Annotated in this window: 42 protein-coding genes; 16 read left to right on the forward strand and 26 right to left on the reverse strand. The window is 73.7% G+C overall.

Annotation, left to right across the window (positions count from 1 at the left end):
* Together BUE43_RS32130 and BUE43_RS32135 are read left to right on the forward strand one after the other, a co-directional pair.
* On the forward strand, nucleotides 1–291 hold a 291-nt coding region (locus BUE43_RS32130), incomplete at its 5' end, for a heterodisulfide reductase-related iron-sulfur binding cluster (RefSeq protein ID WP_143174534.1).
* Nucleotides 292–714: 423 nt separating this feature from the next.
* On the forward strand, nucleotides 715–2,352 hold the full coding sequence (locus BUE43_RS32135) for an ABC-F family ATP-binding cassette domain-containing protein (protein WP_073490128.1): 1,638 nt from the start codon (nucleotides 715–717) through the stop codon (nucleotides 2,350–2,352).
* Between the two features lie 103 nt (nucleotides 2,353–2,455).
* Here BUE43_RS32135 and BUE43_RS32140 read toward each other — a convergent pair whose 3' ends face one another.
* From BUE43_RS32140 to BUE43_RS32170, 7 genes are all read right to left on the reverse strand, one after another.
* Nucleotides 2,456–3,244: an ESX secretion-associated protein EspG gene (locus BUE43_RS32140; protein WP_073490129.1), complete on the reverse strand. Its 789-nt coding sequence runs from the start codon at nucleotides 3,242–3,244 to the stop codon at nucleotides 2,456–2,458.
* Nucleotides 3,241–4,149, reverse strand: a complete 909-nt coding sequence (locus tag BUE43_RS32145) for a hypothetical protein (protein ID WP_073490130.1) — start codon at nucleotides 4,147–4,149, stop codon at nucleotides 3,241–3,243. Before BUE43_RS32145 ends, BUE43_RS32140 begins: the two co-directional genes overlap by 4 nt.
* Before the next feature lie 8 nt (nucleotides 4,150–4,157).
* On the reverse strand, nucleotides 4,158–4,592 hold the full coding sequence (locus BUE43_RS32150) for a hypothetical protein (protein ID WP_073490131.1): 435 nt from the start codon (nucleotides 4,590–4,592) through the stop codon (nucleotides 4,158–4,160).
* Nucleotides 4,593–5,041: 449 nt separating this feature from the next.
* Nucleotides 5,042–6,454 (reverse strand): purine-cytosine permease family protein, encoded by a 1,413-nt coding sequence (locus tag BUE43_RS32155; protein WP_073490132.1) that lies wholly within the window; start codon nucleotides 6,452–6,454, stop codon nucleotides 5,042–5,044.
* Between the two features lie 152 nt (nucleotides 6,455–6,606).
* Entirely contained in the window at nucleotides 6,607–7,251 is a 645-nt protein-coding gene (locus BUE43_RS32160; RefSeq protein ID WP_073490133.1) for a response regulator, read from the reverse strand.
* Between the two features lie 17 nt (nucleotides 7,252–7,268).
* Nucleotides 7,269–8,717, reverse strand: a complete 1,449-nt coding sequence (locus tag BUE43_RS32165; RefSeq protein ID WP_083960401.1) for a sensor histidine kinase — start codon at nucleotides 8,715–8,717, stop codon at nucleotides 7,269–7,271.
* Between the two features lie 170 nt (nucleotides 8,718–8,887).
* Nucleotides 8,888–9,454, reverse strand: coding sequence for a YceI family protein (locus BUE43_RS32170; protein WP_073490134.1), 567 nt, complete (start codon nucleotides 9,452–9,454; stop codon nucleotides 8,888–8,890).
* A gap of 368 nt (nucleotides 9,455–9,822) precedes the next feature.
* Here BUE43_RS32170 and BUE43_RS32180 point away from each other — a divergent pair, with 368 nt between their 5' ends.
* Nucleotides 9,823–11,427: an alpha/beta hydrolase gene (locus BUE43_RS32180; protein WP_234996042.1), complete on the forward strand. Its 1,605-nt coding sequence runs from the start codon at nucleotides 9,823–9,825 to the stop codon at nucleotides 11,425–11,427.
* Between the two features lie 28 nt (nucleotides 11,428–11,455).
* Here BUE43_RS32180 and BUE43_RS32185 read toward each other — a convergent pair whose 3' ends face one another.
* A complete protein-coding gene (locus BUE43_RS32185) occupies nucleotides 11,456–13,135 on the reverse strand; it encodes an ABC-F family ATP-binding cassette domain-containing protein (protein WP_073490136.1) in 1,680 nt (559 codons plus the stop codon).
* A 122-nt stretch (nucleotides 13,136–13,257) separates the two neighbouring features.
* Between BUE43_RS32185 and BUE43_RS32190 the strand changes: the two genes are divergently transcribed.
* Together BUE43_RS32190 and BUE43_RS32195 are read left to right on the forward strand one after the other, a co-directional pair.
* Complete coding sequence (locus BUE43_RS32190; protein ID WP_073490163.1) at nucleotides 13,258–13,857, forward strand: short chain dehydrogenase; 600 nt, start codon at nucleotides 13,258–13,260, stop codon at nucleotides 13,855–13,857.
* Nucleotides 13,858–13,969: 112 nt separating this feature from the next.
* Nucleotides 13,970–14,806 (forward strand): MerR family transcriptional regulator, encoded by an 837-nt coding sequence (locus BUE43_RS32195; RefSeq protein WP_073490137.1) that lies wholly within the window; start codon nucleotides 13,970–13,972, stop codon nucleotides 14,804–14,806.
* 21 nt (nucleotides 14,807–14,827) lie between these two features.
* On the opposite strand, the gene BUE43_RS32200 is transcribed toward BUE43_RS32195, so the two are convergent.
* The 4 genes from BUE43_RS32200 to BUE43_RS32215 all read right to left on the reverse strand — a co-directional run bounded on the left by BUE43_RS32200 (nucleotide 14,828) and on the right by BUE43_RS32215 (nucleotide 19,854).
* Nucleotides 14,828–15,826 carry a TIGR03842 family LLM class F420-dependent oxidoreductase gene (locus BUE43_RS32200; protein ID WP_073490138.1) on the reverse strand — a complete coding sequence of 333 codons (999 nt, stop codon included), beginning with the start codon at nucleotides 15,824–15,826 and terminating at the stop codon, nucleotides 14,828–14,830.
* Between the two features lie 12 nt (nucleotides 15,827–15,838).
* The gene (gene hydA / locus BUE43_RS32205; RefSeq protein ID WP_073490139.1) at nucleotides 15,839–17,239 is read right to left on the reverse strand and encodes a dihydropyrimidinase; all 1,401 of its coding nucleotides are present in this window, start codon (nucleotides 17,237–17,239) and stop codon (nucleotides 15,839–15,841) included.
* Nucleotides 17,240–17,252: 13 nt separating this feature from the next.
* Nucleotides 17,253–18,101: a nitrilase-related carbon-nitrogen hydrolase gene (locus BUE43_RS32210; RefSeq protein WP_073490140.1), complete on the reverse strand. Its 849-nt coding sequence runs from the start codon at nucleotides 18,099–18,101 to the stop codon at nucleotides 17,253–17,255.
* 121 nt (nucleotides 18,102–18,222) lie between these two features.
* Entirely contained in the window at nucleotides 18,223–19,854 is a 1,632-nt protein-coding gene (locus tag BUE43_RS32215; RefSeq protein WP_073490141.1) for a PucR family transcriptional regulator, read from the reverse strand.
* 450 nt (nucleotides 19,855–20,304) lie between these two features.
* Here BUE43_RS32215 and BUE43_RS32220 point away from each other — a divergent pair, with 450 nt between their 5' ends.
* Both BUE43_RS32220 and BUE43_RS32225 read left to right on the forward strand, forming a co-directional pair.
* Nucleotides 20,305–21,609, forward strand: coding sequence for an aspartate aminotransferase family protein (locus BUE43_RS32220; RefSeq protein ID WP_073490142.1), 1,305 nt, complete (start codon nucleotides 20,305–20,307; stop codon nucleotides 21,607–21,609).
* Nucleotides 21,606–23,099 carry a CoA-acylating methylmalonate-semialdehyde dehydrogenase gene (locus BUE43_RS32225; protein ID WP_073490143.1) on the forward strand — a complete coding sequence of 498 codons (1,494 nt, stop codon included), beginning with the start codon at nucleotides 21,606–21,608 and terminating at the stop codon, nucleotides 23,097–23,099. The genes BUE43_RS32220 and BUE43_RS32225 overlap by 4 nt, the downstream gene beginning before the upstream one ends.
* Nucleotides 23,100–23,723: 624 nt before the next feature.
* On the opposite strand, the gene BUE43_RS32230 is transcribed toward BUE43_RS32225, so the two are convergent.
* Complete coding sequence (locus BUE43_RS32230; protein ID WP_073490144.1) at nucleotides 23,724–25,838, reverse strand: EAL domain-containing protein; 2,115 nt, start codon at nucleotides 25,836–25,838, stop codon at nucleotides 23,724–23,726.
* Nucleotides 25,839–25,998: 160 nt separating this feature from the next.
* Complete coding sequence (locus tag BUE43_RS32235) at nucleotides 25,999–26,808, reverse strand: SAM-dependent methyltransferase (protein ID WP_073490164.1); 810 nt, start codon at nucleotides 26,806–26,808, stop codon at nucleotides 25,999–26,001.
* Between the two features lie 333 nt (nucleotides 26,809–27,141).
* On the opposite strand from BUE43_RS32235, the gene BUE43_RS34900 reads away from it, so the two are divergent.
* Nucleotides 27,142–27,648: a hypothetical protein gene (locus BUE43_RS34900; protein WP_073490145.1), complete on the forward strand. Its 507-nt coding sequence runs from the start codon at nucleotides 27,142–27,144 to the stop codon at nucleotides 27,646–27,648.
* A 40-nt stretch (nucleotides 27,649–27,688) separates the two neighbouring features.
* Here the strand turns inward: BUE43_RS34900 and BUE43_RS32245 are convergent, their stop codons facing one another.
* The 6 genes from BUE43_RS32245 to BUE43_RS32270 all read right to left on the reverse strand — a co-directional run bounded on the left by BUE43_RS32245 (nucleotide 27,689) and on the right by BUE43_RS32270 (nucleotide 33,622).
* The gene (locus BUE43_RS32245; RefSeq protein WP_073490146.1) at nucleotides 27,689–28,537 is read right to left on the reverse strand and encodes an HvfC/BufC N-terminal domain-containing protein; all 849 of its coding nucleotides are present in this window, start codon (nucleotides 28,535–28,537) and stop codon (nucleotides 27,689–27,691) included.
* Nucleotide 28,538: 1 nt separating this feature from the next.
* Nucleotides 28,539–29,399 (reverse strand): MbnB/TglH/ChrH family RiPP precursor modification enzyme, encoded by an 861-nt coding sequence (locus BUE43_RS32250; RefSeq protein ID WP_073490147.1) that lies wholly within the window; start codon nucleotides 29,397–29,399, stop codon nucleotides 28,539–28,541.
* Between the two features lie 148 nt (nucleotides 29,400–29,547).
* Entirely contained in the window at nucleotides 29,548–31,077 is a 1,530-nt protein-coding gene (locus BUE43_RS32255; protein ID WP_073490165.1) for an MFS transporter, read from the reverse strand.
* Between the two features lie 104 nt (nucleotides 31,078–31,181).
* Nucleotides 31,182–31,871 (reverse strand): O-methyltransferase, encoded by a 690-nt coding sequence (locus BUE43_RS32260; RefSeq protein WP_073490148.1) that lies wholly within the window; start codon nucleotides 31,869–31,871, stop codon nucleotides 31,182–31,184.
* 54 nt (nucleotides 31,872–31,925) lie between these two features.
* On the reverse strand, nucleotides 31,926–32,591 hold the full coding sequence (locus BUE43_RS34570) for a DUF6198 family protein (RefSeq protein ID WP_073490149.1): 666 nt from the start codon (nucleotides 32,589–32,591) through the stop codon (nucleotides 31,926–31,928).
* 122 nt (nucleotides 32,592–32,713) lie between these two features.
* Entirely contained in the window at nucleotides 32,714–33,622 is a 909-nt protein-coding gene (locus BUE43_RS32270; protein ID WP_073490166.1) for a LysR family transcriptional regulator, read from the reverse strand.
* A gap of 458 nt (nucleotides 33,623–34,080) precedes the next feature.
* Here BUE43_RS32270 and BUE43_RS32275 point away from each other — a divergent pair, with 458 nt between their 5' ends.
* From BUE43_RS32275 to BUE43_RS32290, 5 genes are all read left to right on the forward strand, one after another.
* Entirely contained in the window at nucleotides 34,081–35,448 is a 1,368-nt protein-coding gene (locus BUE43_RS32275) for a prenyltransferase/squalene oxidase repeat-containing protein (protein WP_143174536.1), read from the forward strand.
* Nucleotides 35,445–36,353, forward strand: coding sequence for a hypothetical protein (locus BUE43_RS33985; protein ID WP_143174537.1), 909 nt, complete (start codon nucleotides 35,445–35,447; stop codon nucleotides 36,351–36,353). The genes BUE43_RS32275 and BUE43_RS33985 overlap by 4 nt, the downstream gene beginning before the upstream one ends.
* Nucleotides 36,354–36,450: 97 nt before the next feature.
* Nucleotides 36,451–37,581, forward strand: coding sequence for a hypothetical protein (locus BUE43_RS32280; RefSeq protein WP_073490151.1), 1,131 nt, complete (start codon nucleotides 36,451–36,453; stop codon nucleotides 37,579–37,581).
* Nucleotides 37,578–39,197, forward strand: coding sequence for an ABC transporter ATP-binding protein (locus BUE43_RS32285; protein ID WP_073490152.1), 1,620 nt, complete (start codon nucleotides 37,578–37,580; stop codon nucleotides 39,195–39,197). The genes BUE43_RS32280 and BUE43_RS32285 overlap by 4 nt, the downstream gene beginning before the upstream one ends.
* Nucleotides 39,194–40,033 (forward strand): ECF transporter S component, encoded by an 840-nt coding sequence (locus tag BUE43_RS32290; RefSeq protein ID WP_234996043.1) that lies wholly within the window; start codon nucleotides 39,194–39,196, stop codon nucleotides 40,031–40,033. The genes BUE43_RS32285 and BUE43_RS32290 overlap by 4 nt, the downstream gene beginning before the upstream one ends.
* Here the strand turns inward: BUE43_RS32290 and BUE43_RS32295 are convergent.
* Complete coding sequence (locus BUE43_RS32295; protein WP_143174538.1) at nucleotides 40,023–40,532, reverse strand: hypothetical protein; 510 nt, start codon at nucleotides 40,530–40,532, stop codon at nucleotides 40,023–40,025. The genes BUE43_RS32290 and BUE43_RS32295 overlap by 11 nt on opposite strands.
* 59 nt (nucleotides 40,533–40,591) lie before the next feature.
* Here BUE43_RS32295 and BUE43_RS32300 point away from each other — a divergent pair, with 59 nt between their 5' ends.
* Nucleotides 40,592–41,473 carry a PhzF family phenazine biosynthesis protein gene (locus tag BUE43_RS32300; protein WP_073490154.1) on the forward strand — a complete coding sequence of 294 codons (882 nt, stop codon included), beginning with the start codon at nucleotides 40,592–40,594 and terminating at the stop codon, nucleotides 41,471–41,473.
* A gap of 68 nt (nucleotides 41,474–41,541) precedes the next feature.
* Here the strand turns inward: BUE43_RS32300 and BUE43_RS32305 are convergent, their stop codons facing one another.
* The gene (locus tag BUE43_RS32305; RefSeq protein ID WP_073490155.1) at nucleotides 41,542–41,745 is read right to left on the reverse strand and encodes a cold-shock protein; all 204 of its coding nucleotides are present in this window, start codon (nucleotides 41,743–41,745) and stop codon (nucleotides 41,542–41,544) included.
* Nucleotides 41,746–42,026: 281 nt separating this feature from the next.
* Here BUE43_RS32305 and BUE43_RS32310 point away from each other — a divergent pair, with 281 nt between their 5' ends.
* Entirely contained in the window at nucleotides 42,027–43,283 is a 1,257-nt protein-coding gene (locus tag BUE43_RS32310; protein ID WP_073490156.1) for a glycosyltransferase 87 family protein, read from the forward strand.
* 282 nt (nucleotides 43,284–43,565) lie between these two features.
* On the opposite strand, the gene BUE43_RS32315 is transcribed toward BUE43_RS32310, so the two are convergent.
* Nucleotides 43,566–43,772 (reverse strand): cold-shock protein, encoded by a 207-nt coding sequence (locus BUE43_RS32315; protein WP_073490157.1) that lies wholly within the window; start codon nucleotides 43,770–43,772, stop codon nucleotides 43,566–43,568.
* A 368-nt stretch (nucleotides 43,773–44,140) separates the two neighbouring features.
* Here BUE43_RS32315 and BUE43_RS32320 point away from each other — a divergent pair, with 368 nt between their 5' ends.
* On the forward strand, nucleotides 44,141–44,428 hold the full coding sequence (locus tag BUE43_RS32320) for a DUF2218 domain-containing protein (RefSeq protein WP_073490158.1): 288 nt from the start codon (nucleotides 44,141–44,143) through the stop codon (nucleotides 44,426–44,428).
* Nucleotides 44,429–44,518: 90 nt separating this feature from the next.
* Here BUE43_RS32320 and BUE43_RS32325 read toward each other — a convergent pair whose 3' ends face one another.
* The 3 genes from BUE43_RS32325 to BUE43_RS32335 form a co-directional block, all read right to left on the reverse strand.
* Nucleotides 44,519–48,922: a non-ribosomal peptide synthetase gene (locus BUE43_RS32325; RefSeq protein WP_073490159.1), complete on the reverse strand. Its 4,404-nt coding sequence runs from the start codon at nucleotides 48,920–48,922 to the stop codon at nucleotides 44,519–44,521.
* A gap of 26 nt (nucleotides 48,923–48,948) precedes the next feature.
* A complete protein-coding gene (locus tag BUE43_RS32330; protein ID WP_073490160.1) occupies nucleotides 48,949–49,191 on the reverse strand; it encodes a phosphopantetheine-binding protein in 243 nt (80 codons plus the stop codon).
* A 134-nt stretch (nucleotides 49,192–49,325) separates the two neighbouring features.
* The coding region (locus tag BUE43_RS32335) for an isochorismatase family protein (RefSeq protein WP_143174539.1) at nucleotides 49,326–49,664 on the reverse strand (339 nt) is incomplete at its 5' end.

The raw sequence follows: 49,664 nt of genomic DNA on the forward strand, positions 1-49,664 counted from the left end.
CTGTGCTGTGGTGCGGGTGGGGCGCGGATGTGGATGGAGGAACGGGTCGGCAAACGCATCAACCTGGAACGGGTGGACGAGGCGTTGGGCACCGGGCCGTCCAAGATCGCCACGGGGTGTCCGTTCTGCCGGGTCATGATGACCGACGGACTCACCACACGACAGAACGAGAAGGCCGCACCGGAGAGCGTCGAGGTGCTCGACGTCGCCCAGCTCCTCCTGACCGCCGTCAAGCGCGGCCAGGAGAGCCCGAAGCCGGCCGAGGTCGCCGAGGCGACCGCCGGCGACTGACGCCAGGGCGAACGCGACCGTGAGGGCCGCGGCCGGGACACCGGCCGCGGCCCTTCGGCGTTCCGGGGAAAACGGGTTGACGGGCGTTGCTAGGGTTTTCCAACGTCAGGCTGTAGCCGAATCTGGGAGCAGCACGTGCTCATCAGCGAGGACGACATCTCGGAGTGATTCCGGGAGTTCCGCGGTCCTGGAACTCGTGACGCCCCGCGCGTCCGCACCGAGAACGCGATCACGCGCCGGTGTTGGTTCCGGTCATCCGCGCACCGGTCGTCGCCGCTGCCCGTTCCGCCCCTGACCTCTGACGTCCGCCACTCGTGACGTCCAGGCGCGCGCCGGTGCGGCGCTGTCGGCGATGGCCCCCCCCGTCCAGCCCCTCCCCCGCTGGCGCTGTCCACCCGCGCCTGCCCGCACTGCGAGGACGCCATGCAAGATCCCGCCATCGTCTGCACCCACCTCACCTTCCACTGGCCCGACGACACCCCGCTGTTCACCGACCTGTCCTTCGCCGTCGGCGTCGGCCGCACGGGTCTGATCGCGCCCAACGGCGCCGGCAAGAGCACATTGTTGCGGCTAGTGGCCGGCGAGCTCGCCCCGACCGCCGGCTCGGTCGCCGTCCAGGGCGAGCTGGCCTACCTGCCGCAGACCCTGCCGCTGGTCATGGACCGGACCGTGGCGGAGGTCCTGGAGATCGCCCCCGTCCTCGCGGCGCTGCGCGCGATCGAGTCCGGCGACACCGCCGAGGAGCACTTCTCCATCGTCGGCTCGGACTGGGACATCGAGGACCGCGCGCACGCCGCGCTGGCCAGGCTCGGCATGGCCGACGTCGACCTGGACCGTCCACTGGGGACACTCAGTGGCGGCCAGGCGGTTTCGCTCGGCCTTGCGGCGCAACTGCTCCGGCAGCCCGACGTGCTCCTCCTCGACGAGCCCACCAACAACCTCGACCTCGACGCCCGCGAGCGGCTGTACGCGGTGGTGGAGGAGTGGCGGGGCTGCCTGCTGGTCGTCAGCCACGACCGGGCGCTGCTCGACCGGATGGACCGGGTGGCCGAGCTCGGCCCGGACTCCGTCCAGCTCCACGGCGGGAACTTCACCGCCTACCAGGAGGCGGTCCAGCGGGAGCAGGAGGCCGCCGAGCAGGCCGTGCGCACCGCGCAGGCCGACCTGCGGCGCCAGCGCAGGGAGGAGCGCGAGGCCAGGGAGCGCGCCGAGCGCCGGGCGGGCAACGCGCGGCGGAACCAGGCGTCGATGGGCCTGCCGAAGATCGTCGCGGGCACGTTGCAGCGCAGGGCGCAGGAGTCCGCCGGGCGCTCGGCGGACGTGCACGCCCAGCGGGTGGCCGAGGCCAGGACCCGGTTGGCCAGCGCCAGCCAGCGGATCAGGGACGAGGACCGCATCACCGTCGCCCTGCCCGCCACCAGGGTTCCCGCGGGCAGCACCGTGCTGACCTGCGAGGCGGTCAACGTCGGTCTTGGCGCTGTGCCCCGCGTGTTCGGTCAGGACGGCTTCGACCTGTCCGTTCGCGGTCCCGAGCGCGTCGCCCTGGTCGGCCCCAACGGCGCCGGCAAGTCCACGCTGCTCCGGCTCGTCCACGGGACGCTCACGCCGGACTCGGGCACGATCCGCAGGGCGGAGGGCCGGGTGGCGCACCTGTCGCAGCGGCTGGACCTGTTGCGTCCGGAGTGGACGGTGCACGAGAGCCTGCGCCGGTTCGCCCCGGAGCTGTCGGAGACCCAGCTCCGGCACCGGCTCGCCCAGTTCCTCTTCACCGGCGACCGGGTGCGGCTCCCGGTGGCGGCGTTGTCCGGCGGGGAACGCCTGCGGGCAACGCTGGCCTGCGTCCTGAACGCCGAGCCCGCCCCGCGCCTCCTCCTGCTGGACGAGCCGACCAACAACCTCGACCTGGTCAGCGTCGAGCAGTTGGAGAGCGCCCTCAACGCCTACGAGGGGGCGTTCCTCGTGGTCAGCCACGACCGCGCGTTCCTGTCGGCGATCGGCGTCACCCGCTGGCTGGAGCTGCGGGACGGCGCGCTCCGCGAGATCGATCCCCCGGACGCCTGAACCGCCGGCGGTGGCGGGTGGTCCTGGCGACGCGGCGGCGGAGCCGGGGCCACCCCCAGCCCTCAGTCCACAGTCCACTGTAGACAGATGGGCGACGGAGCGGTCAGTCGCCGGACTCGATCTCGTCGAGGAGTTCCCGGATCTGGGTGACGAGCCGGCGGTGCCCGGCCGGCGCCACGGTCAGCCGGGCGCCATCCCGGTGGAGCCGGCGGACCTGGGCGTAGCGCCCCCTGGCCGTGTCGTGGAACCCGACCACCCGGGGGGCGCGGCGCGACGGCCCGTAGGCGTCGTCCACGCTCGCGCCGAACTGCCCGAACCAGCCGACCCCCTCCAGCATGCGCACCAGGGCCCGCGCGGTGGTCACGGACTCGCCCCGCTCGGCGAGTTTCTCCGCGAGCGCGCGGGGATCGTCCGCGCAGGCGTCGACGGCCGCGTCGAAGACCTCCGCCCGCACCGACAGCGCGTCGCCGGGGCCGGCCGGAACCGGTCCGGCCAACGCGACGAGCTCGTCCACCACGCGGTAGTCCCGCAGGATGGTCAGGCGCACGTCGTTCCCGACGCGCACGGCCAGCGCCCCGACCTCGCCCCGCACGGCCGCGACCGCCCGCACGAGCTGGTCGAGCCACAGGTGGGCGTCGACCGACCAGTGCCAGTGGGCCAGCAGGTCGAGGGCGTGGTCCAGGTCGGTGACCGGGCCCCGGTGGTCGGCGAGCCCCCGCTCCCGCAGGGCGGTCAGGGCGTGGGTGCTGACCCGCTGTCGCTCCTCCCAGGTCCGGCCGGGGCTGGGCAGGTCGAGCTGGGGCGGGGACTCGCCGAGCCGGAGGTACTCCCAGCACACGTCCATCTCGGCGGCCGTCAGCACCATCGACGCGGCGCCGCCGACGCCGGTCACGGCCGGGCCACCCGGCGGGGTCGGCCCGAGGTCGTCGGGGTGACGGCGGGCGCCGGCTCCCCGGGGCCCGGTTCGCCGGGTGCGGCGCCCCGCCGGCCGCCGCCCGAGACCGGGGTCGGGGTCGGGATCGCGCCGCGGTCTGCCTGGTCGCGGTGGCGCACGACCCGACGATCCGGGAGGCCGGGACGGGACGGCGCGTCATCCTCCTCGGGCGGCTGGATCACCTCGCGGAGCGCGGCGGAGCGCCGAACGGGACAGTCGCCCCGGTCCGGCGTCGCGCCCTGGTCACCGAGGTCGTGGGACTGGTCGTCGGGTACGGCCACCACGACCAGCGGTGGCGCCGCCGGCGCCGAGGGGATGGCCTTGAGATCGGAACGAACCGCGTTCTCGTACGTCTGCAGGGCCAGGTTCGCCGCGCTGTCGCGGGCGCGGTTCCGCCGCGCCGCCTCCCCCAGGTCGGTGCGTCCGCTGGCCACGGCGGCGAACCCCCGCAGACCCGCCGCGCCGTTCTCGCCGAGGAGGCAGGCGGCCGTCTCGACGGGCTCCACGCCGCCGGTCACCTCGTCGAACCGGTCAGCGAGATCGCGAAGCCTGGCCCGGGAGGCCCCGCTCGCGTCCCCGCTCCCGACGCCGGCCCCGGCGTCCGCCAGGTCCCTCGCCCACGCCGGGTCCCCGGACAGCGCGGACGCCAGGACGCCGGCCACCGGTGCCGGCCACTCCGAGCCGATCTCCCGGAACGCGGCCCGCAGCACGGCGTCCGACGCGGCCATCCGCCGGCCGATCTCCCGTAACGCGAGATCGGCCGCGCGCAGAGCTCCCGCTCCCGGCCCCGAGCGGAACCAGTCGTGCTTCTCCCGCAACGAGAAGCCCTCGAACCGGTGGAACCGAATCTCCGGCCCGTCCACGAGACCCCCTACTCCACGACGGTCGCCGCGAGGAACGCCTCGGCGCCGTCGTCCGCGGACCGCCCGGCGAACAGCGGGGACGACGCGGCGATCTCCGCCTCCGTGTAGCCGTACTTCCGCGCGACGGTGGCGAGTTCGGCCGCCGCGGCGAGGAGGTTGTCCGTGTACTGCCAACATCGCATGAAGTACGAGTCGTCGGCGTCCCGCAGCCGGTGCGTGAAGGCGGCCGCGGCGTCGCGGGACACCAGGTCGTCGGCCAGCGGCGGGATCTCCAGGCCACGGGCCATGACGGTCAGGAACGCCCGGAGCTCGTTCGCCTCTCGGAGCAGGACCGCCCGGGCGTGCAGGACGTTGTCGCGGCGCACGCAGAGCGTCCGCCCCGGACCCGGCGGGGAGTCCGAGTCGTTCTGGCCGTTCCGGTCACCGGATTCGAGGCACGTCACGCGTACTTCCCCCTTGATGTCGACGCGGGACGACAACACTGACCGTATCAAGCTCCTCACTGCAAGTGTTCGCAACGGGGGTGCCTCCCCACGATCACCCGATTGGACGGAATGCGATGGGCAAACCCGGCCGGCGGCGGCGAAACCGCTGGCCTGACCGGGTCTGGCGCGCACATCGCCCCCGTCGCTCCGATCCACCGCTGGTGCCCAGTGAACGACTGGGATGACGAAGTCGACGCGGTGGACGAACACTCTCTTCGCAAAAACGTCCCGATTGCTGCACACGTACGAAAAGAGATGTGACAGTAGGAGCAGTTTTCCCGCCCACCGACAGGGCTACTCGTGATTGGGGGGCGAGGGGCGGGCTCGGCGCTCCTCTCCTCCCGGCGGCGCCGCATTCCGCCGCGGCCCCTCGCCTGGCTTCGGGGTGAAGGCGCGCACCCGAGGCGTCACGCCCGTTCCGGCGCCGTTTCCGGCTGTGCCGAATCGATGCCGGGCACCGGCTTCCCGCGCATCGCGAGCCAGTACGCGAACCCCGAGACGCCGAGCCCGAGGAGCCACGCCACGTCGGCTCCGCCCAGCGCTGGCGCGACGAAACCGGTGAAAACCCCGGGGACGTTGGCGAACGGGATCTGGACGAGCACGCCCAACGCGTAGGCCGCCAACGCCGGCACGCACCACCGGCCGTAGACGCCGTCCGGGTCGTAGATCGCCGCGAAGTCGTACCGCTCCTTGCGGACCGCGTAGAAGTCCACGAGGTTGATGGCGCTCCACGGGGTGAGGAAGTAGAGCAGGAACTCCAGGAACAACACGAAGTTCCGCAGGAAGTCGCCGCGCCCGAGAATCGCCACCGCGCAGCCGAGGACGGCGACGAACACGATGTAGGAGATCCGCGCCGGCCGCGAGAGCGCGGCCCGGCGGGTGAACGCCGTGAGGGTCGTGGCCACCGACATCGAGCCGCCGTAGATGTTGAGCACGTTGACGGTGAACTTGCCCAGGGCGACGGCCAGCAACAACGGCACGACCAGCGCCTCCGGCCCGAGGCCGACGATGTAGGCGACCTCGTTCCCCTTGAACGCGCTGCCCGCCACGGCGTAGGCGAGGGCGCCGAACGACATCGCCCATCCGGCGCCCAGCACGGTTCCGCCGTAGGTCCACCAGAACGCCGCCCGCACCGAGGTCGACGACGGCAGGTACCGGGAGGTGTCGGCGACGTACGGGCCGAAGGTCAGCTGCCAGGAGGCGGTCAGGGACACCGCGAGCAGGAAGGCGGGGAAGTCCAGGTGCGGCGCGGCGAGCACCGCGCCGACGTCCCTGGTCGTCACCAGCCGCACGGACAGGTAGACGAACACGACGACCGACAGGGCCGAGGCCACCCAGCCGAAGCGGTGGATCAACCGGTAGCCGACGATCGCGATCAGCGCGGAGAGCCCGGCGTAGAGCACGATGCTCAGGTCGACCGGCAGCCGGGTGACGCCGGCGACCGCCTGCCCGCCCAGCACGCTGCCGCTGGCGAAGAAGCCCAGGTACATCAGGACGACCAGGACCAGCGGCAGCGCCGCCCCGAAGACGCCGAACTGCGCCCGGCTCTGGATCATCTGCGGCACGCCCAGCCGGGGGCCCTGCGCGGCGTGCAACGCCATCGGGACGCCACCGGCCGCGTTGCCCAGCACCACCGCCACGATCGCCCACAGCGGGTGCAGCCCGACCACGACGGTCAACGCCCCGGTGACCGCGGAGGTGATCTGCATGTTCGCCGCGAACCACAGGCTGAACAGACTGCTGGGGTGTCCGTGTCGCTCCGACTCCGGAACCGGGTCGATGGACCGCCGCTCGACCTCCCACGCCACGTCACCGGCCATGACGCACCTCCCTCACTCGGATGAAGGTCCATTCCGGACCAAGCGACACCCGAACGGAAGTGGCGTGGCTCACTTGCCGTCTCGCATCCCAGACCCGGACCAGGGACGGTCCGGAATGTCGGCTACGGGCGGCGAGGACCGGCCGACGCCGGTCAGGACCGGAGGTAGCGCAGGACGGCGAGCACCCGGCGGTGGTCGTCCTCGGACGGCGGCAGGCCCAGCTTCGCGAAGATGTTGGTGACGTGCTTCTCCACCGACCCGCCGCTGAGCGACAGCTCCCTGGCGATCGCCGCGTTGGACCGCCCCTCGGCCATCAGGGCCAGCACGTCCCGCTCCCGCGCGGTCAGCGTCTCGACCGTCGACGACCGCGCGCTGGCGCGCAGCAGCCGGGTCACCACCTCGGGGTCGAGCACGGTCTCCCCCGCCGCGATCCTGGTCAGCGCGTCGACGAAGTCCCGCACGTCGGCCACCCGGTCCTTGAGCAGGTACCCCACGCCCTCGGACCGCGCGGAGAGCAGCTCGGCGGCGTACCGGGTCTCCACGTACTGGGAGAAGACGAGCACGCCGAGGCCGGGGTGCTCGGCGCGCAGCGCGATCGCCGCCCGCAGTCCCTCGTCGGTGTGGGTGGGCGGCATCCGGACGTCGACCACGACCACGTCGGGGCGGTGCTCGGCCACCGCCTCGCGCAGCGCGTCGCCGTCGCTGACCGAGGCGGCCACCTCGTGCCCCCGCCGGGTGAGCAGCTCGACGAGCCCGTCCCGCAGCACCACGGAGTCCTCCGCGATCACGATGCGCATGGTCTGCCGGTCCTCCCTCAGGTGTGCGAGGGCAGCTCCACGGTGACCACCGTGGGGCCGCCCACCGGGCTGTCGACCTGGATTCGCCCGTCCACCGTACGGGCCCGGTCGGCCAGCCCCGCGAGCCCGCTGCCCGAGCCGCCCGGGGCCGCGCCGCCGACCCCGTCGTCCTCGACCCGCACCCGGAGCAGCCCGTCGCGCTGCGCCACGTCCACCGCCGCCCGGCGGGCTCCGCTGTGCTTGGCCACGTTGGTGAGCAGCTCGGCGACGCAGAAGTAGGCGATGGTCTCGATCGCGGCCGAGGGGCGGTCCGGCACTTCGACGCGGAGCTGGACCGGGAGGGCGCTGTCGGCCGCCAACGTGGCCAGCGCGACGTCCAGACCGCTGTCGAGCACCGGGGGGTGGATGCCCCGCACCAGGTCGCGCAGCTCGGTGAGGGCGTCCTTGAGGCCCCGGTGGGCGTGGTCGACCAGCAGTCGGGCCTGGGCCAGGTCGGTCCGCCCGCCCTCGGTGCCTGGCGCCGCGGTGCCCAGTGCCTCCGTGTCCGGTGCCGCGGTGTCCAGCGCCGCGGTGTCCGAGGCCGCGCTGTCCAGCGCCTCCTTGGCCATGCCCAGTTTCATCGCCAGCGCCACCAGCCGAGCCTGCGTCCCGTCGTGCAGGTCGCGTTCGATGCGCCGCAGCTTCGCCGCGGCGTCCTCGACCGCGTGCGACCGCGCTTCCTCCAGGTCGCGGACCCGCTCGCTGAGCGTTGTCGGGCCGAGCAGACCGCGCAGCGGCACCCGGTCCAGCACCAGCACCCCGCGCGTGACCCAGGGCGCGGCCAGGAGCAGGACCGCCCCGACGCCGGCGAGCGCCAGCGCCTTGGGCCAGCTGTCGACCTCCGTGCTCGCCCAGGGCAGCCCGAGCCGCTGTCCGTCGGGCAGCAGCCACCACCAGCCCAGGTAGCTGGTGAAGAACAGGCCGTAGCCCCAGAAGACGACCGACAGGGCGATCATCACCAGCGCCACCGGCAGCTTGACCGCCAGGTAGGCCATCGCGCGCCAGCCAGCGGTGTCCCGCAGCCCGGCCCCCACCCAGCCCAGGAAGCCCCGGCCGCCGACGAGCGGCCGGGGCGGCGCGACCGAGACCCCCAGCAACCTGCGGGCCAGTCCACGGTGGACACCGCCGAGGCGGCGGGCGCCCCGCACGCCCGCCGAGAGCAACGGCATCCCGAGCGAGGTGATCCCGGTGACCAAGCCCAGCCCGACGGTGAGGAGCGCGTAGCCGAACCCGAGCACCGCGAGCGGGACGCCGATCACCAGGTAGAGGAACTCGGCGCCCGCCCGGCGGTGGAACGGGGCCCGCAGCAGACGCGCTCCCGCGCCGGCGAGCCAGCGGCCGATGTCGACGACGAGTGGCTGGGGCGGCGCCGACGACCCCGACGACGCTGTGGGCGCCGTCGACTGGGTGGGCAGGGCCGCGCTCATCGTCGTCTCCAGGCTGGCTAGTGGTGTTCGCCTGCTCAGCCTGCCGGAGCGCCGGCGGGTTGCCCATCCGGAAAACACCCTTTCCGACCCGGGGTTTTCCCCGACCCGAATTTCCGGGTTTCCGCAGGATGGCTGGTCACGACGGCCGCGAGCGGGGGACGACGCGGGGCTCAGGCCTCCTGGGTCAGCTCCACGTTCAGCTCGATCCGGACCGTGCGCCCGACCAGCAGCCCACCAGCCGGCAGCGGGCTGTTGCCGCTGACGCCGAACTCCTCCCGGTCGATCTCGGTGTACGCGGACAGGCACGCCTTCGTGCCGCCCCACGGGTCGCCGGCGGTGCCCAGGTGCTCGACGGTCAGGGTCACGGTCCTGGTCACGCCGCGGATCTCCAGCTCGCCGTCGATCTCGCCGCGGTCATCGCCGGTCAGCCGCACCCCCGTGCTCCGGAACCGCATCTCCGGGAACTGGTCGGCCTGGAGGAACTCCTCCCCGCGCAGGTGCTCGTCGCGCGCGGCGATCGCGGTGTCGACCGAGCCGGTCCGGACGACCGCCTCGACCGTGGACCGGCTCGGGTCCTCGTCGATCACGACGACGCCCTCGTAGTCGTTGAACCGTCCCCGCATGCGGCTGAACAGGTGCCGCACCACGAACTCCACGCTGGAGTGCGTCGGGTCGACCACCCACCGGCCGGGGGCGGGCGTGGTGGAGGCGGTGGTGGGAAGCGAATCGGTGGTCACTCGGGCTCTCCTCAGTGGTTCACACAGTCAGTTCACGTCTTGCACCGGGAGTGGCGCCCGGCCGGCCGGTGTCGGTTCGGAGTCCGGACCGGGGTCGGACCCGCCGCGCTCCGGGCGATCCTCGGCCCGTTCGCCGGCCGCCGCCCTGCCGCCCGGCCGGCCAGCTCCTGATCGTCGATCAAGGGCGGGACCAGCGCGTTCACCGCGCCCGGCCGCGCGTGCGCCACGGGAACGAAAATAACGGAGCGAAGCGCTCCGCAAAAGAGTCCGCGGCCGGAGAGACTTCTTCGTCACGTTCGTCCCGGCTCCGCGCGATGATCCTGACGACGGCCGGCGCCCGGCCGCGCGTCGAGCTCGGAGGTGTTCACGTGCCTGTTCCTCCCCATCCGCCGGCCCGGCGCGGGCGGATCGCCGCGCGCGTCGGCGCGGTCCTCGCCGCTGTCAGTTGCGCGCTCGGGCTCGCCCCCGGCGTCGTCGCGGGCTCCACGGAGGCGGTGGACGCGCTCGCCGACGCCGCGCCGACACCGGCGTTGTCGTGGTCCGACTGCGGCGACGGCTTCCAGTGCTCGCGGGCAAAGGTCCCGCTGGACTACCGGCGACCGGCCGCCGAGCACGTCGAGCTGGCCGTGATCCGGCTGCCCGCCACCGACCCCGGGCGGCGGGTGGGCTCGTTGTTCGTCAACTTCGGCGGCCCGGGAGCGTCCGGTGTGGACCGTCTGCGCGGCCGGGCGCGCTGGCCCTGGCTGTTCTCCGAGGAGCTGCGGGCGCGGTTCGACCTCGTGTCGTGGGACCCCCGCGCGGTGAGCCGCAGCTCGCCCGTGCGCTGCTTCGCCACCAGCGCCGAGCAGCAGGCGTTCTTCGCCTCGTTCCCGGAGATGCCCGGCGACCCCGCCGGCGAGCCGGCGTTCTACGCGCGGTCCCGCGAGCTCGTCGACCGGTGCCAGCAACGGGCGGAGCGCCTGCTGCCCCACATGACGACTGTCAACACCGCGCGCGACCTCGACCTGCTCCGCCGCGCGGTCGGCGAACGGCAGCTGACCTACCACGGCATCTCGTACGGGACCTACGTCGGCGCCGTCTACGCGAACCTGTTCCCCGGTCGCGTTCGGGCGTTGGTCTTCGACGGGTCGATGGACTTCCGGGGCAACGCGACCGGGCACGGGACCGACGGCGCCACCAAGCCGGTGGACGCGCGCCAGGACGTGGCGACCGGCATCGCCGAGACCTTCGACGCCTTCCTCCGCGAGTGCGCCAAGGCCGGCCCCCGCTGCGCTTTCTCCGCCGGGGACGTCCACGCGAAGTGGCGGACGCTGGCCGACCGCGCCCGACGCGCCCCGATCACCATCACGGAGCCGGACGGCACCGCGACGACCTACACGTACTCGCGGCTGGTCAACCTGGCGGCCGACCTCTCCGCACCGGACGACTGGCCGGGCATCGCCACCACGCTGCAACGGCTCCACGACGCCCCTGACCAGCCCACCGCTCCGCCGAAGGCGCCGGCCGGCGGCGACGAGCCGTACCTGAACAACCGCACCGAGGCGTTCCACGCGATCCAGTGCGCCGACAGCGTCGTGCCCAGGGACGAGGCGACCTACAGCCGACTCGCGGAGACCGAGGACGCCCGCGTCCCCCGCTTCGGTCGGATCGCCGTGTTCAACATGATGAGCTGCGCGTCCTGGCCGGCCCACGCCGTGCGGCCCTACCCCGGACCGTGGAAGCGGCACACCGCCAACCCGATCCTGGTCGTCAACAGCAGGTTCGACCCCGCCACCCCGCTCAAGGGCGCGCGGGACGGGCTCCACCAGCTCGCGCGAGCGCGGCTGCTCGTCGTCGAGGGCTCCGGGCACAGCACGATGCTCGTGCCGAGCACCTGCTCGGAACGGGTCCGGCGCGACTACCTCGTCAGCGGGACCCTGCCCCCACCGGACGCCACCTGCGGCGTCGACCGGGGCCCGTTCGACCCGAGGTGAGCCGGCGCGGCGCGCCGGGCGGCCCGGGTCACCGGCGCTCGGCGCGCTCCTCGTTCCACACCGGGCCGTCGCTCTCCCGCACGCGCGCGTCCGCGCCGAAGACGAGGAACCGGTCGAACGACCGGGCGAACCACCGGTCGTGCGTCACGGCCAGCACGGTGCCCTGGAACGCGGCGAGGCCGTCCTCCAGCGCCTGCGCGGAGACGAGGTCCAGGTTGTCGGTGGGCTCGTCGAGCAGCAACAGGTTCGCGCCGGCCAGTTCGAGCAGCAGGATCTGGAACCGCGCCTGCTGTCCCCCGGAGAGGCTGTCGAACACCTGCTGGGCCGCGCCCACGAGCTCGTAGCGGGCCAGCGCACGGCTGGCCTCCTCGCGCGGCATGCCGGCGCGGCGCTCGTCGCCGTGGAACAGGATGTCCAGCAGGGTGCGACCGGCGTACTCGGGGTGCTCGTGGGTCTGGGCGAACCAGCCCGGCCGGACCCTGGCCCCGAGCCGGGCCGAGCCCGCGTGCGCCACCGGGGCGATCTCGATCCCGCCCACCGGCCGGTGCTCCGGCTCCGGGTCGCTGCCGCCGGCCGCGAGCAGCCGCAGGAAGTGCGACTTGCCCGAGCCGTTGGCCCCGAGCACGGCGACCCGCTCGCCGTACCAGACCTCCAGGTCGAACGGCGCGACCAGGCCGGTCAGCTCCAGGTCCGCGCACACGACCGCGCGTTTGGCGGTGCGCCCGCCGCGCAGGCGCATGCGCACCTGCTGCTCCCTGGGCACCTCCTCCGGCGGCCCCGCCTCCTCGAACCGGCGCAGCCGGGTGAGCGCGGCCTGGTACCGACTGGCCATGCCGTCGTTGTAGGCCGCCTTCTGCTTGAGCGTCATGACCAGCGTCCTGATCTTGTCGTGCTCCTCGTCCCAGCGTCGGCGCAGCTCCCCGAGCCGGTCGAACCGGTCCCGCCGCGCCTGCTCGTAGCTGGCGAAGCCGCCGCCGTGGACCCAGACCCGGTTGCCCGCCGCGCCCAGCTCCAGGGTGGCGACCCGGTTCGCGGCGCGCGCCAGCAGCTCGCGGTCGTGCGAGACGAACAGCACCGTCTTGGGGGTCTCGCGGATCCGCTCCTCCAGCCACTGCTTGCCCGGCACGTCGAGGTAGTTGTCCGGCTCGTCGAGCAGCAGCACCTCGTCCGGGCCCCGCAGCAACGCCTCCAGCACCAGGCGTTTCTGCTCACCGCCGGACAACGTCCGCACCTCGCGGAACCGGGCCCGGTCGAACGGCGCGTGCAGCGCGGCGGTCGTGCACTGGTCCCAGAGCACCTCCGCCTCGTACGCGCCGGCGTCGGCGTAGTCGGCCAGCGCCTGCGCGTAGCGGAGCTGGGTCGCCTCGTCATCCCGCTCGATCATGGCCAGCTCGGCGTCGTCGAGCGCGGCGACCGCGACGCGCACCCGGGGCGGCGCGACCGAGACGAGCAGGTCGCGCACGGTCGAGTCGTCCCGGAAGTGGCCGACGAACTGCCGCATGACGCCCAGCCCGCCGGAGCGGGTCACCGCGCCCTCGTGCGGTTCCACATCTCCGGCGACGATCCGCAGCAGCGTGGTCTTGCCCGCGCCGTTGGGGCCGATGAGAGCCGTCTTGGCGCCCTCGCCCACCCGGAGCGAGACGTCGTCGAGCAGCGGTCTGCCGTCGGGTAGCGCGAAGCCAACGCGCTGGAGCTCGACATGGCCCATGAGTCCAGTCCAGCACTCGGGACAAACCGAATATCGCGTCGCCCACACCCCGCCAACTCCATGCGCACGCATAAGTTACCGTCGCGAACGAAATTGTGGAGACACACGACGGGGAGGACAGGATGCGGATTCTGCTGGTCGGCGCCTCCGGCACGCTCGGCAGCGCCGTGCACGCCGCGCTGCGGGACCGCCACGAGGTCGTCACCGCGTCCCGCACGGGCGCGGACCACTCGGTCGACATCACCGACGTCGCGTCGATCGACGCGCTCTACCGCGCGGTGGGCCGGGTCGACGCGGTCGTGAGCACCGCGGGCGCGGTGCCGTTCCGCCCGCTCACCGAGCTGACGCACGAGGACTTCCGCGCCGGCACGGCCGACAAGCTGCTCGGACAGGTCGAGCTGGTGCGCAGGGGCGTCGCCGCCGTGACGCCCGGCGGGTCCTTCACGCTGGTCAGCGGCGTGCTCGCGCACGACCCGATCCGCACCGGCGCGGTGGCCTCCCTGGTCAACGGGGCGCTGGACGCCTTCGTCGTGGCCGCCGCGATCGAGCTGCCGGAGGGACGGCGGATCAACGCCGTCAGCCCCACGGTGCTCACCGAGTCGGTCGAGAGGTACGGGGACTTCTTCCCCGGCTTCGAGCCGGTGCCCGCGCGCCGCGCGGCCCTGGCCTACGTCAAGTCCGTCGAGGGCGCCCAGACCGGCCAGGTCTACCGCGTCGGCTGACCACCCGGACCCGCGTCGGGACGTCTGGTGTCGAGGCGTCTGGTGTCGAGGCGGCGCCCCGGCCGGCCGATCCACTTGCCCCTGCCCCTGGGGCAGGGTCCACAGTGGACCTGTGGACGACGTGATCGGCATCGGCGACCTCGCGACCCGGTCGGGGCTCAGCCACAAGGCGTTGCGCCTCTACGACGCCCGGGGGTTGTTGGTCCCCGCGTCCGTCGACCCGACCAGCGGGTCCCGGCGCTACGGGCCGGAGCAGGTGGAGCGGGCGCGGCGGATCGGGCTGCTCCGCGGCCTCGGCATGCCGCTCACCGAGATCGCCGCGGTGCTGGCGCTCGACGGCGAGGCCGCCGCCCGCGCGGTCACCGCCTACTGGGACCGCGCCGAGGCCGACCACGCCGCCCGCCGCGCGCTCGTGCCGTACGCCCGGCACGTCCTGTCCGGACATGAGGACACGACCTACGAGGTCCACCAGCGGGACGTGCCGGAGCAGAAGGTGCTCCACCTCCAACGCCACGTCACCGCCAGCGAACTGCCGGCGTTCCTGGCCGAGGCGACCCAGTCGCTGTTCGCGCACCTGACGGCCGCCCACGCCACACTCTCCGGTCCTCTGTTCGCCGTCCACCACGGCATGGTCAGCGAGGACGCCGACGCGGTCGTCGAGGTCTGCGCGCCCACAACCGATCCGGTGGAGCCCGCCGGAAGCGTCGGAGTGCGGTGGGAGCCCGCGCACCGGGAGGCCTACACGGAGTTGACCAGGCGGCAGTGCGGCTATCCGGCCGTGGTGTTCGCCTTCGACGCGGTGGCGTCCTATTTGGACGGACAGGGGCTCGCCCTCAGCGCGTCCGCGAGGGAGATCTACTACCCCAACTGGGAAAGCGCCGCCGACGACGACCACGTCCTCGACGTCGCGTACCCGTTCCGCCCCTCGGCCAGCACATCCACCCGGTAGGTCGCCGATCCCCGGAGAGCGTCAGGCGCGGAAGCGCCCGATGATCTGGTCCGAGTAGCTGGCGAGCGTCCGGTCGGCCTGGTCGTGCATCAGGTACAGCGCGAACTGGTCGACGCCGATCTCGGCCAGCTCGGCGAGCCGGTCGACGTGGGCGGCGGCCGGCCCGAGCAGGCAGAACCTGTCCACAACGGAGTCGGGGACGAAGTCGGTCGACGGGTTGCCGGCCCGGCCGTGGTGGGCGTAGTCGTAGCCCTGTCGACCCTCGACGTAGTCGGTCAACGCCCTGGGCACCGGGCCCTCCGCCCCGTACCGCGCCACGAGGTCGGCCACGTGGTTGCCGACCATCCCGCCGAACCACCGCAACTGGTCGCGTTGGCGCGCCAGGTCATTGCCGACGTAGGCCGGAGCCGCCACGCACATGGTGATCTCCGAGGGGTCCCTGCCCGCCGCGCGGGCGGCCTCGCGCACCGAACCGATCGTCCACCGGGCGATGTCCGGGTCGGCGGTCTGCAGGATGAACCCGTCGGCCTGCTCTCCCACCAGCCGCAACGCCTTCGGCCCGTAGGCCGCCATCCACATCTCCAGTTTTCCGCCCCGCACCCAGGGAATGCGCACGGCCGTCCCGTGGTGCGCGACCTCCCGACCCTCGGCCAGCTCCTTGATGACCCGCATCGCCTCGGCGAGGGTGGCCAGCGACGCGGGGCGCTGCCCGATGACCCGCCGCGCCGAGTCCCCGCGCCCGATGCCGCACACCGTGCGGTTGCCGAACATGTCGTTGAGCGTGGCGAACAGCGACGCGGTCACCGACCAGTCCCGCGTGCTGGGGTTGGTGACCATCGGCCCGACGACCAACGACGACGTGTTCGCCAGGATCTGCGAGTAGATGACGAAGGGCTCCTGCCAGAGGACGCAGGAGTCGAACGTCCACCCGTAGCCGAAACCCCCGGCCTCGGCCACCCTCATCCGCTCCACGACCGCGCGCGCCGGCGGATCGGTCTGGAGCACGACACCGAACTCCACGGCCCCTCCCCCTCAGTTCAGGTACTGGCACAACGCCCGGTCGAGGAACCGACCGTGCCCCGGACTCCCGTGGTACGAACCGCGATCCACGACCACGCGCCCGCGCGAGAGCACCGTCTCCACGCGGCCGGTGATCTCCATGCCCTCGTACACCGAGTAGTCCACGTTCATGTGGTGCGTGCTCGCCGACAGGGTCTGCCGCGCGGTCGGGTCGTAGACGACGATGTCGGCGTCCGCGCCGGGCGCGATCACGCCCTTCCTGGGGTACAGCCCGAACATCCTGGCCGGCGTCGTGGACGTCACCTCCACCCACCGCGCCAACGACAGCTCGCCGGCCACCACGCCCTGGTGGATCAGGTCCATCCGGTGCTCGACCCCCGGCAGGCCGTTCGGGATCCGGGAGAAGTCCCCGCGCCCCAACTCCTTCTGCTCGGCGAAGCAGAACGGGCAGTGGTCGGTGGAGACCAGCGACAGGTCGTTGGTGCGCAGTCCCCTCCACAGTGGAGCCTGGTGCTCGACGGGCCGCAACGGCGGTGAGCACACGTACTTCGCGCCCTCGAATCCCGGCCGGGCCAGGTCGTCCAACGACAGGTACAGGTACTGCGGGCAGGTCTCGGCGAAGACGTTCTGCCCGGTGTCGCGGGCCGCCGTCACGGCGTCCAGCGCGGGAGCCGAGGACAGGTGCACGACGTAGAGCGGCGCCCTGGTCACCCTGGCGAGGGTGACCGCGCGGTGCACGGCCTCCGCCTCCAGCTCCGGGGGCCGGGTGAGGCCGTGCTGCACGGGATCGGCGCGCCCCTCGGCCAGGGCGCGCGCGACCAGTTCGTCGATCGCGATGCCGTTCTCCGCGTGCATCATGACCAGCGCCCCGTTGTCGGCCGCCCTGTCCATCGCACGCACGATCTCGCCGTCGGTGACGTAGAAGGCCCCGGGATAGGCCATGAACATCTTGAAGCTGGTCACCCCGGCCGCGACACAGGCGTCCATCTCCTTCAGCGTCGCGTCGTTGACGTCCGAGACGATCAGGTGGAACCCGTAGTCCACCGCGCAGTTCCCGTCGGCCTTCGCCCGCCACTTGTCCAAAGTGGACTGAAGCGACTCGCCTCGGGCCTGCACCGCGAAGTCGACGATCGTCGTGGTGCCGCCCCACGCCGCCGCGCGGGTCCCGGTCTCGAAGGTGTCGCTGGACTCCGTGCCCCCGAAGGGCATCTCCATGTGCGTGTGGGCGTCGACCCCGCCGGGCAGCACGTACCTGCCCCCGGCCTCGATCACACGGTCCGCGCCGGCCAGCCAGGACTCGGCCAGCCCGCCCGGAACGGCGAGCGCCGCGACGCGCTCGCCCTCGACGAGCACGTCGGCGTCCACCGCCCCGGTGGACGACAGCACGGTTCCACCACGGATCACGATGCGCACGGCGGGCCTCCGTTCAGGGTCGGGCCAACGGCTCGTAGCTGTCCGGTCGGCGGTCCCGGTAGAACGCCCACACGTCGCGCACCTCGGTGAGCAGTCCCATGTCCAGGTCCCGGACGGCGACCTCCTCCTCGGTGTCGGACGCGGCCGGGCCGACGAGCTGGCCGCGCGGGTCGACGAAGTAGGACTGCCCGTAGAACTCGTTGTCCCCCAACGGTTCCACCCCGACCCGGTTGATCGCGCCGACGAAGAACTGGTTGGCCACCGCCGCCGCGGGCTGCTCCAGCCGCCACAGGTGCTCGGACAGGCTGCGGCTGGTGGCCGAGGGGTTGAAGACGATGCGCGCGCCGGCGAGGCCGAGGGCGCGCCAGCCCTCGGGGAAGTGCCGCTCGTAGCAGATGTAGACGCCGATGCGCCCCACCGCGGTGTCGAACACGGGATAGCCGAGGTTTCCGGGCCGGAAGTAGAACTTCTCCCAGAAGCCGCTCAGGTGCGGGATGTGGTTCTTCCGGTACTTGCCGAGGTAGGAGCCGTCGGCGTCGATCACGGCGGCGGTGTTGTAGTAGACGCCCGGCTGCTCCTCCTCGTACAGGGGAACGACCAGCACGACGCCGTGCCGCTCGGCCACCTCGCGCATGAGCCGCGTCGTCGGCCCGTCGGGGACCCGCTCGGTGGCGGAGTAGTGGTCGATGTCCTGGACCTGGCAGAAGTACGGGCCGGAGAACAGCTCCTGCAGGCACACCACCCGCGCGCCCGCCGAGGCGGCCGCCCCGATCGCCGCGACCGCGTTGTCGACCATCGAATCCCTGTCGCCGGTCCACCGCTGCTGCACGAGACCGGCGCGGACGATCTCTCCCTCGGTCATTGGCGAATCCTGGTCACGCCAAGGTCGGGACCGGCAGTGGCAGGGTGTGCGCGTTTCGGCCGGCGACCGAACAGAGTGTTCAGCCCCGCCCGGCTCTGGCCGCCGGGAGGGCGGGGCCAGCCTACGGCGGACCCGCCGCCACCTCCGCCGCCAGGAGCGCCACGTAGAGGGACAGCATCGACTCCGGGTCGTCGAGCGAGACGCCCAGGAGCCGCTCGACGCGGTCCAACCGCTGGTAGTACGCGGTGCGGGAGAGGTGCACGGCGGCGGCCGCCGCCGACTTGTTGCCCCCGTGCTCGCAGTAGGCGCGCAGGACGTCGACCCACCGCGCGCCCTGGTCGTCCTCCCGCGCGAACAACGCCCCCAGCTCCCGGTCGACGAACGCGGAGATCCGCTCGTCGTCGCGCAGCAGGTGCAGCAGGCCGCGCAGCCGCACGTCGTCCAGCCGGTGGTACGGCCGGGTCCGGGGCGACCGCGACGCGGCGTCGGCCACGTGCGCCGCCTCGCCGAGGGCGCGGCGCGCGTCCGGCCAGGAGTCCACGGCGGTGCCCACGCCGACGACCACGGGAAGCGCTCGCGGCGTTCCCGCCGCCGCCCGGTGCACCTCCTGCGCGAACCGGTCGAGCGCCGGCTCCACGTCGGCCCGCGCCGCCGGGGCCAGCAGGACGTGCACGGTGCTGTCGTCGACCACGCCGACCAGCGCGGGCACCCTCGCCCGGCGGGCCGCCAGGGCGGTGGCCTCGGCGAGGTCCCGCACCACCTCCTGGGTGGCCAGCGCGGCGGCCGGCGTGGTGGGCACGGTGCTGCGGGGCCGCACCGCCGCCCCGACCAGCCGCCGGCCCTCCAGCGGCACGCCCAGCGCGGCGGCGCGCGTCGGCAGGTCGGCGGAGCGGGGCCCCTCGGCGACCAGCTCCGCGAGCAGCGCGCGGTGCGTCTGCCGCTCCAGCGTGTCCCGGTCCCGGGTGACCAGGCGGTGCAACGCCAACGCGGACGCCGCCCGCTCGGCCACCACGACGTGCCGGTGCGGCGGGTCCTCCTGGCAGACCAGCACGAGCCGGCCCCAGTCGTCGCCCCTGGCCCCGACCACCGTGACCAGCCAGCCGGCGTCCGGGTCGTAGCCGGTCCGGCCGGCCGGGGTGACCGCGCGGGAGCGCTCCGTCCAGTCGGCGAGCAGCTCCGCCGGGTCCGTCCCGGCCGCGTCGTAGGCGAGCACGTGGTGGTGGAAGGTCTCCAGGACCACCGGCAGGCCGGCCAGCCGGGCGATCTCCCGCAGGATCTCGGTGGGTCCGGCGCCGGAGACGGTCAGGGCCGTGAAGATCTCGTGCACCTGCTCGGCCGCGCGCAGCTCGGCCACCTGGCGGTCCACCACCAGCCCGATGACCGCCTCGGTCACCGCCACGAACCGCGTCTCCCTGGCCAGGGTCACCAGGGGCAGCCCGTGCCGTTCGGCGCTGGCCAGCAACGCCCGCGGCGGCTCCGCGCGCCAGCGGCGGACCAGCTCGACGACCAGCCCGGCCGCGCCCACGCGCACCAGGTCCGCGACGTACCGGGACAGACCCTCGTCATCACCGGGCAGCGCGATGCCGGTGGTCAGGACCAGCTCTCCGCCCCGCAGCAGGTGGGCGATGTCCGCGACCTCGGCCACGTGCGCCCACCGGACCCGGTTTCCCAGCCCCGCCGAACCCGCGGCCACGCGCGGCCCGCCACGCCGCACGACGGGCAGGGCCAGGATCTCGCCCACCGTGGGGTACACCGGCCACCCCCTCCCGGTCCGCGCCAGTCGGCCCGCCGCACCGATCGCATGCCCTACCAACCGAACGCCACACCGATCGAGCACCGCGCTGATCGAACGCCGCGCTGATCGAACGCCGCGCCAGCCGGAGTCCGCCCCTGCCGAACAGCGGGCCAGTCGAACACTGCGCCGACCGAACACAACGTATCGCCCGAACCGGTATCACGAACACTCTGTCCATAGCCGCGAGCGGCCTCGAAGCCCGACACTCGGCGCTGACCCCGCGTTGTCGCGGGGAGCACACGGACCGGTGGCTGTGCGCGACGCCCCCTTTCGCGCACGGCCGCCGTCCCGCCCCGGATGCCCCCGCCGTCCCCACAACGCGGGCGCCACGACCACCGGCACCACGGCAGGGCCGCGACAGCGCCCCATCACCGGACACCCACCACAGCGCTCAGCAGGGGAGGACCGATGGCACACGCCGAGCTGCTGGCCCGGCACCGGGCGGTCATGCCGGCCTGGCTCACCCTGTACTACGACGAGCCGATCGAGATCACGCGCGGCTCCGGACGCCGGGTCGAGGACGCCGAGGGGCGGAGCTACCTGGACTTCTTCGCCGGCATCCTGACCAACGCGATCGGCTACGACATCGCGGAGATCAACGAGGCGATCACCGCGCAGGTCGCCAAGGGCGTCCTGCACACCTCCACGCTGTACCTGATCCGGAGCCAGGTCGAGCTGGCCGAGCGCATCGCCCGGCTGTCCGGCATCCCGGACGCCAAGGTCTTCTTCACCAACTCCGGCACCGAGGCCAACGAGACGGCGCTGATGCTGGCCACCCAGCACCGCCGCAGCAACCAGGTGTTGGCGCTGCGCAACTCGTACCACGGGCGCGCGTTCGGCACGGTGGCGATCACCGGCAACCGGGGGTGGTCGGCGACCTCGTTGAGCCCGCTCCAGGTCAGCCACGTGCACGGCGGCTACCGCTACCGCAGCCCGTTCCGCCACCTCTCGGACGCCGACTACGTCGACGCCTGCGTCGCCGACCTGCGGGACGTGCTGGCCACCGCCACGGCCGGCGACGTGGCGTGCATGGTCGTCGAGCCGGTCCAGGGCGTCGGCGGGTTCGCCATCCCGCCCAGGGGGCTGTTCGCGGCCTTCCGCGAGGTCCTCGACGAGCACGGCATCCTGCTCGTCTCGGACGAGGTGCAGACCGGCTGGGGCCGCACCGGCGACCACTTCTGGGGCATCCAGGCCCACGGCGTCGTGCCGGACGCGATGACCTTCGCCAAGGGGCTGGGCAACGGACTGGCGATCGGCGGGGTGGTGGCCAGGGGCGAGCTGATGGACGCCATCACCGCCCACTCGCTCTCGACCTTCGGCGGCAACCCGCTCGCCACCGCGGGCGCCGTCGCGATGCTGGACTACCTGGAGAACCACGACCTCCAGGCGAACGCGGCCAAGCAGGGCACCCGCCTGCTCGCCGGGCTGCGGGCCGCCACCGAGCGCAACGAGATCGTCGGCGAGGTCAGGGGCGTCGGCCTGATGATCGGCGTCGAGCTGGTCGAGCCCGGCGGCGACGCGCCGAGCCCGCGCGCGGCCGCCAGGGTGCTGGAGGAGACCCGGGCCAGGGGCCTGCTGGTAGGCAGGGGCGGGTTGCACGGCAACGTGGTCCGGTTGGCCCCGCCGATGACGCTCACCGACGACGAGACCGAGGAGGGCCTGGCCGCGCTGACCGCCGCCCTGGAGAGCACGCGACAGGAGATGACCCGGTGAACCGCGTCCCGCACTGGATCGACGGCAAGCCCTGGGAGGGCGTGGCCGAGCGGGTCGGCGAGGTGTTCGACCCGGCCACCGGCGCGGTGAGCGCGCAAGTGGACTTCGCCGGACCCGCCGAGGTCGACCTCGCGGTCGCCGCGGCGGCGCGGGCCTTCCCCGCGTGGCGGGACGCCTCGCTGGCCAGGCGGGCCAGCGTGCTGTTCGCCTTCCGCGAGCTGCTCAACGCCCGGCGCCGCGAGCTGGCCGAGGTGGTCACCGCCGAGCACGGCAAGGTGCTCGCCGACGCCGAGGGCGAGGTGCACCGCGCCCTGGAGGTCGTGGAGTTCGCCTGCGGCGTCCCGCACCTGCTCAGGGGTGGGTTCAGCGAGAACGCCTCGACCAGGGTCGACGTGTACTCGATCCGGCAGCCGCTCGGCGTCGTCGCGGTGGTCTCCCCCTTCAACTTCCCGGCCATGGTGCCGTTGTGGTTCGCCCCGCTCGCCGTCGCGTGCGGAGACACGGTCGTGCTCAAGCCCAGCGAGAAGGACCCGTCGGCGGCGAACCTGCTGGCCGCGTGGTGGGCCGAGGCCGGGTTGCCCGAGGGCGTGTTCAACGTGGTGCACGGCGACCGGGTCGCCGTGGAGCGGCTGCTGGAGCACCCGGACGTGCGGGCGGTGTCGTTCGTGGGGTCAACCCCGGTCGCCCGGCACGTGTACGAGACGGGCACCCGGCACGGCAAGCGCGTGCAGGCGCTCGGCGGGGCGAAGAACCACATGGTCGTGCTGCCCGACGCCGACCTGGAGCTGGCGGCCGACGCGGCGGTGTCGGCCGGGTTCGGCTCGGCGGGGGAGCGGTGCATGGCGGTCTCCGTCGTGGTCGCGGTGGACCCGGTCGGCGACGAGCTGGTGGAGCGGATCCGCCGCCGGGTGGCCGAGGTGCGGGTGGGCGACGGGCGGCGCCCCGGCTGCGAGATGGGCCCCCTCGTCACGCGCGCGCACCGCGACCGGGTGGCCGGCTACCTCGACGCCGGGGTGGCCGAGGGGGCGACGTTGGCGGTCGACGGGCGCGCGCACCCCGTCGACGGCGACGAGCGGGGCTTCTGGCTCGGCCCGACGGTCTTCGACCACGTGCGGCCGGAGATGTCGGTCTACACCGACGAGATCTTCGGCCCGGTGCTGTCGGTGGTGCGGGCGCCGTCGTACGAGGAGGCGTTGCGCCTGGTCAACGACAACCCGTACGGCAACGGCGCCGCGATCTTCACCAACGACGGGGGCGCGGCCCGGCGCTTCCAGAACGAGGTGGAGGTCGGCATGGTCGGGGTGAACGTGCCGATCCCGGTGCCAGTGGCCCACTACTCGTTCGGCGGGTGGAAGGCGTCGTTGTTCGGGGACACCCACGCCTACGGCCCCGAGGGCGTCCAGTTCTTCACGCGCGGCAAGGTGGTCACGAGCCGCTGGCTCGACCCGTCGCACGGTGGGGTCAACCTCGGGTTTCCCCGGAATCACTGAGGTTTTCCTCGCGGAATCCCTGAGGGCGTCGAGAAGGGGTGGTTCCGCCGGCGCGGCCCATCGCCCTCCTGCTCGGGCGGCGGACCCGGCGGTGATCGCCCCGGGGGAGCCGGGGTCGACGCGCCACCCCGGCCGGGGCGGTGGTGGAGTCGGGGCCACCACCGCCCTCTCCTCCCGGGTTCCCGCTCTTGGGCATTGGCGAAACTCGACCCGCGATTGGTCGTGTCTTCGACCAAGCGACCGAACTTCTTCCTCGCGGCTACCGAAAAACTCTCCTGGGTCAGCGCACCCCAATCGTCCCCCAAATGTCCTCTATGGACACTTCGGCCTCGCGCGCGCGACTCCAGCCCTAAGTATGGGGGAACCCCCTTTCTCAGCATCGCAGGGAGCACTGACAGTTCCGCCGTCGGACAGCCTCCCCAACCGAGTGAATTCTCCGGGGCCAGGCAAGTGCCCCTGACTGTCCTTTGTGGACGAGCCACTCTCGCGCGCGACTCCAGCCCTGAGTAAGGGGAACCCCCTTTTTCAGCGTCTCAGGGGACACTGACAATTCGGCTGCCGGGCAGCCTCTCCAGCTGAGTGAATTCGACGGGACGACGCGGCGGCACGGTCAGCGGTCACCGGTCACCGGGCGTCCACTCCCTGCGGAAGGCCCCGCGCCGCGAAGTGCGCGCCCCACGCGCCGTCGGCTCCCGCCGACCGCCACCAGTCGGCGTCCTCCGCGCTCTCCACCCCACCCGCGATCACGGTCACGCCCAGTCCACCGAGGACGGACACGGCGTCGACGGTGATCCGGGCCAGTGCCGAGTCCGGCCGCCGGGCCACCCGCGCGCCCAGCTCCGGCGTGAACTCGACGACCGGTTGCGGCAGCTCCTCCACGCAGGCCAGGTCGACCGCGCCGAGCCCGAACCCGTGCGCGTAGGTGCGCACGCCCAGCCCGGTCAGCACGCGCAGGTTGTCCCACGCGTCGTCGTTCTCCTCCCGCAGCACCGACGTGGGGAAGCCCAGCCGCAGCCGCTCCGGTGCCAGCCCGAACTCGGCCAGCACGCCGCGCACCTCCCCGACCAGGTCGGGATCGGTCGCCTGGTGGACGTCCAGCGCCACCCCGACGGCGGGCGCCAGCTCACCCCAGGCCCGCGCCTGCTCGCCCGCCTCGCGCAACAGCCACTTCGCGATCGGCGGGCCGAGCCCCACCGACTCCGCCATGGCGAGGCAGCGCTCGTGCGACACCTCGCCCACGTCCGGGTGTTCCCAGCGCAGCACCGCCTCGACCGCCAGCACCTCGCCGTCGGCCCGCAACGACACGACCGGCTGGTGGTCGACCCGGATCTCGCCGTTCTCCCACGCGCCCGACATGCCGGCGGCCAGCGCCGAGCACGCCCGGTCCCGCGCGTCCCGCTCGGGGTCGAACAGGCCCCACTGGCGCTTGCCCTGCCCCTTGACCCGGCGCAGCGTGTTGTCCGCCGCCCGCAGCAGCTCGCCGGCGCTCGCTCCCCGGGTCTCCCGCTGCACGACGCCGACGCTCACCGACGCCGCGACCCCGTGCTCCCCGTGGTAGACCGGCTCAGCCAACTCCTCGTTGATCCGGCCGACCAGCGCCGCCACGTCCGGGCGGCCCGCCGAGTGGTCGACCGCGACCACGAACTGGTCGCCGCCCAACCTGGCCACCAGCGCGGCCCGGTCGGCGGGGAACAACGCGCCGAGCTGCCGGGCCACCCGTCGCAACACCTCGTCGCCCACGCCGTGCCCGAGCCCCTCGTTCACGACGCCGAGGCCGTCCACGTCGAGCTGGAGCACGGTGATCCCGTCGCTCCCGGCCACCATCCGCTCCAGCCCCGGCACCAGGGCCTGCCGGTTCGGCAGCCCGGTCAGCGCGTCGTGCAACGCCTGCTTGCGCAGCTCGCGTTGCAGCAGGTGCAGGTCGGTGATGTCCTCGACCATCGTCACCAGGTAGGCCGGCTCCTCCTCGGCGTCCCGCAGCAGGCAGACCGCGAGGTAGGACCAGACCGTGTCGCCGTCCTTGCGCAGCAGCCGCCACTGCTCGCGCACCCGCTCCGACTTCCCGTCGCGCAGCCGCCGGTAGATCTCCGTCAGCGCGCCGGCGTCGTCGGGGTGGAAGAGGTCGGCCAGCCGGCGGTCGGTCAGCTCGGCGCCGGTGTACCCGACGATCTCCTTGAGCGACCGGTTGACCTCGACGAACCCGCCGTCGAGGTCGGTGACCGCGACGCCAACCGCCGAGGTGCCGAAGACCTCGCGGAACCGCGCCTCGCTCAGCCACAGGTCGCGTTCGGCCTGCTCCTTGGCCCGCAGCAGGGCGCGCTTGACCCCCTCCTGCTGCTCGAAGACGAGCTCCCTGGTCGCCTGCACGTAGCCGGTCACCAGACAGCCCAGCACCGCGTGGACCCGCGCGTCGGTTTCGGGCGACGTCGGCCCCGCGAGGTCGGGCAGGGAGTCGGCCAGCAGGTCCAGGGTGCGGGAGAGGCTCGTCTGCCCGCTGAAGCCGGCGCGGACCAGGTCGCCACCGGTCCGCGCGGCCGCGTCCGGGACGAACGGCTCGGCCCGCAGCACCCCGACCAACGCGTCGACCAGCTCGGCGATCCGGCGCTCGATCTCCTCGTGCGGCACGGGCACGAAGACGCTCGTGGCCATCGCGACCGACCAGTCCCGCACGAGCCGGTCGCGGACGGCGCTCTCCGGCTGCCGCTGTCCGTCCGGCCCGCCTGTCGGAGGCCTCCTCATGCCTGTCTCAACCACCCACGTCCGCGGGGCGCCCGCGCCCGACGACGGGCGCGGGTGGGCGGGAAACCGGTGCGGGACAACGCGTTCTCGTCGGCACGGGTCACCTCGTCCCACAGGTCGGGCAGGCGGAGGGCAGGCTGGTCCACGGTTGTCCACCCGGTCAGGGAAGGCGGGCGACGCCCGCGTAGATCTGGTCGCGCTCCGGTCCGGCGGCGCCGTCGCCGGGCGCGCGGGGCCGCCAGTCGGCGGTGCTCACCACGCCGGGCTCGACGAGCTCGAACCCGGTGAACAACGCCTCGATCTCGGCGCGCGTCCGCGGGTGGATGGGGTCCTTGCTCCGGCTCATCACCTCGACCATCGCGGCCATCTCCACGGGCCGGCTGTCGGCGGTGAAGTGGGACAGCGCCAGGTAGCTGCCGGAGGCGAGCCGCGAGCGGTACCGGTCGACGAGGGCGCGCGGCCCCCAGTCCTCCGGCACGAAGTGGAACACCCCGACCATCAGCAGCCCGACGGGGCGGTCGAGGTCCAGCAGCCCCCTGGTGACCGCGTGGTCCAGGATCTCCTCGGGGTTGCGCAGGTCCTCCTGGAGCGCGCCGGCCCGGTCGTTGCCGTCCAGGATGAGCTGGCTGTGCGCCACGGCGACCGGTTCGTTGTCCACGTACACCACGCGGGCCTCCGGGTTGGCCGCCTGCGCGATCTCGTGCACGTTGCCCACGGTGGGGATGCCGGAGCCGACGTCCAGGAACTGGTCGACGCCGCGCTCGACCATGAACAACACCGCGCGGCGGAGGAAGGCCCGGTTCAGCCGGGCGATGTCCCGCGATCCCGGCAACGCCGTCGCGAACCGCTCCGCGAGCTGCCGGTCCGCCGCGAAGTTGTGGCCTCCGCCCAACAGGTAGTCGTAGACGCGAGCGGCGCTGGGCAGCTCGACGTTCACACCCTGGGGAACCCAGCTCGACCGTTCGTTCACCACGCACCTCACACTCCCGATCGGTAGCCAACACACTACCCAGAGTGGGCAGTCAGTCCAGCGCTGGTCCGCCCGACCGGACGCGGCCGAACGGGCTAACCGGGCACGGTGCGCGACCGACTCCGGCTCCGGGCCGGTGCGGCGGGCCCACCCGTCGCCGCCCGATCGGGGCGCTCCCGCCCTGGCCACGACGTTCCCCCTCGGCACAACGGCCGAGCGCGGGGCTTCCTTGATCAGCCGTTCGGCCCCCTGCCCCGGCCAGGCAGCCGATGCCCGGCCGCCGCGCTCCGGGACAGGCTCTGCGGGAGGACACCCGACAGCCGAGGGAGAACCATGTCGCACCCCTACCCCAGCCCGGCGACCGGCCAGGCCAGCGACCCCGTCGTGGAGCGGTACCGGACCCTGCTCAGCCGCACGCCGGTCGAGCGGCTGGAGCAGGTGCACAACGACACGTTCGCGTTGCTGGCCCCGGAGCAGCGGACCGCCGTGCTCCTGGAGTTCGCGCGCGGCGGCCACGCGGCCCAGCCTGCCCCGGCGGCTCCCGCCGCTCCGGCGGCCCCAGCGGCCCCGGCCGCGGCGCCCCAGGCCGCCAACCCGGCTCAGCCGCACGCCGCCCCGGCGCAGCACGCGAACCCGACGCCGTCGCACTACGACCAGCAGCACCACCACCAACAGCACCCCCACCAGCAGCAGCACCAGCACCCCCACCACCACGAGCAGCACCGCCAGTCGTCGGGGATGGGCAGCATGCTGGGCGCGGCGGCCCTCGGCGTCGCCGGAGGTGTGGCCGGCTACGCGATCGTCGACGCGATGACCGACGACGAGGACGGTTGGCTCTGAGTCCCGTTCCGCCAGCGCCCGCGGGCGCTCAGGACGGCGCTCAGGACGACTCCGACACGGCGACGGCCCGGGGTCTGGGGGCGGGGTCACCCGCGGCGGCGACCAGGAAGCCGTGCTCGCCCCAGTCCCGGAGCCAGGTCCTGGCCAGGTCCCGGTCCACGTCGCGGAGCGCCTCGCCCAGCGGCGCGCGGCGCAGCAGCGACGTGAGCACGCGGTGGGCGTCGGCGGTCAGCTCGTGCACCCGCACCTGGAGGCCGTGCCGGGTCAGGGCGAGGAACACCGGCCGGGCCCTCGGCGGCACCTGCCCCCCGCCCTGACGCACCGCGGCCAGGTACTCGTGCACGGTGAACCCCGCCCGGAACAGGCGCAGGCAGGGGGCGGGGCCGAGCCGCGCCGACGGCCAGTCCTCCTCGGGCAGGTCGGCGAGCTCGGTGGCGGGCAGATCGTCCTCGCGGCCCGGTCCGTCGAGCACCTGGTTGTACAGCCGCTCGAACCGGGCGAGGTCGAGCACCATGTCGACGGTGGGATCGCGCCGCTCCGGCGGGAGCTGGGCGTCGGGGCGCGTGCGGGCGAGGTGGTCGACGAACTCCGCGTCGAACCGGCTCAACCGGTGCGACCGCGCGGGGTTGGCCTTCACGTGGTCGAGGACGAACGCGTCGAAGACCTCCCTGCCGAGCAGCTGGATCAGCGCGGGGTGCAGCTCGCGCATCCGGGCCGCGAGGCGTCGCTGGTGGTTCCTGCGCAGGACCGCGAACCGCTGGCGCGGGGTGAGCGCGGCCGAGCCGGTGAGCAGCGAGTTGATCTCGGGTCCGGGTCCGTCCTGGGCCAGCAGCGCCCGCTGCAACCACCGCTGCGTCGCGAGCAGGTCCGGCTCGGGCGCCGCGGACATCTCAGACCCCCGCCCACAACGCGGTCGCCGCGTGCCGGCGCGCCTTGTCCAGCTCGGCCAGCAGCACCGGGAACGCCGGGAGCTGGTCGTCCCACTCGACCACGGTGGGAGCGCCGCCGGTGAGCACGACCGCCAGCCGGTAGAGCTCCCACACGGCGTCGGAGATGGGGGTGTCCCGGCTGGCGACGGCGTGCGTGCCGTGGTGGGTGTGCCCGGACAGGTGCATCTCCACCACCCGGTGGTGGGGCAGCGCGCGCAGGTACTCCACCGGGTCGAAGTCGTGATTCACCGCCGAGACGTGCACGTTGCTCACGTCGAGCAGCAGCCCGCAGTCGGCCTCGTCCGCCATCCGGGCCAGGAACTCCCACTCGGACAGCGTGGAGGCGGCGAACTCGAAGGCGCTGCTGGTGTTCTTCAGCACCAGCGGCCGTTCCAGCGCGTCCTGCACGGTGCGGATGCGCCGCACGAGGTGGCGCAACGACTCCTCGGTGCGGGGCATCGGCAGCACGGCGTGGGTGTTGACGCCGTCCACGCCGGTCCACCCGACGTGGTCGGACACCCACTCGGCGCGGACCTCGTCGGCGAGCTCGCGCAGCCGGCCGAGGTAGCGGTAGTCGAGCCGGTCGCAGCCGCCGACGGACAGCGCCAGCCCGTGCAGGACGACCGGGTACCGCTCGGCGATCTCGGCCAGCGCCCGGCGCCGGGCGCCGTGGGAGTCCATGAAGTCCTCCGTGACGACCTCGAAGAAGCCGAGCGCCGGCCATCGCTGCCGGACGTAGTCCAGATGCGGCAGGCGCAGTCCCACGCCGAACCCGAGCCAGCGGGTGCCGAGCCGGCGGCGTGTGGGGGTTCCGGTCCTCATCAGCCAGATCCCTCCGCCGAGTGGTCGCCCCCGTTCGTAAGTAGCCCGGATGTCCGGCCGTTGCCAGCCATCTCCCCCGCCCGGACCCGACATTCCGCTGTTCGAGGGAGTGTCGGGCCAGGCGGGCGCTCCGTCCCGGCCCGGGTGATCAGGACGGCTCGGCCGGCCGACGGGCCGGGTACCAGACGACCACCAGCACGGTCGCGACCGCGACGAGCGCCGCGACGAGCCGCAGCGCGAACCCCGCCGCGTCCGAGAAGGCCACCCGCACCGCGTGGTCCACGGCGGCCGCTTCCGGCCCGCCCCGCTCGTGGACGAGCGCCAGCGCCGAGCCGACCGCCCTGCGCGCGGCCTCGCCCGCCTCGCCCGGCAACTCGCGCAGCGACGCGGGAAGCGCCGGCCCGAACGCCCCGTTGAGGAGGGTTCCGAACAACGCGAAGCCCAGCGCGCCGCCGAACTCCCGGCTGAAGCTGTTGATCCCCGAGCCCACGCCCGCCCGGCTGGCCGGCAGCGCGGACAGGATCGCCGTGGAGAGCAACGGGTTCGACAGGCCGCTTCCGGCGCCGACCAGGAGCACGCAGAGCGCGTAGAGCGGGTACGGCGTGTCCGGCCCGCACAGCGAGTAGAGGGCGAGCCCGGCGGCCACGCCCAGGAGGCCGCCGACCACCACCGCCCTGGCGCCGATCCGCTCGGCGAGGCCGGCGGCCCGTCGCGAGGCGACGAACATCATCACCGCCATCGGCAACGTGCCGAACCCGGCGAGCACCGCGGGATAACCCTTGACGCTCATCAGGTACTGGCCGTTGAGGGCGAAGACCGAGTACATCGCGACGAACGAGACCACGATGCCGAGCGCCCCGGAGCGCAGTCCCGGTCGCAGGAACGCGCGCGGGTCGATCAGCGGGTGTTCCCTCCGCAGCTCGACGAGCACGAACACCGTCAGCAGGACCGCCGCGGCGCCGAACGCGAGGAGCACGACCGGCGCCAGCCACCCGTCCCGCTGGCCCTCGATGATCCCGAACAGCAGCGCGAGCACACCGCCGACGAGGACCAGCACGCCGACCGGGTCGAGCGGTCGCTCGTGCCGGGGCACGCGGGGCGCGGTCGCCGCCACGAGCGCCATCCCCACGACGGCCAGCGGCGCGGCGGCGGCGAACAGCATCTGCCAGTCGAAGTACTGCAGGACCAGTCCGCCGAGGACGTTGCCGGCCACACCGCCGACGCTGCTCATCGCGGTCCACGTCGCGATCGCCCGTCCGCGCTGGTCGGCGGGGAACACCTGCGTCAGCAGCGGAAGGCTGCTCGGCAGCACCAGGGCGGCGCCGGCGCCGGTGACCGCGCGGGCGACCAGCAGGAGCGGCACGGTGGGTGCGAGCGCCGACCCCACCGAGCCGACCGTGAGGACCGCGAGCCCGGTGAGCATCGCGCCCTTGCGGCCGAAGCGGTCGCCGACCGAGCCGGCCGGGATCAGCAGACACCCGAACACCACCAGGTAGGTGTCGACGATCCAGAGCACCTGCGTGGCGGACGGGTGCAGGGCGCTGGTCGACAGCCGGCCGACCGCGAGGTTCACCGCCGCCCCGAGGCCGAACACCATGGCCACGCACAGGCCGACCGCGAAGGTGAAGAGCCCGCGACGCCCGCCCCCGGCTTCGGCGCCCGGTGCGTCCCCGCCCACCGGCTCCGCGCCCCGTTCCCCGGTCCGCGGCTCCCGGGTCCGCGGCTCCCGGGTCCGCGGCTCCCGGATCTGGGGCGCGCGGGTCTGGGGCTCCTGAGCTCGGGTCACGACGCCCCCAGGTAACTCGACAGCTCCAGGCCCTGCCCGTCGGCGATCGCCACGGACACGTACCCGTTGGCCGGATCGCGCACGTGGTCCAGGTACCTCCGCGCGCCGGCGGCGAACTTCACCGTGTCGTCGGCGTGCACGAGCGCTCCCGGCCGCAGCTTCGGCTCGACCGCCCGGAGCACGTCGAGGTAGAACTCCGTCCAGCCGTCCAGGTACAGGAAGTCCACCGGGCCGGGCACGGCGGCCAGGGTCCGGCTCGCCTCGCCCACCAGCACGCCGACGTGGTCGGCGACGCCGGCGCGCTGGATGTTGCGCCACGCCGCGTCGGCCTTCCCCTCGTGCAGCTCGGTGGTGATCACCCGGCCGGCCCCGTTGTCCCGCAGGGCGGCCGCGATGTGGATCGTCGAGAAGCCGTACGAGGTGCCGAACTCCACGACCGTGGTCGGCCGCATCGCCCGCACGGTGGCGTAGAGCATGCGACCGATGGCCGCCGGCGCGGCGTAGTAGCCGCTGGCGCAGGCGTCGGCCAGCTCCTCCGGCGTCCACGGCGTGGTCCGGGCCCGCACCACCTCCAACAACTTCGGCTGCTCCACCGCGTCCACGCGGTCCTGCTCGGCCGCGATCTCGTCAAGCACGGCGCGCACACGGGGATCGGAAAGTCCCAACATCTTCTTCCTCTCACGCATCGCACCACCCACCGTAGAAATGGGCGGAGAAGAAATCCATTGCCCGTTCGTCAACTAATGGTTGCGCCCGGCGCAATCCACGCCGGAGCGGTCGACCATCCCGGCGCGGACCTGAATTCGGACCAACGGCTGGATCAGCAGGTCCACACCCGCCAGGAAGCACACGGTGCCAATGCCGATCGGTCCGCCGAGCGCCCAGCCGGCGAGCAGCAGCAGGGTCTCCAGCGCGCCCTTGGCCGCCCAGAACGGCCACCGCCGGCGCGCGGCGACCTCCAGGGCCAGCAGGTCCATCGCCCGGACGCCGAAGCCGCTCATGATGATCAGCGCCGAGCCCTCGGCGCACAGCGCGACCCCGAGCGCCAACGCCGGCCACGCGCCCAGCCCCCGGGCCGGATCAGCCCAGATCAGCAGGTCGATGAGGCTGCCGCAGGCGAAGAAGGTGAGCAGTGGGGACAGCGCGGGCCGACGGCGGGTCCACAGCGCGACGACCGCGAGGCAGACCACCGCGACCCCGGCCTGCACGACGCCGACCGTCAGCGGCACGTGCCGCAGCAGGCCCAGGGTGAACACGTCGAGCGGGTCGGTGCCGAGCCGGGAGTGGACGAACAAATAGGCGCCAACGGCGAAGACCACGCACCCGCCGAGGTAGGTGAACGACCTCGTCAACCGGGCGCGGACGTCGGACTGCGGGCGGACGGGCGAAACCGCGGCGTCGACCACGGGTCCTCCAGGAATTCGGAATCAGGAAACCGAATTCGACGTTAGGCGGAGTTCCCCGTCCGAACCAGTTCCTTTTCCGCAATGATTCCTTGCGCCCGCCTCAACCGTCCGTCAACCGTCCCTCAACCCTCGGCCCCGGCCTCCCGGCACACCGCGACAACCTGTTCCCGCAACCACCGGTGCGCCGGGTCTGCGTCCATCCGGGGATGCCACGACTGACCGATCACGAGCGGAGTCGACGCGACCGGCAGCGGCCGCACGGCGAAGCGCTCCGGGGCGAGGCTCCACGTCGCGATCCGCGCGAGCATCGTGGCCACCAGGTCCGACTCCGCGACGACGGCCAGCGCCGTGGAGAAGGCGGGCACCACCAGCGACACCGTCCTGGACAACCCGAGCTCGTGCAGCGCGTCGTCCAGCGGGCCGCGCGCCCGCCCCCGACGGGAGACGCTGACGTGCGGGAACTCGACCAGCCGCTGTGCGGTCACCGGCCCGTCGGCGAGCGGGTGGTCCGCGCGCACCACGACGGCGAACTCGTCGACGTACAACTTCTCGCTGCACACCTCCGGGCCCAGCGGCTCCAACAGGCCGACGTCCAGGTCGATCCGCCCGTCCCGCAGCGCGGCCACGTCCTCCTCGCCCTCGGCCGCGAACCCCAGGGTGACCAGGGGCGCCTGGTCGCGGACGCGCCGGGCCAGCGGCAGGGCGAGCGCGTTCGCCATCGCGTCGTTGGAGCGGATCACGAAGGTGCGCCGCACCGTCTCCATGCCGGCCTCGCCGGCGGGGCGCAGGACCGCCCGCGCCTCCTGGAGCGCGGACCGCACCTGCTGGCGGATGGCGAGGGCGCGGGGCGTCGGCACCAACCGCCGGCCGGCCCGCACGAGGATCGGATCGCCCAGCGCCGCCCTGATCCTGGCCAGGGTCCGGCTCATCGCCGGCGCGCTGAGGTGCAACCGCTCGGCCGCGCCGGTGACGCTCTCCTCCTCCAGCAGCGCGTCCAGGGCCACCAGCAGGTTCAGATCCACGGATTGCACGAACCGCAATCGTAGTCGCCAGTGGTTTCGTCGCGGGAAAGAACAGATGTCGGGCAGGACGGACAGGAACACCCGCTTCGCCGTTGACCCCGGATCTCCCGGTCGGCGAGCATGGGCGGGCTGGACAACTGAACACGCGCCGCACGGGGGAAGACCGGTCGAAGTCCGGCGCTGACCCGCAACGGTGGGTCGCGCGCCCGGGAGGCGCGCGGCGAGCCCGACCACCCGTGGCGGCGCGAACGGCTCCAACCACCGTCGAGGTCTGCGGGACGGAGCCTGGTGGGCGCCGTGCCCTCCTCCCGCCACGCGCACCGCCGGGGCCAGCGTTCCCTGGCAGCGTTTCCCGGGCGTTGCCAGGAGAGCGGGAAGGCGGGCGCGACGCGTCGGCGGGCCGGTGGCGGCCGTGGACGCGGCTCGTCGGGCGGTCCGGGCGTGGACAGCGCACCGAGGAGAACGTCATGGCCCCATCACGCCATCGCGGCCGCCGTGCCGCGTCCTTACTCGTCGTGCTCCTGGCCGCACTGGCGCTGGCGCTCCCGTCCACCCAGGGCGTCGCGCTGGCCGGGAGCACCCTCGACCCCGCGGCGGCAGCGGCGGGCTGGGCCGGCCGCCAGCTGAAGGACGGCGAGCGGGTGGAGAGCCCGGCCGGAGCGGACTACGGCCTCACCGCCGACGTCGTGCTCGGCCTCGCCGCCACCGGCGTCGGCCGCGACGCGGCCGACAGGGCCACGACCTGGTTGTCCCGCAACGTCGACGCCTACTTCCGGGGCGGGAGCGGCAAGGACATCAACACCGGCGGTCTCGCCAAGCTGGCGCTCCTCGCCCAGGTCCAGCACCGCGACCCGAACGACTTCGGCGGCCAGGACCTCCTGTTGGCGCTGCACGAGCAGATGCGGGACGACGGCCAGTTCTTCCAGCTCCTCTACGGCAAGCCCGCCGCCACCACGTTCACCCAGTCCCTCGCCCTGCTGGCGCTGTACCGCCAGGGCCGCGACGCGGTGCCCGCCAAGGCGGTCGACTTCCTCGTCCGCACCCGGTGCGCCGACGGCGGGTTCCCGGTCTTCTACTGGACCGAGCAGAGCGAGTGCCGCAGCGACACCGACGGGACGGGCATCGTCGTCCAGGCCCTGCTCGCGGTCGGCCGGGCCGACGCCGCTGCCCCGGCCCTGGACTGGTTGCAGGGCCGGCAGAACGCCGAAGGCGGCTTCGGCGGCGCCGGGCCGACCGCGCAGGCCAACTCCAACTCGACGGCGTTGGCGGTGCAGGCGCTGCGCGCGGGTGGTCGCGCCGAGGCCGCCGACCGGGGGCTCGCCTGGCTGCTGGGTCGCCAGGTCGGCTGCTCCGGGCCGGCGGTCGACCGGGGCGCGGTGGGCCACCAACACCCCGTCGTGACGGGGTCGACGCTGCGCAGCACCGCTCAGGTCATCCCGGCGCTGGCCGGCAAGTCCCTCGCCGAGATCGACGGCGCGACCGGACGGCCGGACCTGCCCACCCTGATCTGCCCGCCCACGTCCAGCACCACCCCGTCGCCCACCTCCCCGACCGCGCCCCCGACGACCACGGCGGGCAACACGCCGACGAGCAGCACGGCGCCGACCACCGCGGTGCCGGCTCCTGTCGCACCACCTGTCACGAAAATCCCCGCGGCACAGGGAAATCTCGGCGGCGGCCACAAGCCTCGCCCGCGGGCGGCGCGGACCAGTACCGAGTCCCTCGCCCGGACCGGAGCCGACGTCGGGGACCTCGTCGTGCTCGGCACTGTCCTGGTGTTCGCCGGACTCACCCTGGTGGTGCTCGCCAGGACGCGGCGGAGGGCCGCCCGGTGATCTGCTCACCGCGCGCTTTCCCCACCGTCACCGCACTTCTGGCGTCCGCGCTGCTCTTACCAGCGCTGACGCGGATTCCGCAGGCGGAGGCGGCGGAAGGCTGTGGCGGAGTTCTGGTCGTCGTCGAAACACGTGCCGTGCCGGACAACCCGGGGTACGGCACCAGAACCGGTTGCGCGAACGACCCCCGGGACGGATTCGACGCCCTGCGCCAGGCAGGTTTCGACGTCACGCTGGGCACCGGCGCCTACGCGGGCGGTTTCGCCTGCGCGATCGACCGCTCGCCCCGCGCGGGCTGCGGCGTCGTCGACCGGGACACCTACTGGTCCTACTGGTACATGCTCCCGGACACGGACACCTGGGTGTACAGCAACAGCGGCGCGAGTTACCGCACGCCGCCGAAAGGCAGCATCGAGGCCTGGGTGTGGCAGGACGAGGGAGACAACGAGCCACCACAGCCCAGGAGCGCGGTGAAACCTCCCGCTCCCCCGCCCCACCAGGGCGGCACGCCGGTCAACCCTCCGCCCGGCGGTGGCCCACCGGACCGGAACCCCGGCGGCGACGGGCCGAATCCCGCCCCGCGCCATCCCGACGGGCAGCACCCGAACGATCCCGCGCCGCAGAACGAGGAGCGACCACCCCAGGAGCCGAGCGGGACCCCAACGGAAACGCCGTCCCCATCCTCCTCTGCGCCAGCCTCCGCCACCTCGACCCCAACAGGAACACCCACCACGTCGGCGGGCCCGGGGAGCGGCGCTCCGAAACCCCCATCTCCCGACCACACCACCCATATGTCCAAAGAGGACACTTCGCGCGGCTTCCCGTGGCCGTTGGCCATCGGGATCGTCGCGGCGCTCGTCCTGGCCGGCGGCGTCTCCTGGCAGATCCGCAGGAGACGTTCTTGACCAACCCTGACCACCAGCCCCGCACTGCCATCGAGCGCAGGCTCACAGTCCACAGTGGACACCCAGGGTCGGAAGCGGTCGCGTCGGGAGTCGCGGGGTGAGCGGCTCGCCCCGCACGCTGCACCCCGTCGCGTGGTGGGGATGGGCGGCCGGTGTCGCGGTCGCGGCGAGCCGCACCACCAACCTCGTGCTGCTGCTCCTGCTCGCGATCGCCGCCGGCTACGTCGTCGCGGCGCGGCGGACGGAGGCCCCCTGGGCGTCCGCCTACCGCGTCTTCCTGCGGATCGCCCTCGTGATCGTGGCGATCCGGGTGGCGCTCCAGGCGTTGGTGGTCGGCTCGGGCGGGGCCACCGTGCTGGTCGTCCTGCCGCAGCTCCCCCTGCCCGCGTGGCTGACCGGCGTCCGGGTCGGTGGACCGGTGACGGCGGAGGCGGTGCTCGCGGCGTTGGGCGACGGCGGTCGGCTGGCCGCGGTCATGGTCTGCTTCGGCGCGGCGAACGCCCTGGCCAGCCCGTCCCGCCTGCTGCGCACCCTGCCGAGGGCGCTGCACGAGCTGGGGGTCGCGGTGGTCGTGGCGTTGTCGGCGGCGCCCCAGCTCGTGACCGCGGTCGGCCGGGTCCGCCGAGCCCGCCGGCTGCGCGCCCTGCCACACCGCGGGGTCCGGGGCGCGCTGACGATCATCGGCCCGGTGTTGGAGGAGGCGTTGGACCGGGCGATGACCACGGCCGCCGCCCTCGACGCCCGGGGGTACGGCCGGCGGGCCATCGTGCCCGTCGGACGCCGCAGGGCCACGGCCACCGCGCTGCTCGGCGGGCTGCTCAGCGTGGTGCTCGGGCTGTACGGACTGCTCGACGGCTCGACGACCCTCCACATCGGACCGCTCGGCGCGGTCACGACCGGCACGCTCGGCCCCGTACTGGTGTTGGCGGGCGCGGTCGGGTGCGTCGTCGGCCTGCGGATGGGTGGGCGGGCAGTGGTCCGCACGCGCTACCGACCCGACCGGTTCCTGCTCCCCGAGTGGCTCGCGCTGGCGTCCGGGACCGCCTGCGCGGGGCTCTTCGTCGCCACGGCCGCGCTCGGCGGCGTCGACTCGGGCCTCGCGCCCGACCCGTGGTCGCTGCAACCACCCGGGCTCCCGCCCCTGGCCGCGCTGGGCGTGCTCTGCGCCCTGCTCCCGGCGCACCTGACTCCACCCCCACCACCCGCCGGAACCCCGGAGGACACATGAATCCCGTCGTCCACTGGGAGTCCGTGTCGTTCCACTACCCGGGAGCGACCCGCCCGACACTGTCCACTGTGGACATGGCGGTGCCCGAGGGCGAGCTGTGCCTGGTGATCGGCAGCACGGGCAGCGGGAAGTCCACGTTGTTGCGCACGGTCAACGGCTCCGTCCCGCACGCGACCGGCGGAACGCTGCGCGGCCGGGTCCGCACGGCCGGGCGGGACACGGCGGCGCACCGGCCCCGGGACCTGGCCGACGTCGTCGGCGTGGTGCCCCAGCAACCGGCCGACGCCTTCGTCGCGGACACGGTCGAGGAGGAGATCGCCTACGGGATGGAGTGCCTCGGCGTCGCCCCCGAGGTGATGCGCCGCCGCGTCGAGGAGACGCTCGACCTGCTCGGCATGGCCGAGCTCCGCGCCCGCCCGCTGACCGCGCTCTCCGCCGGCCAGCAGCAACGCGTCGCGCTGGCCGCCGCGTTCGCCGCCCAGCCCGCGCTCCTCGTCCTCGACGAGCCGACCAGCGCGCTCGACCCGCCGGCCGCCGAGGAGGTCCTCGGGGCCGTGCAACGCCTCGTGCACGACCTCGGCACCACGGTCCTCCTCGCCGAGCACCGCCTCGAACGGGTCGCGCAGTACGCCGACAGCGCGCTGCTCGTCCCGGGAGCCGGTCGGCCCCCGACCCTCGGCGCGACGGCAGACGTCCTGGCGGAGGCGCCCGTGGCGCCCCCGGTGGTCGAGCTGTCCCGGCTCCTGGACTGGAACCCGGTCGCGCTCAGCGTCCGGGACGCGCGCCGCCGCGCGGCCCGGCTGCCCGTGCCGGTCTCCGCACCGCCCCTCGCGACAGCGCGAGAACGAGGCGACGTGGTCGCGAGCGCACGCGGGCTCACCGCTCGGCACGGTCCCGTTCCAGCGCTGCGCGGAGTGGATCTCGACCTGCACGCCGGGGAGGTCGTGGCCCTGATGGGCCGCAACGGCGCCGGCAAGTCCACGTTGCTCTCCTGCCTGGCGGGCCTGCACCGGCCCCGGTCCGGCCGCGTCACCGTGAACGGCGGCGACCCGGCCCGCCAGCGCCGCCGCGACGTCGCGCGGTCGGTCGGCCTCGTCCCCGCCGAACCGGCCGACCTGCTCCTGGCCGACCGGGTGGACCGGGAGTGCGCGGCGGCGGACCGCGAGGCCGGCGTCCCGGCCGGCCGCACCGCCGCCCTCCTCGCCGAACTCGTCCCCGACGTGCCCGGCGCCGCGCATCCCCGGGACCTGTCCTGCGGGCAACGCCTCGCCATGGCCCTCGCCGTGCTCCTGGCCCGCGCGCCCCGCCTCCTGCTGCTCGACGAGCCGACGCGCGGCCTGGACTACCCCGCCAAGCACCGCGCCGCCGGTGTGCTGCGGCGACTGGCGGCGGCGGACCGCTGCGTCCTGCTCGTGACGCACGACGTCGAGCTCGCCGCCCAGGTGGCCGACCGGGTCGTGGTCCTCGCGGAGGGCGAGGTGATCACCGACGCCCCCGCCGCGGCCGCGCTGTCCGCGTCACCCGCGTTCGCGCCCCAGGTGGCGAAGGTGTTCGCGCCCGCCCCGCTGCTGACCGTTGACGACGTGCGGCGCTCGCTCCTGGGCGGCGGCGCGTGACCGGGGACTTCATCGTCCACAGTGGACGTACACCGAGCCTGCCCAGGATCGGCCCGCGGGCCGCGGTCGCCCTCGTGCTGGCCTCGGTCGTCGGGGTGGTCGGTTTCGGCTGGCCGTTCGTGGCCCGCTCCGACTCCCCGGTCGCGCACGAGCGGGACGCCCCGTGGCTGTTCGCGGTGCTCACCGTGCTCGTCCTCGCCGTGGTGCTCGCCGCCCTGCTCGACGGCGCGGCCGACGCCAAGACGGTGGCCCTGCTCGGCGTGCTGTCGGCCGTGGGGGCGGCGTTGCGCCCCTTCGGCGCGGGGGCGGCCGGGATCGAGCCGATGTTCGTCGTGTTCGTCCTCGGCGGCCGGGTGCTCGGGCCGGCGGCCGGGTTCGCACTCGGCAGCACCGCGATGTTCGCCTCGGCGCTGCTGACCGCCGGCGTCGGCCCGTGGTTGCCGTTCCAGATGCTCACCGCGTCCTGGATCGGGCTGGGCGCGGGACTCCTGCCCCGCCGACCCGCCGGCGGCCGGCTGGAGGTGCTCGCGCTCGCGGGCTACGCGGTCGTCGCCGGCCTCGGCTACGGCCTCGTGATGAACCTCTGGTTCTGGCCGCTCACCGTGGACCACGCCTCGCCGCTGGGCTTCGCCGCCGGCGAGGGCGCGCTGGCCAACCTGCGCCGCTACGCCGCGTTCTACCTGGCGACCTCGCTGGGCTGGGACGTGCCGCGCGCCCTGCTCAACGCGGGCCTGGTGGCACTGGCCGGCTCCCGGGTGCTCACCGCGCTGCGCAGGGCGGTCCACCGGGCCGCTTTCGACACGCCGGTGACGATCGTCCGGCCGCCTACGAGCTGAAGTCGGCTGAGCCGTAGATCCCCAGCGCCGTGATCCCCCGGGACTTCGCGCAGTCCGCGGGGTCGGCGCCGTCGACCGCCTCGATCCGCACCTCCACCGCGCGGCCCTCCATCGCGCCGCGCGCCACCTTCCCCCGGAAGGTCGGCGGCAGGTCGTCGACCTTGTCGGCGGTCAGGTCGACCACGCTGTTGTTCCGCCCGTCCCAGGTGATCTCGATGGCGCCCTTGGCGTCCCCACCGCCGCAGCTCAGCTTCCCGGTCGTGGCGCCGCGGAACTCCGCGCCCGCGTGCGGCGTGCTGCCCTGGCACTCGAAGAGCGAGCCGGTGACGGTCATCTCCACGTGCTGCGGGTCGCCGGTGACGCCGGGCGAGAACCGGACGTCGCCCCGCATCAGGCAGCCCATCTCGACCGCGCGGGCCTCCGCGACCGGCGCACTCCACAACGCGGCCAGGCCCGCCATGACCAGGGCGGGCGCTACCGGTGTCCTCCGTCCAGCCATGACCCGAGTGTCCGGCGATGTTCCGGGCGGAGCCGGGCGAGTCCGTAGATTCACTCCCTATGGGTGCCGACCTCTTCCCGCTGCGCTACGACGTCGTCGACGTCTTCACCGACCGGCCGTTCGCCGGGAACCCGTTGGCCGTGGTGCACGGCGCGGACGGGCTTCCCGACGAGGCGCTGCGGGCCGTCGCGCGGGAGTTCAACCTGTCGGAGACCGTCTTCCCGATGCGGCCGACCAGTCCCGACGCGCACTACCGGCTGCGGATCTTCACTCCCCGGGTGGAGATGCCGTTCGCGGGGCACCCCAGCGTGGGCGCGGCGTGGGTCCTGGCCAGGGACGGCATAATCCCGCAGGGCCCGGTCCGCCAGGAGTGCGGCATCGGCCTCGTGGACGTGACCGTCGACGAGCGGGGCGCGGAGGTGGCCGGCGGCAACCCCGTCGTCGGTCCCGCGCTGTCCGCCCGGGCGCTGGCCGCCGCGGCGGGCCTCGGGGAGTCCGATGTGGACGCGGGGGTGCCGGCCGGGGTGGCCGGCGCTGGGGTCGACTTCTCGTTCCTGCTGGTGCGCCCGGACGCCGTCGCCAGGGCGGTGCCGGACCAGGCCGCGTTGCGGGCGGCGGTGACCGGCCGGGGTTTGGTGGTCGTCGGGCGGCGGGGCGCGGACGACTTCGTGGTGCGGATGTTCCGGGCGACGGCCGAGGGCGGCGAGGACGCGGCGACCGGCAGCGCCGCGCTGGCGCTCGGGGCCTGGCTCGTCGACCGCGGTCTCCTCCCGGCCGAGGGCGGGGCGCGGTACGCGGTCCACCAGGGGGCCGAGGTGGGCCGTCCGTCCACTTTGGTCGGTCGGGTGCGGGCGTCGGCCGGACGGGCGGAGCGGGTGTGGGTGCGGGGCGGGGTGGTCCCGGTGGCCGCCGGCGCGCTCCGGGTTCCGCCTGCCCGGTAACGGGACGTGTCCGCCCCTCGTGCGAGGAGGGGCGGACACGGGTCGGCGCGACGCCGACGACGGGACCCTCAGAGCGGACGGACCATCCGCGCCTGCCGGCCGACCGGGCCGTGCGACACCTCGAACTCGACCAGCTGGCCGATCGTCAGGATCCGCCTGCCCTCCACCTGGATCTGGGAACAGTGGACATACACGTCGCCCGAGCCGTCCGTGAGTGCGATGTATCCCCAGCCCTTGTCGGGGTTGTACTCCTTGACCGTTGCCGTCGCCACGCTCGTCGTCCATTCTTCTCGACACGGCGGCCGTCCCGCCGCCGCAACTACGGCACGTAATGCTTGCTTGCAGCCAGTAGCCCCTCAAGAGCGACGCAACAAAGCACCCCCGATCGGGGTGCACGATCATCCGGTCTACCCCACCCCCGGGTGACACGGTCACCGACGCGTCACGTTTTCCCCGTGCCGGAACCGGATTTCCGCCGCCCCGCGCGTGGGACGCCGAGGGGCCAGGAGTACACATGGCGCGCAACCGCCGTCGACGACGATCGAGGTGACGAGTGCTCGGCCAGCTCCCGTCGCGGTTCCCCCCGGCTCGGCCCTGGCCCCTGCTGGCGCCCGCGATCACGGCGACGGTCCTCGCCTGGAGCCTGGCGGAGCTGCCGGCCGCGCTCCCCTTCGTCGACGCCAGGGTCTACGCCGGCGGCGTGCGGGCCTGGCTCGCGGGCGAGGCGCTGTACCGGGTGCCGATCCCCGCCCTGCCGGGCACGGACTTCACCCTGCCGTTCACCTACCCGCCCTTCGCCCTGCTGCCCTTCGTCGCCCTCTTCTCCTCGTCGGTGCTGCTCGGCGTGGTGCTGCTGACGGCGGCCGGCCTGCTGGCGCTCTGGGGCACGCTCCTGCTCGTGGCGCGGCGGACGACGCCCGACGAGCCCACGGCCAGGGGCCTGGCCGCCGCCCTCGTCGGCGCGTCCCTGCTCTTCGAGCCGGTGAGCGAGACCCTGCTGTTCGGCCAGGTGAACCTGCTGCTCCTGGGCGTGGTGGCCGCCGACTGCCTCGCCAGGTCCCCGCGCTGGCCCCGGGGCGCGCTGGTCGGCGTGGCGGCGGCGGTCAAGCTGACCCCGGCGGTGTTCGTGGTGTTCTTCCTCGCCCACCGGCAGTGGCGGGCCGCCGCCACGGCCGGGCTGGCCTTCCTCGGGTGCACCCTGGTCGGGTGGGTGATGGCGCCGGCCAGCTCGCTCGACTACTGGACACGGGCGGTGCTCGACCCGTCCCGGGTCGGCACCGTCGCGTACGTGGGCAACCAGTCGATCAGGGGAGTCCTCGAACGGCTCGGCCTGTCGGCCGCGACGGCGACACCCGTCTGGCTCCTGCTCTCGCTCGCGGTCGGCCTGGTCGCGCTGCGCGTGGTGCGACGCGCCCGCGCCGCGGGTGACGACGTGACGGCCTTCCTGACCCTGTGCGCCACCACCGTGCTCGTCTCGCCGATCTCCTGGTCGCACCACTGGGTCTGGACGGCGCCGTTGGCGCTCGTCCTGCTCCGGCACGCCCTCCGGACGCGCGACATCGCGTCGTGGTGGACGGCCGCGGGCGTCCTGGTGATCGTCACGACCAGCCCGCACTGGGAGACGCTGGCCGCCCAGGACCGGGGCTCGCTGTCCTGGTGGCAACAGCCCCTCGCCGCCAGCTACGTGCTCATGGCCCTCGCGCTGTTGGCCCTCGCCGCCCGATCACGCGGTGCGCTCGTGCCCGACACCTCCGTCGGCCCGGCGACGCCGGGACCACACCGAGCGAGCACCGCGACCGTGCCGGCGTGACAGCGGAACACCCCGGCGCTCGTGGCCGACATCACAGGGGATGTGGCGCCGGTTTCCAACACCTCGCCGCGCCCCTCGCCCACTCCGGGGAGAGCCGGCGCCGACCTCTCCAGTCGTCGAGGTCGTTCCGCCGGGCGATCAATGCGGGGTTCCTGTTCGAAGATCACCCGATTGGCCGAGCGGTGATCCCACCGTGATTCGGCGCGGAGGACAGAAAGGCGAAAGGACCCCCGCGGTGATCGCGGGGGTCCTTCCGGTTGCCTGAGTGGATCAGGCAGGGCGTCAGATCACGCGGACGCCCTGGGCCTGCGGGCCCTTGGCGCCCTGGCCGATCTCGAACTCCACCCGCTGACCCTCCTCAAGGGTGCGGAACCCACGGGCGTCAATCTCCGAGTAGTGCACGAAGACGTCCTTCTGCCCGCCGTCCGGCGTGATGAAGCCGAAGCCCTTCTCCGAGTTGAACCACTTGACAGTGCCCTGAGTAGCCATTGGCGTCTCCTCTACAGGTGCCGGGGTCGGAATCCGCGGTTGCGTATCCCGGGTCCGGTGTCAGACCGCAACTTCTCCGGCAGAACCTGGAGGAAAGCAACGAACCGCACAACCTCGCCCCGCTCACGCGGAACGTTTCGACCGTCGCCAGTCAACCACGAAACGGCGCGGCTCGCACGTCCAGCGTGATCCAGACCACGACTCTCGCCCGATCGGTTCACCCGAGGCGCAGGATCGGTCCAGGAGGACCCCCGCGCCGACCGCCCCGGCCGCCCGCACGACGCCCGTCACATCCCCAGGTGGGCCGTTCTTCTTTGGTTAGACTTACCTAAGTTCGCCAGGGCGGACGGAACAACTGGGAGGACACCATGCCGAACTCCGAGGCCCGGGTCGCCACCGAGCGCGCGTCCCGTTACCTGGTCCAGCTCTGCAAGCACCTCGGCCACAAGGTCACCGCCGAGTGGACCGAGGAGCGCGGCCACGTCGACTTCGGCTTCGGCACGTGCGCGATGGAGGCCGGGGACGACGCGCTGGTGATGCGCAGCGCCGGCGAGGACGACGCGGCGCTGGAGCGGGTCGAGCACGTGGTCGGCGTCCACCTGGAGCGCTTCGCGGCCAGGGACGAGCTCAAGGTCACCTGGAACCGCGCCAACTGACCGCCAACTGACACCGCTCCACCCTGGCGAAACGCCCCCGGTCGGGGGCGTTTCGCCTTTCCGGAGCGGTCTTCGGCGCGCTCGGACCCGTCACACCCTGCTGGGTCGGGGCGCGGGCAGCAGCCCGGTCTCCACGCAGTGGTCGAGGTACCGGTGCAGCAGCGCGCGGTCGGCCGCCGGGCACTCGATCCCCGTGCCCGCCAGTCCCCGCCGCAGGTTCTCGGACCTCACGGCGCCGAGCCGGAAAGCGGGCGCGTCCTCGGCCTGGAGGTCGAAGAACACCAGGGTGGCCGTGCTCTCGGCGTCCGATCCCCCGGTGTCCGCGGCGACCCTCGCGCACCACTCCGGGACGTCCAGGTGGTCCACCGGATAGCCGTAGTCGCGCACCCACCCCGCGAGGTCGGTCAGCCGCACGGCCGGCACCGGCGCGACGTTGACCACCCGTCCCGCCTCGCCGGGTCGCGGCGGCGTCGACGAGAGCCGGACCACGGCGCGGGCGACGTAGTCGACCGGCGTCCAGGTCTCGGCCACGGCGAGCGCCGGCAGCGCGCCGGCCCGGATGCCGGGCAGCAGCAGCCGCCAGACCAGGTCCTGCTCGTTGACCACGCCGGTGTCCGGCGCGCCCACGACCCGGCCGAGCCGGTAGACGGTCACCGGCAGGCCGCGCTCGCCGGCCTGCTCCACCAGCCGCTCGGCGACCCACTTGCTCTGCTGGTAGCCGTCCCGGAGCCCGGCGTGGGCGGGCACGAACGCCTCCGGCACCTCGGGGCTCACCGCGTCCGGCGGTCCGACCGCCAGCGTCGAGACGTGGTGGACCGGCACCGGCCGCTCCGCCGCGGCGAGCCGGAGCACCTCGCGGGTGCCGACGACGTTCGCGGCCCGCAGGCTCCGGTACTCGCGGACCACGCTCACCACGGCCGCGTTGTGGTAGATCACGTCGCAGGTGCGCGCGAGCTCGGCGAACCGGTCGGGGTCGAGTCCGAGCCGGGGCCGGGCCAGGTCGGCGGGCAGCGCGACGACCCGGTCGGCGACCGCGGCGACCGGCAGGCGCTGCCGGGTCAGCGCGTCCCGCACCCGGCGGGTCGCGCCCGCCGCGTCCTCGGCACGGACGAGGCAGACGACCTGCGCGTCGGTGCTGGTCAGGAGCTCGTTGAGCAGGTGGGCGCCGACGAATCCGGTGGCCCCGGTGAGCAGCACCCGACGCGGGCGCTCCGCGAGGACGGGCACGAGACCGCTCGGCACGACGTCCTCGCCGAGCACGGCGTCGGCCGCGGCGAGCGGCGGCAGGCCCTCGTCGGCCCGCCCCGCCCCGTGCTCCTGGTCCAGCGCCTCGGCCAGGGCGGCGGCCGTGGGGTGCCGGAACAGCGTCGCCACCGGCACGGTGCGCCCCAGCTCGACCCCGAGCCGGTTGGCCACCTGGATCGCCTGCAGCGACTGGCCGCCCAGCTCGAAGAAATCGTCCTGTGTGGACAGACCGGGCACGCCGAGGACCTCGTGCCACACCCGGAGCACGGCCCGCTCGGCGTCAGTGGTGGCCGTCGACTCGGCAGGGCCCTCCTCGGGCCGGAAACCCCTGGCGCGCAACGCCTTTCGGTCGATCTTGCCCGAGCTGGTCCTCGGCAGGCGGTCGGTCACGACCACGGAGGCCGGGACCACGGCCGCCGGCAGCGACGCGCGCAGGTGCGCGCGCAGCTCGGCGGTGGTCGGCACACCAGTGCCGTTGGCGCTGTTGGTGTCAGCGGTGCCGATGTCAGCCGGCACGACGTGCGCGGACAGCCGCTTCACGCCGCCGTCCAGCACGTGGCCGACGACGGCCGCCTCCCGCACCCCGGGGTGCGCCAGCAGCACCGTCTCGATCTCGGTCGGGTCGACCCGATGCCCGCTGATCTTGAACTCGTCGTCCACCCGGCCCACGAACACCAGCGCGCCGTCCGCCCGGCACCGGGCCAGGTCGCCGGTCCGGTACGCGCGGGGACGCCCCGGCATCGCCGACAGCACGACGAACCGGGCCTCGTTCAGCTCGGGCCGGCCCAGATAGCCGTTGGCGAGACCGCCGCCGAGCAGGCACAGCTCCCCCGTCTCCCCCATGGGCACGGGCCGCCGGTTCCGGCCGACCACGACGGCGGTGACACCCGGCAGCGGCCGGCCGATCGGCACCTCGTCGACGACGTGGCCGGCCGCTCCGTCGCCGCTGAGCGTCGCGACGGTCGCCACGACCGTGGCCTCGGTCGGCCCGTAGGTGTTGAGCAGCCGGACGTCGGGGCTGACGCTCGCGCGCCACCGCGCCACCCGCTCGGGCAACGCGGCCTCCCCGCCGATGACGACCGCCCGCACCGAGGCGGGGAGCGCGGCGGCCCCGGTCGACACGCCGTAGGCGACCTCGTGCCAGAAGGCGGTCGGCAGGTCGAGCACGGTGATGCCGAGTTCCGCGCAGGCATTGAGGAAGCCGGGCACCGAGTCCAGCATCTCCTCGGTGCGCACGACGAGCGTGGCGCCGGCGCACAGGGTCAGGAAGATCTCCTCGACGCTGGCGTCGAAGTGCAGGGGCGCGAACTGGAGCACGCGGTCGTCGCCCCGGAACTCGTACCGGTGGGTCGCACCGGCCACGAAGTTCGCGAGCGCGCCCCGGCCGACGGCCACGCCGTTGGGCTGCCCGGTGGAACCGGAGGTGTAGATGACGTAGGCCGGGTGTTCCGGCCGTGGCGTCGGCGGTTCCGCCTGGATCTCCGCCCCGGTTCCCGCCCGCTCGTCGAGCAGGACGGTCCGGCCGGGGAAGTCCTGCGGGACCGCGTCGACGTGTTCGGCGGTGGTGACCAGCAGGCGCGGCCCGGCGTCCGCCAGCACCGCCGACGTGCGGTTGCGCGGGCCGTGCGGATCGAGCGGCAGGTAGCCGGCGCCGGCGAACAGGACACCGAGGAACGCGACGACCGCGTCGACTCCTCTCGGGAGCACGACCGCGACCGGCAGGTCGGGTCCCGCGCCCAGCTCCCCGAGGCGCGCGGCCAGATCCCGCGCCCGTGCCACGAGATCGCCGTAGGTGATCCGCACGTCCCCGTGCTCCACGGCCACCGCGTCCGGCTGGCGGGCCGCCTGCTCGCCGACCAGGTCGGTCACGTCGCGCGCCGGTGTCGGCAGCGGGCCACCGTCGAGTACGGAAGGTGTTGCCCCGGACGAGGCAACAGGAAGCGAAACGTCCATTTCGGACAGTGGAGCGTCGGGTGTCGCGATTGCACTGTCCAACAGGGACAGGAAGGACCGCTGGTGCGCGGCGAGGTCCTCCGCGGTGTAGAGCGCGGGGTTGGCGTCGAAGTCGAGTCGGGGACTCATGCCGTCCGACCGGTGGTAGACCGCGATCGACAGGTCCTCGACCGGACCGGCGGAGACGTTGTGCACCGTTCCCCGGTGTCCGGCGAACCGCAGGTCGTAGTCGAACGGCATGATGTTGACCACCGGGCCGAACAGCCGCCGGTCGCCGCCGATCAGCCTGAGCTCCCGCTTGAGGTCCTCGTAGCGGTAACGCTGGTGCGGCCGGACGCGCCGCAGCTCGGCGGTCACCACGGCGACGAGGTCGAGCAGGCTGGCGTCAGGGGCGACCGGCACCCGAAGCGGCACGATGTTCATCGCCATGCAGGGCACCCGCAGCGAGGCGGACCCCATCCGGCCCATCACCGGCAGGCCGAGGACGACCTCCCCCGCCCCCGTCGCCCTGGCCAGGTAGCCCGCGACGGCCGCCAGCAGAACCTCGGGCCAGGACGTCTTCCCCTGGCGGGCCACCGCGCCGACAGCGTCCATTGTGGACGCGTCGATCGCGGTGGTCTCGCGCAGGGACTCCCAGGACATCGGGGCGACGCGCTCGGCGAGCCCGACGACCTCCGGCCGGTCGGCGAGCCGCTCCAACCAGAACTCGCGGTCCCGGCGGAACCGGTCGGAGGACCGGTACTCGACGTCCTCCGCCACCACGGCTTCCAGCGAGCCGAAGGATGCGGCGGGCGCCTCCGCGCCGGCGGCCGTGGCGGTGTAGAGCTCCGCCACCCTGCGCGCCAGCAGTGAGTGCCCGAACCCGTCCAGCGCGATGTGGTGGACCCGCTGGTACCAGCGGAACCGGTCCGACCCCGTGCGCAGCAACGCCTGCGTGAACAGCGGGCCCCGGGCGAGGTCCACGACGCGGGCGAGGTCCGCCCGCATCCACGCGTCGGCCGCCGCGTCCGGGTCGGGCTCGCCGCTCACGTCGACGTGCGGGAAGTCCCAGTCCGCGACCGGGTCCGGCGTCTGCCACACCCCCTCGGCGTCCGCGTCGAACCGGACGTGCAGGGTCTCGGCCTCCGCGACCGCCGCGCGGACGGCCGCCTCGAACACGGCGGGATCCACCGGGCCGGAGATCTCGACGTACTCGGCCGCGTTGTAGACGGGGCTGTCCTCGTCGATCCGCTGGCCGGACCAGATCCCGGCCTGGGCGGCCGTCACCGGCCGACGCGCGCCACTGGGGAGGGGCATGGGTCTTTCCGTTCCGCCGGGGCCGCTCAGCGCGGCAGTCGGGTGGACAGCAGCTCCCACCAGGCGGCCAGGGACGGCCGCTCGGCCAGCTCGACGAAGGTGACCTCGACGCCGGCGGCCCGCCACCGCTCGACGAGGCTCATGATGCGCACCGAGTCCAGGCCGGTGTCGACGAGCTCGTCGTCCACGGCGATGTCCGCCGGCTCCAGGTAGAGGACCTCGGCGAGGTCCGCGCGCACGCTGTCGAGGGTCATGGTCTGGTCGGGCATGGTGTTCTCCTGGTTCCCTTCGGGGATGGCGTGGTCCGCTGGGGGTGCCGCCGCCCCGTCACCGGTTCCCGCGCGACGACGCGGAAACCGCGTTCGTCCACAATGGAGGGTGACGGGGCGGCGGTGGATACGTCTCAGCCGCTGGTGGTCACCGGGGTCGCGGCGAGCTGCTGGGTGACGCGCTCGGTGACCAGCGTGACGGCGCAGCGTTGGGCGGCGTACTCCACCGCCATCCGGTGCCGCTCCACCGAGAAGTCCCCGATCGCGTCCGCCACCACGAACGACTGACAGTCGTTCATGAACGCGTCCGCCGCCGTCATCAACACCCCGATGTGACCGTAGATCCCGGTCACCACCAACTGGTCACGCCCCCACTGACGCATCCGCTCCCGCAGATCGGTCCGCACGAACGCCGAGTACCGCCACTTCGTCAACACCACATCGCCCGCACCCGGCGCCAACTCGTCGACGAT

It is taken from the genome of Streptoalloteichus hindustanus (assembly GCF_900129375.1).
Lineage (GTDB): Bacteria > Actinomycetota > Actinomycetes > Mycobacteriales > Pseudonocardiaceae > Streptoalloteichus > Streptoalloteichus hindustanus.

Bases quoted from the DNA above. Each gene is read 5' to 3' on its own strand.
- BUE43_RS32160 (WP_073490133.1), bottom strand. From the start codon at position 7,251: ATGCGCATCGTGATCGCGGAGGACTCCGTGGTGCTGCGGGACGGGCTC.
- BUE43_RS32300 (WP_073490154.1), top strand. From the start codon at position 40,592: ATGGGTGCCGACCTCTTCCCGCTGCGCTACGACGTCGTCGACGTCTTC.
- BUE43_RS32155 (WP_073490132.1), bottom strand. From the start codon at position 6,454: ATGGCCGGTGACGTGGCGTGGGAGGTCGAGCGGCGGTCCATCGACCCG.
- BUE43_RS32275 (WP_143174536.1), top strand. From the start codon at position 34,081: ATGGCCCCATCACGCCATCGCGGCCGCCGTGCCGCGTCCTTACTCGTC.
- BUE43_RS32245 (WP_073490146.1), bottom strand. From the start codon at position 28,537: ATGTCCGCGGCGCCCGAGCCGGACCTGCTCGCGACGCAGCGGTGGTTG.
- BUE43_RS32250 (WP_073490147.1), bottom strand. From the start codon at position 29,399: ATGAGGACCGGAACCCCCACACGCCGCCGGCTCGGCACCCGCTGGCTC.
- BUE43_RS32230 (WP_073490144.1), bottom strand. From the start codon at position 25,838: ATGAGGAGGCCTCCGACAGGCGGGCCGGACGGACAGCGGCAGCCGGAG.
- BUE43_RS32190 (WP_073490163.1), top strand. From the start codon at position 13,258: ATGCGGATTCTGCTGGTCGGCGCCTCCGGCACGCTCGGCAGCGCCGTG.
- BUE43_RS34900 (WP_073490145.1), top strand. From the start codon at position 27,142: ATGTCGCACCCCTACCCCAGCCCGGCGACCGGCCAGGCCAGCGACCCC.
- BUE43_RS32210 (WP_073490140.1), bottom strand. From the start codon at position 18,101: ATGACCGAGGGAGAGATCGTCCGCGCCGGTCTCGTGCAGCAGCGGTGG.
- BUE43_RS32260 (WP_073490148.1), bottom strand. From the start codon at position 31,871: ATGCGTGAGAGGAAGAAGATGTTGGGACTTTCCGATCCCCGTGTGCGC.
- BUE43_RS32325 (WP_073490159.1), bottom strand. From the start codon at position 48,922: ATGCCCCTCCCCAGTGGCGCGCGTCGGCCGGTGACGGCCGCCCAGGCC.
- BUE43_RS32315 (WP_073490157.1), bottom strand. From the start codon at position 43,772: ATGGCTACTCAGGGCACTGTCAAGTGGTTCAACTCGGAGAAGGGCTTC.
- BUE43_RS32220 (WP_073490142.1), top strand. From the start codon at position 20,305: ATGGCACACGCCGAGCTGCTGGCCCGGCACCGGGCGGTCATGCCGGCC.
- BUE43_RS32285 (WP_073490152.1), top strand. From the start codon at position 37,578: ATGAATCCCGTCGTCCACTGGGAGTCCGTGTCGTTCCACTACCCGGGA.
- BUE43_RS32295 (WP_143174538.1), bottom strand. From the start codon at position 40,532: ATGGCTGGACGGAGGACACCGGTAGCGCCCGCCCTGGTCATGGCGGGC.
- BUE43_RS32185 (WP_073490136.1), bottom strand. From the start codon at position 13,135: ATGGGCCATGTCGAGCTCCAGCGCGTTGGCTTCGCGCTACCCGACGGC.
- BUE43_RS32330 (WP_073490160.1), bottom strand. From the start codon at position 49,191: ATGCCCGACCAGACCATGACCCTCGACAGCGTGCGCGCGGACCTCGCC.
- BUE43_RS32165 (WP_083960401.1), bottom strand. From the start codon at position 8,717: ATGAGCGCGGCCCTGCCCACCCAGTCGACGGCGCCCACAGCGTCGTCG.
- BUE43_RS32135 (WP_073490128.1), top strand. From the start codon at position 715: ATGCAAGATCCCGCCATCGTCTGCACCCACCTCACCTTCCACTGGCCC.
- BUE43_RS32320 (WP_073490158.1), top strand. From the start codon at position 44,141: ATGCCGAACTCCGAGGCCCGGGTCGCCACCGAGCGCGCGTCCCGTTAC.